Below are 55303 nucleotides of genomic sequence, written 5' to 3' on the forward strand. Positions count from 1 at the left end.
GGGGTCCGCCTTGTCGCCCAGATGGCTGAAGCCGTTGTTGTCCGCCAGGTGTTTGAGCACCTGTTCCTCAAGCTGGTCCACCGCCTCGGCGGCCGGTGGGTTCAGGGTCAGGTCCACCCCGCCATCGTCACGGACCCACTTGACGTAGCCGGTCAGGCGCTGGCCCACTCGCACATCGCGGAAGATCTCGTTGTGGTAGAGCACCCCCCAGTAGCTGTCGTTGACGATTGCCTTGAAACCCAGGTCGGTCTTGTTGGTCAGCAGCAGGTCCACCTTCTGCATCCGCTTGAAGCGGCCGGGGCGTTCGGAGACGAAGCGGTCCAGCTTGGTGGAGGCGGCCAGACGCTCGGTATGGCGGTCCTGATAGATGTACACCACGTAGTGACGGCCCTTCTCCAGGGGGACCTTCTGCTGGTTGTAGGGCACCAGCAGATCCTTGTCCAGTCCCCAGTCGAGGAAGGCACCGGCCTGGTTGACGTCCACCACCTGCAGCAGGGCAAACTCGCCCAGGCAGGCCTTGGCCTCCTGGGTGGTGGCGATCAACTGGTCTTCGGAGTCGAAGTAGAGGAACACCTCCAGCTCGCTGCCGATCTCGGTGCCGGCGGGAACGTACTTGCGGGGAAGGAGGATGTGACCGAACTTGCCGCCGTCGAGAAACACGCCGTAGTCGCTGAGGCGAACGACGGAGAGGCGGTTGTAGTGACCTATTCTAACCATGGTGAAAATCTGCGTCCGAAAGAGGGGAGGCGATACCGGGAGGGTATGGGTGCCAAAACTGCTGGGAGTATAAACCAAATGGGACGGACAGAGAAAAAAAGGGCCGGCCTGTTGGCGGGCCGACCCAAGGGGCATCAGACGGAAGGGATCAGAGTCTGACCCCCTCCACATGCAGGTCCAGCTGCACCTCGGCGGATTGCGGGCCCAGATCCATGGGGATGCCGAACTCCTTCATCTTGAGGGTGGTGCTGCCCTCGAAGCCGACCCGGTAGCCGCCCCAGGGATCCTGGCCCTCCCCGATCTTCTGCACCTCGATGGCGATGGGCTTGGTGACACCACGCAGGGTGAAGTCGCCGTGCAGCACGCCGGACTGGGCATCCTTGGCGGTATAGGCGGTGCTGGTGAACTTGGCTTCCGGGTAGCGATTCACCTCCAGCAAGTCCTCACTGCGGATGTGTTTGTCCCGCTCTGCGTGGTTGGAGTTGACGCTGGCGGTGTCGATGGTGACGCGGAACGCCGCCGGGGCATCGCCGTCGTAGCTGAAGCTGCCCTTGAAGCTGTCGAAGCGTCCGATCACCCAGCTGTAGCCCAGGTGGTTGATCTTGAAATTGATGGAGGCATGGGCGCCCTTGGTGTCGATGGCGTAGTCGTCGGCCATAGCCAGGGCGCTGAAGGCCAGGGCGGAGCCCAGCAGGGCAGCGTTGATCATTTTCATAGTAATACTCTCCAGTTGGTTGGGGCTCAGTTTGATGGTGCGATCATGCGGCCCAGGGTGTTGTCACGGTCGATGAATTGGTGTTTCAGGGCGGCCAGGGCGTGTCCGCAGGCCAGGATCATCAGGCTCCATGCGGCGTACTCATGGATGGTGCCGGCGATCTCCTCCTGCTGAGGCAGGCCGGTGATCAGGGCGGGAACGCTGAACCAGTCAAAGACGTCGATGGCCCGGCCATCGGCGGTGGAGATCAGGTAGCCGGAAGCCAGCAGGGCAATCAGCAGCAGGTAGATGGCCCCATGGCCTGCCTTGGCGGCCAACCGGGTCAGCGGTCCCTGACCGTCGGGGGCCCGGGGGACCGGGTTGCTGAAGCGCCACACCAGTCTGAGCAGGGTGGTGGCCAACAGCAACAGCCCCAGGCTCTTATGGAGATGGGGGGCTTGCCGATACCAGGGGTGGTAGTAACCCAGGTCCACCATGTAGAGGCCGAGGCCAAACAGGCCGAACACCGTCAGGGCAGACAACCAGTGCAGGGCGATGGTGACCCAGCCGTAGCCGTTTGAGTGATTGGTGAGCATCATGGCCTCCTTGGAATGAGTGATGCCCTGCATTTTAAATGCACAAAAAAGAATGAAAATCGCAAAAATACGGCAATATCGTTCTAATAAATAGAATGTATGTCGGCAGGGGGCGAGGAGGGTTGTGGATGTTGCAGGCAGAAAACGAATGGCAATGTTTTCCTAACGTTTACTCCCCCAGTCTGCTGTTCGACACCAGCTACAATCACAACGGAGGCGGAAAACGGGTGTACGGCCGGGGTTACCTGGCGGTGCGCTAGATGATGGGGCAGCAGCGGCAGAGGGTAGAGCAGGTGCTGACCCAGACCCGTCGTGGGGACTGTCCCAGGTCCCAGGCCCTGGCGAGGGAGTGGGGCCAGGAGATGGATGCGGGTTTCAGCGCCTGGCTGGTGAGCTGGCCGAACTGGAGGAGGGGAGAACTAGTCGCAGGAGTGTGATTTGCCCCATGGACCTTTTAGCTAATTCGGCGCATTCTGAAAGCCTGACAACCAGTTCAAGGAGAGGATGATGGAGTCGGCCATTACCGTGGTGCTGTTACTGGCACTGGCCACTGCCGCCGTGGCGTTTCTGTTGGTGCCCCGCAAGAGGAAGCACCGGGAGATCACTCCCGTCTCCAATCGCAGTCGCAAGAAGCGGGCGCGCAAGAGAAGCGCCAAAGCCTCCTAGCCCCACAGAAGAAAGGCCGCGAATGCGGCCTTTTTTGCGGGTCAGTGCTGTTCGCGGGCGATGGCCCGGTAGGCAATATCCCGTCGGCAGAACATCCCCTCCCAGCTGATCTCATCCACCAGGGCGTAGGCGCGCCGCTGTGCGTCGGTGACCGTGTGGCCCAGGGCGGTGGCGCAGAGCACCCGGCCACCGCTGTTGACGATGGCGCCATCCTGCACACTGGTGCCGGCGTGGAATACCTTTTCGCCCTCGGCGTAGTCGGTGCGCAGACCACTGATGGGGAAGCCCTTAGTGTAGCTGGCGGGATAGCCGCCAGAGGCCAGCACCACGCCCACGGCGGCGCGGGGGTCAAACTCGGCGGTCTGCTCATCCAGCTTGCCGGCACAGGCGGCCAGGCACAGATCCACCAGGTCGGATTGCATCCGCAGCATGATGGGCTGGGTTTCCGGATCGCCGAAGCGGCAGTTGTACTCGATCACCTTGGGGGTGCCGTCGGCGTCGATCATCAGGCCGGCATAGAGGAACCCCTTGTAGGGGTGACCCTCGGCCTTCATGCCGTCGACGGTGGGGCGGATCACCTCGGCCATGATGCGGTCGTGGATGGCCGGGGTGACCACCGGAGCCGGGGAGTAGGCGCCCATGCCGCCGGTATTGGGGCCGCTGTCGCCGTCGCCGACCCGCTTATGGTCCTGGCTGGTGGCCATGGGCAGGATGTTATCGCCGTCCACCATGACGATGAAGGAGGCCTCCTCACCCTCGAGGAACTCCTCGATCACCACCCGGTGTCCGGCATCGCCGAAGGCGTTGCCGGCCAGCATATCCTTGACCGCGTCCTCGGCCTCGGCCAGGGTCATGGCGACGATCACCCCCTTGCCCGCTGCCAGGCCATCGGCCTTGACCACGATCGGTGCGCCCTTCTCCTGCAGGTAGGCCAGGGCCGGCGCCACTTCGGTGAAGTTCTGATATTCGGCGGTGGGGATGGCGTGACGGGCCAGGAAGTCCTTGGTGAACGCTTTGGACCCCTCCAGTTGGGCGGCGGCGGCGCTGGGGCCGAAGATGGTCAGTCCCTCCGCTTCGAAGGCGTCTACCACCCCGTCCACCAGCGGCGCTTCCGGGCCGACGATGGTCAGGGTGACCTCATTGTCCCGGGCGAAGGCCACCAGGGCCTGGTTGCCGGAGACGGCCACGTTCTGCAGCTTGGGTTCGGTGGCGGTACCGGCATTGCCCGGTGCGACGAACACGGTCTCCACAGCAGGGTTCTGCGCCGCCTTCCACGCCAGGGCGTGTTCACGGCCACCGTTACCAATAACAAGTACTTTCATCTCTTAATCCTTTGCGATAAAGGGAAGGGGGGGCTCCAAACAGGGGTCAGGTCCACCCCTCAAGCGCAGGCCAAACCGAGGAAGTGCTAGAAGCCCTCTCCACAGCCCCCTGAGTTTGCTGTTGCAAATGAGGGGGGGCGAGGACAGAGGGCGACGCCGCAATTCGCGGTTTGGGCAAGCGTCAACCCAAAGCCATTAGTGTTTAAAGTGGCGCATTCCGGTGAAGACCATGACCATATTATGCTCGTCGGCGGCGTCGATCACCTCCTGGTCCCGCATGGAGCCACCGGGCTGAATCACGCAGCTGATCCCCGCCTCGGCAGCGGCGTCGATGCCGTCACGGAAGGGGAAGAAGGCGTCGGAGGCCATCACCGAACCGGGGACGGTCAGGCCCTCGTCGGCGGCCTTGATGCCGGCGATCTTGGCGGAGTAGACCCGGCTCATCTGGCCGGCGCCCACGCCCACGGTCATCCCCTCCTTGGCGTAGACGATGGCGTTGGACTTGACGTACTTGGCCACCTTCCAGCAGAACATCAGGTCCTTGAGCTCCGCCTCGGTAGGCTGGCGCTTGGAGACCACTTTGATCTCCTCCAGGCCGACCATGCCCTGATCGCGGTCCTGAACCAGCAGGCCGCCGTTGACCCGCTTGGTGTCAAACTCGGTGGTCTTGCCCTGCCACTGGCCGCACGCCAGCAAACGCACGTTCTGCTTGGCTGCCACTACGGCCTTGGCTTCGTCCGAGATGGTGGGGGCGATGATCACCTCAACAAACTGGCGGTCGATGATCGCCTGGGCGGTGGCGGCGTCCAGCTCACGGTTGAAGGCGATGATGCCGCCGAAGGCGGAGGTGGGATCGGTCTTGAAGGCGCGATCGTAGGCGTCGAGGAGGTTGCCCGCCAGGGCCACACCACAGGGATTGGCATGCTTGACGATGACACAGGCTGGAGCGTCAAACTCCTTGACACACTCCAGGGCGGCATCGGTGTCGGCGATGTTGTTGTAGGAGAGCGCCTTACCCTGAAGCTGGATGGCTGAGGCGACCGAGGCCTCCTGCAGGTTCTTCTCGACGTAGAAGGCAGCGCGTTGGTGGCTGTTCTCGCCGTAGCGCATATCCTGCTTCTTGATGAACTGCTGGTTGAAGGTGCGCGGGAACACCGACTCCTCGTCGCCCTCGCGGTTGTCGCCATGGCTGGGCACCATGGTGCCGAAATAGTTGGCGATCATGCCGTCGTAGGCGGCGGTGTGTTCGAAGGCGGCGATGGCCAGATCGAATCGGGTCTGGTAGGTGAGTGAGCCCTCACCGGCGTCCATCTCGGCGATCACCCGGCCGTAGTCGTGGGCGTTGACCACAATGGTGACATCTTTGTGGTTCTTGGCGGCGGAGCGCACCATGGTGGGGCCGCCGATGTCGATGTTCTCGATGGCGTCTTCCAGGGAGCAGTCGGGGCGGGCGACAGTCTGGGCGAAGGGGTAGAGGTTGACCACCACCATGTCGATGGGCCGGATGCCGTGGGTCTCCATCACCGCCTCATCCCGGTCGCGGCGGCCGAGGATGCCACCGTGAACCTTGGGGTGCAGGGTCTTGACCCGGCCGTCCATCATCTCAGGGAAACCGGTGTAGTCGGACACTTCGGTCACAGGCAGGCCGGCCTCGGCCAGCAGGCGCGCGGTACCGCCGGTGGAGAGCAGTTCGACCCCGCGCTGACTCAGCGCCTGGGCAAACTCCACCACTCCGGTCTTGTCGGACACACTCAGCAGGGCGCGTCGAATGGGACGTGCTGATTCCATAGGGTACAGATCCTTTCTTGTAGGGTTAATGGGTCGCCCTTGGGGCGACTCTTATTATGGGAAGATATTTCGCTAACACCTCGCCCTGAGGCGTTGGCGAAATACCCTCGAATGGGGGCTGTACAACCTTTATGGAGTCGCGCGCATTGTACGCGAAAACGGCTTTGAAATCAGGTCCTATCCACCTCTTTCGTTCGTTTATAAGAAAAGTGCGTTTCCATATGAAAAAGGTTTGACCTTAGACTTAACTCCAAGGTTTATACTCCAGCCAAGTCAAGAACCCGGAGTTTGTCATGTACCGAATCGGTGAGCTGGCGACGGCCTGTGAGGTCACCGCCGATACCCTGAGGTTTTATGAGAAGAATGGCCTGCTCAGCCCCTCGTCGCGCTCGGACAAGGGTTACAGGCTGTATACCGACGAGGATGCCCGTCACCTGAAGTTCATCCTCAGGGCCAAGGCGATGGGCTTCAGCCTGACGGAGATCAGCGAGCTGCTCAACATCGAGGCCAGTCGTTCCGACTGGGCCTGTGCCGATGTGAAGGGAATGGTCGAGGCCAAGGCGGCCGAGTTGCAGCGCAAGATTGATGAGATGACCCGCCTGAGAGACTCCCTGCAGGAGCTGGCGGATGCCTGCTGCGGCGGGCCGGAGAGTGCCATTCACTGCTCCATCCTGGATACCCTGGAGACCAAATAGATGCTGTTATTAGAGAATTTCCTAGACCTCTTCCTCGATTCCGCGCCCTGGCTGCTGCTGGGCCTGTTCCTGGCGGGGATGTTGAAGATGTTCGTTCCTATGGAGTGGATGAACAGGCAACTGGGGGGGCATGGCTTCAAGACCACCCTCAAGGCTGCCCTGTTTGGTGCGCCCCTGCCGCTGTGCTCCTGCGGGGTGATCCCCGCGGCGGTGGGCCTGCGTCGCTCCGGTGCCTCCCGAAGTGCCACCACCTCGTTCCTGGTGTCGACACCGGAGACCGGAGTGGATTCGGTGTCGGTCTCCTATGTATTGCTGGGGCCCTTTATGGCGGTGGTTCGTCCCATCGCCGCGGTGACCTCTGCGGTGGTGGCCGGTTTACTGGTGGGCAGAGACGATGAAGAGCCTCAGCAGCAGGCGCCGGTGAAGCTGGCCAAGATGACCCCCTTGGGGCGGGGAGCGCTGATGGGCGCTGCCGCTCAGTCTCAGGTCAAGGCTCAGGAAAAGGCCAGTTGCTGCGCCTCCAAGGCGGAGCTCAAGCCGGAGCCGGTGTCCAACTGCTGCGCCTCCAAGGCGGAGCTCAAGCCGGAGCCGGTGTCCAACTGCTGCGCCTCCAAGGCGGAGCTCAAGCCGGAGCCGGTGTCCAACTGCTGCGCTTCCAAGGCGGAGGTCAAGTCGGATCCGGGGTCCAGCTGCTGTGCTTCCAAGGCGGCGCCCAACGCCAGCGAAGGAGTGCCCCGCCGAATTGTTCGCGGGCTCCGATATGCCGGTAACGATCTGGTCAAGGACACCACGGTATGGCTGCTGATCGGCCTGTTCTTTGCCGCGTTGGTGAACACCTTTGTCCCGCCCCAGTACCTGTCCCAATGGGGGGATGGCATTCTGGCCATGTCGCTGATGGTGCTGGTCTCCGTCCCCATGTACATCTGTGCCACCGCCTCGACCCCGATCGCGGCGGGACTGCTGCTGGCCGGCGTCTCTCCGGGGGCGGTGCTGGTGTTTATGATGGCGGGCCCGGCCACCAACATCGCCACCCTGGGGGTGGTGCGCAACGAGCTGGGTAAGCGGGCCCTGTGGGGCTACCTGGGCGGGGTGATCGGCACCGCCATGGTGTTTGGTTACCTAGTCAACTTCCTGGTGGCTCGCTACGGATTCGAAGTGACCCCCCTGGTGGGTGAAGAGCACCGGATGCTGCCCAACTGGCTGGTCTATGGCAGCGGCATCTTGCTGGCCCTGCTGATGGCGAAGGCCCTGGTGACCTCCCTGAGGGGCAAGATGACTCCGGCGGCCGCCTGACCCCCCCGTCTCCAATATGACGCGCTGCCAATGCAGCGCGTTGTTTTATCGAAGTTTATCCTCCTTGGCTGTGCTAATATTTTCCGCTGAAGCCGGTCCCGATTCCGGAGTCGGCCGTCATCGTTAAGAGGAATTGCCCATGAGTGCACTGCTGTTACTCGTGTCCGCTCTCGCGTCTGAACCCGCACTGGCCGGGGTGGAGCAGGGAGAGGAGTATATCTGCAAGAATGGCGCCCAGGAGCGGCGCATCCAGGTCATTTACCCCCAGGGGGCGCCGCTGCCCTGCGAGGTCCACTACACCAAGGGGGGGAACAGCAAGGTGCTGTGGCGGGCTCAAAATGAGGCCGGATACTGCGAGGCTCAGGCCAGGGCGTTCGCCGCTAAGCAGGAGACGATGTTCTTCCCCTGCGAAAAGAGCCAATAGTGCCCCGAGGGGCGGTGAGTCGCCCCCACTTTCCACACCTGAATCCTATGAGTCCATAACCCTCATTTACCGGAAAAGATCAACGGTTGCATCGCGTTTTTGTCCATGGTGGGAGGGGGCAATCTGTGGCCATGCCGTCATGAACCGGCCTTCCTCTTGCCTCCGGTGTTCGATTATTGTTCTGTCTGATACTTTCATTTAATTCAGTCTGCATTGCAGATTTCGAGTGCCATTCAGGTGATAGTTAGATCCCGCCCGCCATTTTGGTCAAAATAGTCTAATTGAGTTACAAAAATTCAGGCGGCACTTTCGTTGCGAATTGCTTTTGTGATCTGGATCGCCCAGGCATCACGCCATTTTTTATTCGGTGATGCATGCCGCCTCTTCAGGGAATGGGTGTTTAGCCAGGTTTATTAACACTTTCGACGTGCCTCTAATTAATTGTCTGAATATAAAGGTATTACTCCCAGGAGGCTGTGGGTCATTTGGGTTTTGGGGTCTCCTGTTAACGGCGCTGACTCCTGAAAAGTTTTCGGTCATGCCAAATTCACCAAAACCACAAAAAAGGGTGCGTCATCCCGAAGGATGCGTCATTTGTGACGGGTGGATCACGGAATGGGTTGGGGGCGTGATCTGGTACTGGGTGGGCGTGGGGCGGGGGCTGGTTTTGTTCGCTGTTTGGTGTTGGTGTGCGACAGCGGTCACATCAGTCGACTCCGGGTAAGGAAATTCAGATTGCCGCTTTGTTAACTTCGTGGGGCGAAATGTTTGGGCTGCCGTTTGTTGAATGACGCCTATCTGTGGTTGTGTCAGGTAAGTTTTGTTCCATTTCATGCGTCTCCGGCAAGCGGTTTGAGCTCACGACACAACATTTCAAATAATGAGAGTGATGTTGATTCATAACCTATAAAATAGGATGAAACTGAGATGTTCGTTTCTAAAATTAAAAAGATTGCCCTGGTAACCTCCCTGGCTGCCATGGCTACCCCGGCGTTAGCAGCATACGAAATTCAACTGAACGATAATGACAAGCTGGTCTTCGGCGGCTATATCAAGGCCGATGTCCGTTATGTGGACGGCGACGTCGCCTATCAAGACCAGTGGACCGGCGGTGGTAAAGGCCTGGACGAGAGCGCATCTCAGTTCCGCATCTTCGCTAACGAAACCCGTTTTAACACCAAGTACATCCATGGTGATCTGGTTGGCTTCATCGAGATGGACTTCTTTAGCGGCGACGCCGGTAACCAGGTGATCTCCAACTCCCTGCGTCCCCGTTTGCGTCATGCCTTCGTGAAGTACAAGAACATCACTGCCGGTCAGACCTGGTCTACCTTCATGAACACCAGCGCCATCGGTGAGACTGCCGACTTCGGCAGCACCATGATGGGGATCTCCTTCATCCGTCAGGGTCAGATCCGCTACACCAACGGTGGCCTGGAGCTGGCCATGGAGAACCCGGAGAGCTTCGGCGGCGATACCGCCAATGACAAACTGCCCGACCTGATCGCCAAATACACCTTCAAGGGCGACTGGGGCAACGTGTCCGTGGCCGGCCTGGCGCGTCAGCTGAATACCACAGGCGGTGAGAGCGAGAACGCCCTGGGCTTCTCCGTCGCCGGCCGCATCAACACCTTCGGCAAAGACGACCTGCGCTTCCAGGTTCACAAGGGGGAACTGGGTCGCTACGTGGGTACCGCCGCGGTGAAGGATCTGGTGGGTGAAGAGGTGGAGGACACCACCGCCTACAACATCGCCTACCGTCACTTCTGGAACGAGACCGTCCGTTCCACCCTGATCTACGGCCACATCGAAGGGGACGTTTCCGGCAAGGAAACCAGCCAGTGGGGCGTGAACCTGTTTAAGAACTTCACCAAGGAGCTGTCCATGGGTCTGGAAGTGGGTAACTACTCCATCGACCACGAGGACAAGGACTCCATGTACGGTCAGTTCTCCATCCGTTACGCCCTGTAAAACCAGGCAACTGAGAAGGCGGGGACCTACCCCGCGACGGGTCCATCTTGGCAGAGAGTTAGACCCAACCCTTAGCCGGCGGAAACGTCGGCTTTTTTGTGCCCGGCCGGGGCAGTGATGGGCTGGCGCAATTTGAGGGCCGCCATGGCGCAACACTCTGCGTCCTTGACCGGCCTCAATCATCATCGGCTAGCCAGAGTCTTGCGGTGGCTGGGAGGGTGGGGCTGTAGGGCAAAGTGCCGGGACCAGACTGCAACGGTCGGGAAAGGCGGACATAACAAAGGCCACCTTGCGGTGGCCTCTGGCAGGTGACCCAATCAGCCTGAGCTGATTGTGGCGATTGTTTCTCTCTTTGGCTGCGCCAAAGATTAGAAGCGGTAGCGCAGACCCAGGGTCATCACATCGTCATCGATGTCAGCGGCGCCTTTAACAGAAGCTTCGTAGTTGGCGTAGTGGGCGTACAGGTAAGCAGACTTGCTCAGGGTGTAGTCGCCACCAACGGTGAAGTTGGTCACATCTTCAACGGTACCGGCGGTGACACCTTGGGCCTTCTTGCCGAAGGTACCCAGAGCGCCATCTTCGTAACCGTACTGAGCCTTCAGCATGAAGTTGCCCAGGGGGTACTTGGCGGAAACGATGTAGCCGTCGGACTCAACGGAGGAGTCGGAGGTGGCTTCGGAGGACTGGTAGATGGCACCCAGGGCCAGGTCGGCGATCTTCACCTGACCGGTCAGACGCCAGGCAGTCAAGCCGCTGATGCCATCAACATAGCCGCCACCAACGTAGAAGTTGGCTTTCTTCAGGCCCTTGTCACCGTAGCCCAGGAACAGGGCGTAGTTGTCGCCGTCATCGCTGGTCTTGTCAGCGTTGTCGTCTTCCAGGATGTAGGTCAGCTTACCGGTCAGCAAGTCAACCTTGGGCAGAACATAGGTGATACCGTCACCCACACGATCCTGACCGGGCAGGATCATCGCGATGTCGGCGTTCAGGTTACCGAAGGCGTCAACGCCACCTTCGGAGTTCTTGAAGGCGGTGTCGTTTTTACCGAAGACCACTTCACCGAAGCCACCGGCCAGACCGAAGTAGGTGTTACGAGAGCTCAGTGCGTCTTTGCCACCATCCTTCTGATCCCAGCCATTGATGCCCAGCTCAACTTTATAGACAAGTTTCAGTGCACCGTTGATGTCGTGGGTGCCCTTGATACCGACGTTGGAGGAGTTGTTCTCCAGAACAGTGCCGGTGTCACCGTTGGTGATCTGAGTGGTGTAACCGGTGTCGGAATCGGTCACAGAGATGTTCAGGTCACCGTAGAAGGTGGGCATTTGTGCCTGTGCGCCGAAAGAGGCGGCAACCAGTAGGGCAGCAGCAGAGAGGGCGGGTGTCCGTTTTAGCATGATCAGTTTACTCCTGACGATCAATGAACGCCTGATTTAGATTTAACACAAAGGCAACATAAATCGCTGTGTATCAAGATTTAATCAGGCTTTTTAGTCATTTTGCGAACTCGATTCTGGCAGGAACTTTGTGACATGCAACCGTTGGTGATGTGATTTTTTGAGCTCGCGCACAAATTTGATGTGAAAAGTTTTAACTGTTGAGGGAGGTCAATAATTGGACATTTAATTCATTGATTAACAATGGCTAACTGGTTAGTGTGGACAGTTCGCCTTCGCTGTAACCTCGGGCGTCTCCCCGATCCCCCTCTCCCCTGTTATACTGCGGCCGATCTGGTCAGGACAGCGGTTATGAACGACGACTATCTACAGCGCTTTGGCGGCATCGGCCGCCTCTATGGTCCACTTGCCCTGGAGCGGTTCCGCCGTTCCCACATTGCCGTAGTCGGCATCGGCGGGGTGGGTACCTGGGTGGCCGAAGCCCTGGCTCGCAGCGGCATCGGTCAGATTACTCTAATCGACCTGGATGACATCTGTATTACCAACACCAACCGCCAGTGCCATGCCCTGAGGGAGACCGTGGGACGCTCCAAGGTGGCGGTGATGGCCGAGCGCCTCCGTGCCATCAACCCCGACTGTCGGGTCGAGGAGGTGGAGGAGTTTGTTGACAGCGACAACCTGTTTGAGCTGGTTGACGACGGCCTGGATTACCTGGTGGATTGCATCGACAGCGTCAAGGCCAAGGCGGCGCTGATCGCCCATTGCAAGCGGCGTAAGATCCGCATCGTCACCGTCGGCGGCGCCGGCGGTCAGCTGGACCCCACCCGGGTGCAGGTGGCGGACCTGGCCAAGACCTACCAGGACCCTCTGGCCGCCAAGGTGCGCAACCTGCTGCGCCGGGAATACAACTTCAGCAAGAACCCCAAACGCCGTTTCCAGGTAGAGTGCGTCTTCTCCGATGAACAGCTCAAGTACCCGGGCGCGGATGGCCAGATCTGCCTGGCCAAGTCGGCCGCAGAGGGCCCCAAGGCGATGGATTGCGCCAGTGGCTTCGGGGCGGTGACCCCGGTCACCGGCACCTTCGGGTTTGTCGCGGCCAGCCGGGTATTGCTCAAGCTGGCGGCGCAGGCCGAGAAAGAGGCTTAATATTTCCACTGCTTGGGCTTGTCAGGAAGGGGCGGGGCGGTGTTGTCGAGAGCGTGCTGGATAGTCTGGTTGCTGGTGGGCCCCTGTGCCCAGGTTGTGGCACAGCCCCGGGAGGGGGAGCCGGAGCCGCCACCCTGGTATGACAAGGCCCACACCCTGCTGTCCGGCTCTGCCCAGCGCACCGCCCTCTGGTTTGATCACTTCTTCGGTCCCAGCGATGATGCCGATCAGGCATCCAGTCACTTCAGGCTGAGAGCCCAGCGGGAGTTCATCGAGCGGGAAAGCGATCAATGGGGCCTGCGCCTGTCCGCCGCCTATTATCTTCCCCAGACCGAACGTCGGCTCAAGCTGCTGCTGGAATCCGACGAAGAGGATGAGGAGCTGGGTGATCTCTTCACCGGCACGGGAGAGGGCACCACTCGAGCGGCCCTGCGCTGGATCCCGTTGGACCGAAAACGCTGGGATCTGTCGCTGGATCTCGGCGCCAGCGTGGACTCGGGCATTCAGCCCTTTGTTCGGGGACGAGCCCGCTACTACGACAACCTGGATCAGCGAACCTTGCTGAAGGCAAGCCAGGAGTTGAGGTTGCAATCCGATGAGGGCTGGAGTGAAACCACAGGGCTGAATCTGGAGCGGCACAGTGACGGACATGCCCTGCTGTGGCGAAATTGGCTGTTCTATGGCGAGGAGAGCGACGGCCTGGAGTGGAACAGCAAGCTGAGCCGGGTCGAATGGCTCAATGAGCGTACCGCCCTGTCGCTGTTTGTCGCCGCCTCCGGGGCCACCGACGATCCCGGGATCCAGAGTGAGATCCGCCGGTTGGGACTGACATTGCGTCAGAGCTTCCTGCGCAGCTGGCTGTTCTACGAAGTGGAACCCCAGCTCACCTGGCCCAGGCAGTATGGGTTTGACACCAACCTGGAGCTGACCCTGACTCTGGAGGCCCAGTTCGGCCAGCGCCGCTAGCCGGGCTGTGGCGCCGAGGCCCGGGTGCGAATGGCCGCGACCAGGGCCGCCACTCCGTTGGCTCGGGAGGGGCTGAGATGGGCCGACAGACCCAGTTCACTGAACCAGCTGTCCAGATCCAGGTCGCGAATGGTCTGGTCGCTGCTGTGGTTGCAGGTGCTGAGGATCAGCACCAGCAGCCCCTTGATGATGCGGGATTCGCTGTCCGCCAGGAAATGGTGCTGCCCCTGCTCATCGCGATGGTGGTAGAGCCAGGCCTTGCTTTCGCAGCCGGCCACTTCCGCGTCCTCCCTTTGCCACTGTGGGGCCAAAGCAGGCATACGGCTGCCCAGTTTCATGATGATGCGGTAACGCCCCTGCCAGTGGGACTGAGCCGTCAGCTCCTGGTGCAACTGCTCACGGGTCAGTTCTCTGCCCAGAGGGGAGTCCAGAAACTCTTGAATGCCGGGTTTAATCATCGAGAAACTCCGTGATCTCCTTGAGGGCGCTGAGGAAGGCGTCCACCTCTTCGAGGCTGTTATAGGCGGCGAACGAGACCCGGCAACTGCCCTTGAGTCCCAGCGCCTGCATCAGCGGCTGGCAGCAGTGGTGGCCACAGCGCACCGCTACGCCCGCCTGGTCCAGCAGGATGCCGATATCCTGATGGTGTTCCCCCTCTACTCTGAAGGAGAGCGCCCCAAGATTGTGGCCTCTACCCGCGATCGCTTCCACGCCAGGTAGGGCAGCCATACCCGCCTTCACTCTCTCCATCAGCGCGGTTTCGTGGGCCTGCAACGCTTTCCTGTCCAACTCGTCGATAAAGGCCAGTGCCTCTCCCAGGCCGATGGCTTCGGCGATGGCGGGGGTGCCGGCCTCAAACTTGTAGGGGAGACGGTTGAACTGACTGCCCTCAAAGCTGACCTGCTGGATCATCTCGCCGCCATATTGATAGGGGGGCATCTGCTCCAACAGTTCCCGGCGTCCCCAAAGCACCCCGATGCCCGTGGGACCGTAGCATTTGTGGCCAGAGAAGGCGTAAAAGTCACACCCCAGTGTCTGCACGTCGATCTCCAGGTGGGCCACAGCCTGGGCACCATCCACTATGGTGATGGCGCCCGCGGCCCTGGCCTCGGGCAGCATCACCTCCAGTGGGGCCACCTTGCCCAGGGCATTGGAGACCTGGGTGAGGCTGACCACCCGGGTTTTGGGGCCCAGCAGAGCCTGGTAGGCATCCAGGTCCAGGTCGCCGTCGCCAGTCAGTGGGATCGGGATCAGCTTGGCGCCGGTGCGCATCGCCATCTGCTGCCAGGGTACGATGCAGGCGTGGTGAGCCCAGGTGTCGATCAGGATCTCATCCCCGGGCTGCAGCAGATGACTGCCCAGACTCTGGGCCAGCAGGTTCATCGATTCTGTGGTGCCCCGGGTGAAAATCACCTCCTCTCGCGCCGGAGCATTGATGAAGCTCTGAACCTTGTCCCTAGCGCCCTCGAACGTGCGGGTGGCCAGGTCGGAAAGACGATGGGCCCCGCGATGGACATTGGCATTCTGCTCCCGGTAGAAACGGTTCATCGCCGAGAGCACCCGCTCAGGCTTCTGCGTGGTGGCGGCGTTGTCCAGGTAGACCAGATCCGGCTGGTTCAGGGCAGGGAACTGGTTTCGCAAGTGGTACAGTGGTGCGCTCATCGAGGTTCCATCAAGGTAATCCGGCGGCAGAGAATGACCAATCCCTGTCTCGGTTGCAAGTGATCACAGGAAGGATACCAGTTTTGTCTGAATCCGGGAGCCAGGCTCCTGGCATGGCTGGTTAACTTACTGTTAACGGCGTTAAAACTCTGTGGATCTATCTGGTCGGAGCTGCTTAAATGGGGGCTGGCTCACTGGGGAGGTGAGCACACCAACAAGGAAGATGATAATGATAAGATCACCTCTGTGGGTCGCCGTAGCCATGGCGACCGGCCTGACGCTGTCAGGCTGCAGCAACGATGATAACCGTGATTCCACCACTCTGCCCCCTGAACCCGCCCCCGAAGTGCAGGTGTTTGCCGAGAATGGTCTGCTGGATGTGCGCATCCGCCGCACCACCTTTGGCGTGCCCCACATCGAGGCAGACAGCATTGAGAGCCTGGCGTTTGGTTCCGGCTATGCCCAGGCTCAGGACCACCTCTGCCTGCTGGCGGACGGCATCATCAAGGCCAACAGTGAGCGCGCCAAGTATTTCGGCCCCCACAAGAGCATCGATTTCGCCACCGGTCTGGCCAAGGAAGAGGACAACCAGAATCTGATCAGTGATTTCGGCTACAAGGCACTGGGAGTGCGTCAGTCCGCCGCCGAGTTGATCGGGACCCTGCCGGACCGATCCCGGGCGATGCTCTCCGGCTTCGCCGCCGGCTATAACCTCTACCTGGCGGACCTGGCTTCCGGGGCGGTGACCACTCCCAACCTGCCCTGTGCCGGTCAGCCCTGGGTCAAGCCGATGGCCGACGTGGATATGCTGACCTACCTGTTCTCCATCGCGCTGCTGCCCGGTGCCGCCAACTTTATGGATCTGATCTTCTTCGCTAATCCCGGCGATGGTGACGAGTACCTGCCCCGCCCGGCGGCGACCGCCTCGGTGCCCAGGCAGGGACAGATGATGCTGGCGGAGATCCGCGCCAAGGCACAGGCCCGGGCTGCCACCCTGGCTACCCCCGAGGTCAACCCCAGGGAGATGGGCTCCAACGGCTGGGGCCTGGGTAGCGAGGTGACTGACAATGGCAGGGGGATCGTCCTGGGCAACCCCCACTTCCCCCATACCGGCCAGCTGCGCTTCTGGCAGTCGCACCTGACCATTCCTGGCCACCTCAATGTGATGGGCGGCTCCCTGGTGGGGATGCCCGGGGCGGTCAACATCGGCTTCAACCAGAACCTGGCCTGGACCCACACCTTCTCCACCGCCGAGCACTTCATCATGTACAACCTCAGCCTGAAGGAGGGGGATCGCCTCACCTACCTGTTTGAGGGGGAGGAGAGGGCCATCACTCCCAAGACCCTCACCGTCGAGGTCAACATCGGTGGCGGGGTGACCATCCCCCTGGAGAAGGAGGTGTACCTGACCGCCAAGGGGCCCATGGTGGAGGCTCCGCCAGCGCTGGCGCCCTTCCCCTGGGATGACACCCAGGCGTTCTTTATTCAGGACGCCAACATGAACAACGTGGATGTGCTGGAGCACTGGTCTGCCATGAACTTCGCCAGCAATCTGGAGGAGTTCCAGCAGGCGTTCAAGAGCTTCGACGGGGTGATCTTCAACAACACCATGTACGCCGATGATCAGGGTAACGCCTTCTACATCGATGACTCCACCGTGCCCAACATCGGCAGCGAGGCGGAAAATGCCCTGAGGCTGAGTCCGGAGCTGCGCGCCGCCCGCGATCAGGCTGGTTTCACCATCCTGCCCGGGGACGAGGCGCGCTTCGCCTTTGACGGCGCGGTCCCCTATGAGCGTGCCCCCAAGCTGGTGCGCCGGGACTTTGTGCAGAACTCCAACAACTCCTACTGGATCACCAACCCCGCCGAGCCCATCGAGCATGTCTCGCCACTCTATGGCAAGCGCCGGGTCCAGCAGTCACTGCGCACCCGGATGGGGCTGACCCTGATGAGTGACGCCCGCGGCGACGACGACAAGTTCAGCCCCGCCGAGGTGGAGTCGGCTCTGCTCTCCAACCGCGCCTACCTGGCGGAGCTGGTGCTGCCCCAACTGCTGCTGCAGTGCCAGGCTCAGGGGACGACGCCTGTGGTGGTCAGCGACAGCCTGAGTGTCAACATCACCCCCGCCTGCGCCGCCCTGGCTAAGTGGAACGGGGCCCAGAACCAGGACAGCGTCGCCGGTGCCCTGTTGCGTGAGTTCGGTTACCGCTTCGACAGCGATGTCCACCTGGACGTGCCTTTCGTCTACACCGACCCCATCAATACTCCGAATACCCTGGCGTCGGACGGTGCGGCCCTGGTGGCCCTGGCGGCGGCCAGCGTCACCCTGACCCAGAATGGCTTCGACCTGGAGGCGCCCCTGGGCCAGATGCAGTTCGTGGAGAAGTCTTTGCCCAACGGTCAGCCTTCAGGGGTGCGTTTCCCCTGGTCCGGGGCCAACAACTTCGAGGGGGGCTTCAACGTCTTCGCCTACACCAACCGTCCCGGTGATGACACCCTGCTGCCTCAGCACGCCTATGAGCCCGCCATCGATGCGGTCACCGGTCAGCCGACCCGCTCCGAGCTGACCACCGAGGGCTACCACATCGATTACGGCTCCAGCTGGATGATGGTGGTGGGCTTTGGTGATCAGGGGCCCGAGGGACGCGGGTTGTTGACCTACTCCGAGGCCTACAATGCCCACTCCCCCCACTGGGCGGATCAGACCAGCTACTACTCGGACAACACCGCCTTGAGGCCATTACTGTTTACCGAAGAGGCGATCGCCGCCGAGACTCTGTCGGACATCCGGTTGCAGTATCAGAAGTAACCCCTTCCCAGGGGGTGACGCCAACAAGAGGGGCGCCGGATGCGCCCCTCTTTATTGGGTTTGCCGGAACTGATCCGGATCAACTCCCCGACATCTTATCTCCTCTGAACCCTGTTTCCACTTGAATTGGAACGAATCCTGGCACAGTATGGGAAAATATATGGATATCCATATTTTCTGAATTTTAGAAGAGGCAAAGATGAAGATTGAGATTCTCGGAAGCGGCTGCAAGAAGTGCCACACCCTGGCGGAGATGGTGGATACCCGGGCCAAGGAGCTGGGATTGGAGTTCCAGCTGGAACACGTGACCGACATGGGCCGAATCCTGGACTACGGGGTGATGCGTACGCCCGCCATCGTCATCGACGGTGAGGTGAAGCACAGTGGCTCCCTGCCGGAGCGGGCGGAGCTGGATGCGTTGTTGAACCGGGGCTGATTCCATGTTCGAGTGGTTCGGTGAGCTGGCCAGTCTGCTGGTGTACCAGTGGCTGGGCATGGCACCACAGAGCAGGCTGGGGCAGGCACTGCACTTCTTCGTGGAGGACACCAGCAAGATTTTGGTGTTGCTGGTGGTGATGATCTACCTCATCGCGCTGGTCCGTGCCTCCCTGGATGTGGAGCGGGTGCGTCACTACTTGAGTGGCAAGAGCCGGGGTGCCGGCTATCTGCTGGGATCGGGTTTCGGCGCCATCACCCCCTTCTGCTCCTGCTCCAGCATTCCGGTGTTCCTGGGCTTCACCTCGGCGGGGATCCCCGTGGGGATCACCATGGCGTTTCTGATCACCTCGCCATTGATCAACGAGGTGGCGCTGTTGCTGCTGCTCAGTCTGTTGGGGTGGCAACTGACCCTGATCTACGTGGTGGTGGGGATGGCCATTGGCATGGCGGGCGGGGTCCTGCTGGATGCCATGGGGGCCGAGCGCTGGTTGCAGCCCCTGGCAGCCCGGGCGCACGCTATGGGCCAGCAGGCGGAGCCCCTGGACGACGATGAGGAGACTGCGACTCTGACCCTGAGGCAGCGCCACCAGTTTGCCCGGGAGGAGACTCAGGAGATTTTTGGTCGGGTGTGGAAGTGGGTGATCATCGGTGTCGGCCTGGGGGCGGCGCTGCATGGTTTCGTCCCGGCCGGCTGGCTGCAATCCCATCTGGGAGAGGGCCAGTGGTGGTCGGTGCCGGCGGCGGTGGGCTTGGGCATTCCCCTGTATGCCAACGCCACCGGGGTGATCCCGGTGATGGAGAGCCTGCTGCTGCAGGGGGTGCCCCTGGGCACCACCCTGGCTTTCTGCATGAGCACCGTTGCCGCCAGCTTCCCCGAGTTTGTGATGCTCAAGCAGGTGATGCAGTGGCGGCTGCTGGCGTTGCTGTTTGCCCTGCTGCTGGCGGGGTTCACCCTGATGGGCTGGGTACTCAACCTGGTTTAAGGGGACTGCCGCGAATTGGCGTACAGCTCCGGGTGGAGGAAGGGGGCCAGCAGCAGGCACAGGGTGTCGGAGTAGATGCTGGTCCTGTCCACCAAGTTGTTGGTGAGGATCCCCATGGCCCCCCCCTTCTGGCGAATGTTGTGGTCGTTGAACAGTTCATCCATCAGCGGCCCCAACTCCTCGCCCTGCTCCAGCCGGCGGCTGACCAGCTCCGGCAGGGGCAGCAGGCCGCTGCGACCGATCTGGGTCTGGTTGCCATCGCTGGCGGCGATGTAGGCGAAGGTGAACCCCTGACCGTGGATGCGATCATAGCCTCCCTCGAAAGCCACATAGAAGTCGGCGGACTCCTGGAGGATCGCCTCCATCCGGTTGATGGTGCCCACCCGGGTTTCGGTGTCTCCCATGGGCTGCTCATCCACCCCCGAGGGGACACTGAGGCCCTTGACCTGCCACTGGCAGTGGGGAAAGGCGCGCTCCAGGGCACGGCGGGCGGCGTTGATCTTGACCGGGTTGCATGAGGCGACCAGCAAAGTTTTTTCCGTTGTTTTTATCATCATCCGGTGTGGTTGCTTAGGGGAATATGCCACAATGGTCGTCAATCTAATCAGCAACTTCAACTAATTATGATCTACCTGTTGTATCTGCTCCTCGGCGCCTTCGCGGGCGTACTTTCCGGTCTGTTCGGCATCGGCGGTGGTTTGGTGATCGTGCCGGTGTTGCTGACCACCTTTAAAGTCCTCAACTTCGATGCCGCCATCGCCATCCATATGGCTCTGGGCACCTCGCTGGCCACCATCATTGTCACCTCCATCAACTCGATGATGGCTCATCACCGCCGCGGCGGAGTGGACTGGAGGGTGGTGTTTACCATGGCGCCGGGCATTGTGCTGGCGGCCTACCTCGGTGGTTACGTGGCCCACCTGCTGGATGCCACCATCCTGGCCTATCTGTTCACCGCCTTTATCCTGGCGGTGGCGCTGAAGATGTGGTTTGGCCTCAAGCCCAAAGGGCACCAGCCGTTTCCCGGTCCGGTGGGGTTGAGCCTCTCAGGCGCCGGCATCGGTTTCTTCTCCGCCATCTTCGGCATCGGCGGCGGCACCATCAGCGTACCCCTGCTGTCCCGGTTTGGCCTGGAGATGCGCAAAGCCGTAGGGATCTCCTCTGCCCTGGGGTTCCCCATTGCCGTGACCGGAGCCCTGAGCTACGCCATCAGCGGCTGGCATGCGCCTGGTCTGCCGGAGATGAGCCTGGGCTATGTCTATCTACCCGCCTTCGTTGGGATCATCCTGACCAGTTCGATCTTCTCCCGAGTCGGTGCCCACCTGGCTCATAAGCTGGACCCGAGAATTATGCAGAAAAGCTTCGCCGTGCTGCTGTTTATCATCGCGATAAAGACGTTGCTGACCAGTTAATCTGGGGTTCGCCGTTGTAATAAAACTACAGACAAAACTTTGAGAACGGGTCAAGATGGCCCGTTTTTTTTCGCCATATTCACCTGTTTCTGTTGTGGTCTTTACGCAAACCACCAGGATTAACCGTTTTTGAACGTTATTTTACAGGGCTTTTACCTTCGCATTAGGGCTGTTCATGCCAGGATGCAAGAGATCGATGTTGTGATCGGCTTCACGCAGGGAAATTCGGTTTGGGATCTTGATCCCATCAAAACTGAAATAAATCTTTATATTTGCCCTCGCTAACTCGAACTCTTTAAGGTGAATAATTATGCAGGCTTCAACCGCTGCAACCGCCACTGGCCGTGCCAGCAAGGCGGTGACCTATACCAAGCAGGACCTGACCTGGTCCCTCTCCATGTTTGGCACCGCCGTAGGCGCCGGTGTCCTGTTCCTGCCGATTCGCGCCGGCCTGGAAGGTTTCTGGCCACTGATCCTCATCGCCCTGCTGGTGGGGCCGATGACCTATCTGTCACACCGTGCCCTGGCCCGGTTTGTCCTCTCCTCCAAGCGCAACGACGCCGACATCACCGATGTGGTCGAGGAGCACTTCGGTAAAGGGGCCGGCCTGCTGATCACCATCCTGTACTTCTTCGCCATCTATCCCATTGTGCTGATCTATGGCAACGCCATTACTACCACCGTCGACAGCTTCATCGTCAACCAATTGGGGATGATCTCTCCACCGCGCTGGATCCTCTCCGGTGTGCTGGTGGCGATGATGATGGGCGTGATGATTCTGGGGCGCCGCCTGATGCTGCGTGCCACCGAACTGCTGGTCTACCCGCTGGTGTTCATCCTGCTGGCGATGTCCGTCTACCTGATCCCCGATTGGTCGATGGCGGCGCTGAGCACCGACAACATTCCGGCGATGGGCGACCTGCTGGCCGTGGTCTACCTGACCATCCCCATGCTGATCTTCTCCTTCAACCACAGCCCGGCGATCTCCTCCATGGCCCTGGCCCAGCGCCAGGCCCACGGTGACGATGCGGTGGCCAAGTCAGACATCATCCTCAAGCGCGCCTCGATGATGTTGCTGGGCTTCGTGATGTTCTTCGTTTTCAGTTGCGTATTGGCCTTGTCTCCTGCTCAGTTGGCGGAAGCCAAGGCGCAGAACCTGCCGGTACTGAGCTACCTGGCCAACCAGTATGACTCTCCGGTGATCTCCGTGGTGGGACCCCTGGTGGCCTTCCTGGCGATCTTCTCCTCCTTCTTCGGTCACTACCTGGGTGCCAAAGAGGGGTTGGCGGGGATCGCGAAGAAGAGCGCTCCCAAGGTGGTGACTGCCATGGGGGATAAAGGCTTTGACCGTGTCCTGGTGGCCTTCTTCTTCTTCAGTGTTTGGGGTGTGGCGATCATCAACCCCTCCGTGCTGGGGATGATCGAGTCTCTGGGCGCGCCGTTTATCGCGGCCATCCTGTTCCTGATGCCGATGTACGCCATCAACAAGGTGCCGGCGATGCAGCGCTACAGAGGCGCTCTGTCCAACATCTTCGTGACCGTAATGGGCATCGTGGCCATCAGCGCCATCGTGAAAGATCTGTTCTAAACGGTCATCTATGACTCTGAAGCCGGAGTCATCGGACTCCGGCTTTTTTTCAACATCGAGGTTTCTCCCATGTTCAGTGTGTTCGATATCTTTAAGATCGGCGTCGGTCCCTCCAGCTCCCATACCGTGGGACCCATGAAGGCGGCCAGGCAGTTTGTCGATGACCTGGCCTGCGCCCAGCGGCTGGAGCGGGTGACCCGGGTAGCCGTGGATATCTACGGCTCTCTCTCCCTCACCGGCAAGGGGCACCACACGGATATCGCCATCATCATGGGACTGGCGGGCAACAGCCCAGAAACCGTGGAGATCGATGCCATCCCCGGCTTTATCGCCGAGGTGGAGCGCAGCGAGATCCTCCCCCTGGGGGAGGCGCAACTGAAGGTGGCTTTTCCAAGGGATGCGGTAACCTTTCACTCCCACGCCCTGGATCTGCACGAGAACGGCATGAAGCTGCACGCCTTTGCCGGAGACCAGCTGCTGCTGTCCAAGACCTACTACTCCACCGGCGGTGGCTTCATCGTCGACGAGGAGAACTTCGGCCGGCCCAATGCCAACCTCAAACCGGTGCCCTTCTCCTTCGCCGACGCGGATGAGCTGTTGGCCCAGTGCCGCAGCAGCGGCATGAGCATCTCTGCCTTAATGATGGAGAACGAGAAGGCCTACCACGATGAGGCGGCCATCCGTGACGGGTTTGGCCGGGTGTGGAGTGTGATGCGCGATGCGATCGAACGGGGTTGCCACACCGAGGGGCTGCTGGCGGGACCGCTGAAGGTGCCTCGGCGTGCAGCGGCGCTGCACCGGCAGTTGATCGCCAATGAGCGTAACACCACCGATCCCATGAGCATCATCGACTGGGTCAACATGTTTGCGCTGGCGGCCTCGGAGGAGAACGCCGCCGGTGGCCGGGTGGTCACCGCCCCCACCAATGGTGCGGCGGGGATCATCCCGGCGGTGCTGGCCTACTATGATCGTTTCGTCGAGAAGGTGGAGGCGCCGCAGTACACCAAGTTCTACCTGGCGGCGGGCGCCATCGGCACCCTCTACCAGATGAACGCGTCCATCTCCGGTGCCGAGGTGGGGTGTCAGGGCGAGGTAGGTGTGGCCTGCTCGATGGCCGCCGCCGGCCTGGCGGAACTGATGGGGGCCAGCCCCTCCCAGGTGTGCGTGGCGGCGGAGATCGCCATGGAACACAACCTGGGGCTGACCTGTGACCCGGTCGCCGGTCAGGTACAAGTGCCCTGCATCGAGCGCAACGCCATCGCGGCGGTGAAGGCGGTGAACGCCACCCGCATGGCCCTGCGACGCAACTCCGATCCCTGCGTCTCCCTGGACAAGGTGATCGCCACCATGTACGAGACCGGCAAGGATATGCACCCCAAGTATCGTGAGACCTCCCAGGGGGGACTGGCGATCAAGGTGCTGAACGTCTGCTAGGTTGGGAAAACCCCGTTGTCCAAAGCCGGCCCCGAGCCGGCTTTTTTTAGTGTCCGGGGTTGAGGGTCAGCACTAGCAGCGGGTGGTCAGTGCCGCCCTTGAACTCGGCGCTGACACCGCTGCTCAGTTGCGGCAGCAGTTGCAGGCGCCAGGGGTCGACGGCATCATTGCCGAGCCGCAACTCCACCATACAGCGATGCCGGCGGCAGATGGGGGGGTGGGCGAAGGCCTGGGCCAGGGAGGCGGTGACGGACCGCTTGAACCAGGAGGGCCGATCCCACTCTCCCCATTCGGAGGCGTGATAGAAGTGGCGCCACTGGGCCAGATGCTGCGGGTCGTCCCGGCCGACGGGAAACTCGGGGTGGAGCCGGCGGAACTGCAGCCGCTCAGCGGCGCGGTCGTTCGCCAGGTAGACCCAGCCATCCAGGGTGAACATGGGCCCCATCTCCTGGTACTGCTCCATCAGCCGAGTCGGATCGGCTGGTGGCAGAGCGTTGGGGGGACAGAGGGGGCCCTTGGGCAGGGCGGGCGCCGCTCGCTCCTCGCCACTGGATAACTGGCGCTGCTGCTTTCCCGGGGCGGGCTTCCAAAACAGGATCAGCACGGCCAGGGGGAGAAGCCAAACTAACGACAGCAGACTCTGCGAACGCATCTCTCACTCCTTGAGAAAAACCATCTCATTGTAAATCGCTGCTGTCAGTGCTTGGTGTTCTTTCCGGCGATGTAGTTGGGCACATCCACTGCCGGTATCGGGTGACCCAGCTGAAAACCCTGGCCGAAGTGACACCCCATCTCGCGCAGCACCTCGATCTGGCGGATATCGTCGATTCCTTCGGCATTTACTTTCATATTCAAAGCGTTGGCCAAGTGTACTATGGCCAGCACCACATCCCTGGCCCTCTGCTCGGTGTGCACCTGAGAGGTGAAGCTGCGGTCGATCTTGACGATATCCAGGGGTAGCCGATGCAGGTAGTTGAGGGAGGAGTAGCCGGTGCCGAAGTCATCCATGGCCAGGCGTACGCCGAGGCGGCGGATCTGTTTCAGTACCACGGATGCCTGCTCGTGCTGCCCCAGCAGCGAGCGCTCGGTGATCTCCAGCCTTAGTGCCTCGGGAGTGAGGCCGGATTCCCGCAAGATGGAGTTGATCACGTCCAGGCTGTTCTGCCGGGAGAACCATTCGGAGCTCAGGTTGACGCTGACGCTCAGCCGAGCCATGCGGGGGTACTTCTCGTGCCACTTGGCAAACTGGTGGCAGGCCTTCTGCAGCACCAGTCGATCCAGTTCCAGAATCTGGCGGGTCTCCTCCATCACCTCGATAAATTTTCCGGGCAGTTGCAGCCCCTTCCTCGGATGTTGCCAGCGAACCAGGGCCTCGAAGCCCACCAGGTGTTCATTGTCCAGGCGCCACACCGGCTGGTAGTGGATCTCGAACTGATCCTGCTCGATGGCCCGGGCCAGTTCGGTTTCCAGCCTTAGGCGCTTCTGCGCTGCCTCACGCATGGTGGAGGAGAACACCACCGGCTGGCGACCGCCCTTGGCCTTGGACTGGTACATGGCCACATCGGCATCCCGCAAGATTTCTTGGGGATTGTCGTAGGCATTATCGCAGTAGGCGATGCCGATACTGCCGCCGCTGTAGATCTCCTCGTTGTTGATGAGGAAGGGCTGGGACAGCATCTTATGGATCCGCTTGGCGGTGTTCATCGCATCCTGGGGTTCATGGAGGCTGTCCAGCAACACGGCAAACTCGTCGCCACCGAGGCGGGCAACGGTGTCACTGCCTCGCAGGCAGCGCTTGAGGCGGGCGGAGACCTGCATCAGCAGGCTGTCTCCGGTCAGGTGTCCCAGGCTGTCGTTGACCATCTTGAACCTGTCCAGATCCAGATAGATCAGCGCGTAGTTGAAGCCGGGATTGCGCCTGCGCTGGGCGAACAGCTGATCCAGCCGTTCCAGCAGCAGGGCGCGGTTGGGCAGGCCGGTGAGGTGATCATGCAGGTTGTCGTGGCGCAGTTGACTCTCGATGCGGCGCCGCTCGGCGATCTCGTGCTGCAGGGCGCGGGTGCGTTCGTCCACCGCGCCCTCCAAGGCCTGCTGGGTCTCCGACAGGCTGCGATGGGCCTGCTGAATGATGATGATGTTGGCGATGTGGGCCGCCAGGTAGGAGAGCATCTGCATCTCCTCATCACCATAGAGGTTCTGTTGCTGATAATCCTGGACCACCACCGCACCGATTACCTCATCGTCGATCACCAGCGGGGCGCCCATCCAGGAGCGGGCAACCTGCCCCAGCTCTTCGGCGGCTCCGGTCTCTGCCAGGTAGCGGCGCTGGGCGGCGTTGAGTACCAGCGGGGCGCCCTTTTCGATCAGGTATTCGGTCAATCCCCTGGCCAGGGGCCGGGTCTTCGCCTGGCTGCGCTGGAACTGGTCGACCATGTAGGGGAACTCGAGCTGGCCGGCTTCCTGTTGCAGCAGGGCGACGTAGAAGTTGCGGCAGGGCAGCAGCTGCCCCATCAACTGGTGGAACTGGCTGCACAACTCGTTCAGCGGCAACAGCTGCCGACTCAACTGGGTGACCCGGTGTTGCACCGACAGCAGCTTCTCCTGTTGAGCGAGCTGATGCTCGACCCGCTTCTGCTGCTGCTTCAGCGCCAGCAGCTGGCTCTGGGCCTGACGACTCTGGAGCGCCTGACGCACCAGGTCGGCGACCTGTTGCAGCAGCCGGCTGGCGTCGTCGTCGTACCTGTGCTTGTCGGTGGAGAAGACGATGAGGGCGCCTCGGTGGCCATCGGGGTCGCGCCACGGACAGCCGATCCAGGCATGGGGTTTGGGGGGAAGCAGCTGCACCTGCTTGCTGAGCTGGCGGGCCACCAGGTCTGCCTGGTTTAGTACCAGGGTGGTGTCCCCCTTGAACAGGTGCGCGATCAGCCCCTGGTCCGACATCAGCTGGGCAGCACTGAGGGGGCTGCCCCGGTAACTGAGCGACGGACCGTCCAGCACCAGAAAATGGGGGGCGTGCAGCTGCTCGTCCAGCCAGCGATGGAGGCTGGCGAAGACGGCCTCCATCTCCGTGTCCGGCGCACTCAATTGGGCCAACACCGAGATCAAGGGTGCCGACGACAACGTGACTGGAATTTCACAGGAGGATGGCTGCATCGGCTGCGGTAAGCCTGTTGAAAACAAGTCGGTCAATGATGCCACTTTCACCAATTCATTGCCAAGGGAATAAGCGGCTAAACTTTATACCCTGGTGAAGATCCTGGGGGGGCGGACGTTGTATAAGAGCTTCTGTGGCTGGTGTTACACTCACACCCGGCACGAGAGGAGTTACGTAGATCACGGCCTGCACCTGACTCTGACCCTGATCACCGCCGGGGCGTGGAGCTTTGTCTGGGCCTACCTGGACTGTACCTCTGGCAGCTGTTGTCAATGCGGCCTGGGGGAGGGGCTCTCCGTGATGGGGTATTCCACCGCTTACCACCAGAGCCTGAGGGAGCGCAGTACCCGCACCAGCCGCATCTGGTGGCCCTAACCCCTGTTGCATCGGCGGGGCGGATGTTGGTTTTTTGCGGTCCAGTTGTGACCAGGTTTCCTCGGGCGCTGCGGGTCGGTAATGGAGCTGTTTCCCCCAGGTTCCGGCGAGGCTGATCCGGATCAGTGGCCGCTTTCTTAGCGCGGCTGGGATCACTTTTGAGGGAGATTCTCCGCAGCAGAGCCGGTGTTCAGGGTACAATTTCCCGTCGTTAGACCTCTCTGTTACCCAACTACAACTCCATAGGTTTCCTATGTCCAACTCAACCAATCCCCTGGCTCTGTGCTGGGGCAAATGGCGTGCCCTGCCGCTGTGGGCACAGATCCTGGCCGGCATGCTGGCGGGGATCGTCACCGGCATCTCTCTTGGGGAGAGCGCCATTCACCTGAAGTTCGTCGGCTCCCTGTTCGTCAATACCATCAAGATGCTGATTGTGCCGCTGGTGTTCTGTTCGCTGATCGTCGGTGTCACCTCGATGCAGGATACCCAGAAGATGGGGCGGGTCGGCCTGAAGTCCTTCCTGTTCTATCTGGGTACCACCGCCATCGCCATCTCCATCGGCCTGCTGCTGGGTAACCTGTTTCAGCCAGGCGCCGGGGTGGAGATGACCCAGGAAGTGGTCAGCAGCGCCCAGGTCAGCGAAACACCGAGCCTGGCCCAGACCCTGGTGAACATGGTGCCCACCAACCCCATCGAGGCCCTGGCCAAGGGGAAGATCCTGCAGGTAATCGTCTTTGCCGTGGCCCTGGGGATCGCCCTGGTACTGATCGGCGATCGGGGCAAGCCGGCGGTGCAACTGTTCGAATCGCTGGCGGAAGCGATGTACAAGCTGACCGACTTGGTGATGGCCCTGGCACCCTACGGTGTGTTTTCGTTGATGGCCTGGGTATCGGGCAAGTATGGCATCGATGTCTTGCTGCCTCTGCTCAAGGTGATCCTGGCGGTGTACCTGGGCTGTTTGCTGCACATCTTCGGCTTTTACAGCCTGCTGCTGGCGACCGTGGCCAGGATGAATCCACTGCGCTTCTTCCGGGCCATCTCCGAAGCGATGGCAGTGGCGTACACCATGTCCAGCTCCGCCGGTACCCTGCCGGCCTCGATGAAGTGTGCCCGCAGGCTCGGCATCAACAAGAGCATTTCCAGCTTCGTACTGCCTCTGGGTACCACCATCAACATGGACGGTACCGCCTTGTACCAGGGGGTGTGCGCGCTGTTTGTTGCCCAGCTGTTCGGGGTGGATCTGACCCTGATGCAGTACCTCACCATCATCGCCACCGCCACCCTGGCCTCCATCGGTACCGCCGGGGTACCCGGGGCCGGCCTGGTGATGCTGACTCTGGTGCTGACCTCCGTCGGCCTGCCCCTGGAGGGGGTAGCGCTGGTGGCCGGCATTGACCGGATCCTGGACATGGCCCGCACCGTGGTCAATGTCTCCGGCGATCTGGTGGCTACCACGGTGATCGCCCACTCTGAGGGTGAGGTGGCGGAGGCGGAAGCTGCCGTGGCCGCGTCGGCCTGACCCTTCACCGGCAGGCCACCATGAGGTGGCCTGCCTGCTCCCTACGACTAAAGTGTCATTTATTCCGGGTGGGATCGTCCTTGTAGATCCGCTTGCATTAAACCGGGATAAATTATGCTTTTCTAACTAAAGTAATGCTTTAACCAGTTGATTAACATCCATAAGGCTTCAGTGGTCTGAGGCCGCCTTCCCCTGCACGGCTCCCCCTGGTGTGCCGATTGCCGCGCCCATTTTCAGGGACGCGGTTCCCTGTCAAACCCCCTGATTGAGAAGTGGATCTCGTTCATGGTAACTAGCTACTTGATGCCGGTCACAGTGGCGGGTGCCGGGCCGGCGTCGGGGATTGTGTGTATTCGAGTCAGGAGAGGTGGAATGAATCGATTTGGACTGAGGGGCAAGATGCTGTTTCTTGCCTTTGTGCCCCTGGTGTTGACCCTGGTGGTGGTGTTTTCAGGGGCCCTCTATTTTAAGAGCCAGACCCTGGAGCAGCAGGTGGGCACCTTTACCCGGGACCTGCGGGCACAGAAGATGAAGCAGGTGCGGGATGCGGTCACCATCGCCTTGGCGTCGGTACGAAACCAGGTGCAGGCTCAGCCCGGCAAGCCCCCCATTCAGGTGGTGGAGGAGACCTTGGGCGGGGTGAGCTTTGGGGACGGCGGCTACTTCTTTGTCTACAACATGGAGGGTACGGTTCAGTTTCACGGCCTCAAGCCCCAGACCAAGGGGGAGAACCAGCTGCACCTGAAGGATCCCAATGGCACCGCCTTTATCGCCGAGCTGGTGAAGGCGGCCAATTCTGGCGGCGGTACCGCGTCCTACTTCTATCAGAAGCCCGGTTCAGCGGGGTTGGTGGAGAAGATCAGCTATGTCCTGCCTCTGTCCGAGTATGGCTGGTTCCTGGGAACTGGCGTCTATGTGGATGAGATCGACGCGGCGGTGACCGACTTCAAGGGGAACGCCCGGATCATGGCGGACAGGGAGAGCCTGACCACCGGCCTGTTGGCCTTGACGATCCTGGTGCTGGCCCTGGTGGCCATCCTCTACGTGTCGAGACGCACCGTGGCACCGGTCAATGCCATGCTTCTCAACCTGCGGGAGATCGCCCAGGGCGAGGGGGATCTGACCAAGCGGCTGGAGGTCAAGGGGCAGGATGAGATCGCCCTGCTGGCCGAAGCGTTCAACCAGTTCACCTCCAGGTTGCAGCAGACCATCCGCGAAGTGGCCGAGGCCACCGAACAGGTGGGGATGGCGGTGGACAACATCAACGATCAGACCGCCACCATCAGCCGTCAGCTGGCGACCCACAACGACGAAACCGAACAGGTGGTGACCGCGGTGACCGAGATGAGCACCGCCGCCGCCCAGATTGCCGGCAACGCCAACCAGGTAGCGGACGCCACCCAGTCCGCCGCCGATGACGCCGGCACCGCCCAGACCAAGCTGGGGCACTCGGTGACCTCCATCAACGCCCTGGTGGGCGAGGTGGACCTGGCGGCCCGGCACATCGACCGCCTCAACGAGCAATCCACCAAGATCCACAGCGTCCTCGGGGTGATCGGCGACATCGCCGATCAGACCAACCTGCTGGCGCTCAACGCCGCCATCGAGGCGGCCCGGGCCGGCGATCAGGGCCGGGGCTTCGCCGTGGTGGCGGACGAGGTGCGGGGTCTGGCCAGCCGCACCCAGACCAGTACCCTGGAGATCAAGGAGATGCTCGATGAGCTGCATCAGTCGGTCTCCAGGGCGGTGGAGACCATGGGCAACAGCCAGCAGAATTGTGAGACCACGGTGAGTGCCTCTTCCGAGATCACCACCAGCCTCAATGCGGTCTCCGGTGCGGTGAACGAGATCAACGACATGACCAGCCAGATCGCCACCGCCGCCACCGAGCAGAGCTCGGTGACCGAGGAGATCAACCGCAACATGGTGGCCATTCGCGACATCGTCGGCGAACTGGTGCACGCCAGCGAGCAATCGTCCCGGGTGTCGGAGCAATTGGGGCTGTCCGGCCACCGGCTGCGCCAGTTAGTGGGCCAGTTCAAGATCTGACCCCGGCGGCCAGGCATAGAAAAGAGGACCCTGAGGTCCTCTTTCTTCCTGGCCGAGCGTCTTCCTTAGGAGGAAGCGTCCAGCTTCTTCTCCAGGTAGTGGATGTTGGTGCCACCGTTCTGGAAGTTTTCGTCAGCCATGATCTTCTGCTGCAGCGGCACGTTGGTCTTGATGCCACCCACCACCAGTTCGCGCAGGGCGTTCTTCATCCGGGCAATGGCGATGTCCCGGTTCTCACCGAAGGTGATCAGCTTGCCGATCATGGAGTCGTAGTGAGGCGGTACCTTGTAACCGGCGTAGATGTGGGAGTCCCAGCGGATCCCCATGCCACCGGGCGGGTGGAACCGGTCGATGTTGCCGGGGGAGGGGATAAAGCTCTCCGGATCCTCGGCGTTGATGCGGCACTCGATGGCGTGACCGCGAACCTGCACCTGGTCCTGGGTAATGGACAGGGGCTGGCCGGCGGCGATGCGCAGCTGCTCCTTGATCAGGTCCACGCCGGTGACCATCTCGGTCACAGGGTGTTCCACCTGGATACGGGTGTTCATCTCAATAAAGTAGAACTCGCCGTTCTCATACAGGAACTCGAAGGTACCGGCACCACGGTAGTTGATGTCGACACAGGCACGGGCACAGCGTTCGCCGATGTACTTGCGCATCTCCTCGGTGATGCCCGGAGCTGGCGCTTCCTCAACCACCTTCTGATGACGACGCTGCATGGAGCAGTCACGTTCCGCCAGGTGGATGGCGTTGCCCTGGCCATCGGCCAGTACCTGCACCTCGATATGGCGGGGATTTTCCAGGAACTTCTCCATGTATACCATGGGGTTGCCAAAGGCAGCACCGGCTTCCGCCTGGGTCAGTTCGATGGATTTCAGCAACTCGGCCTCGGAGCGTACCACTCGCATGCCGCGCCCACCGCCGCCCCCGGACGCCTTGATGATCACCGGATAGCCGATGCGCTTGGCGATCTGGATGTTGGTTTTGGGATCGTCACCCAGGGGACCGTCGGAACCGGGCACACAGGGAACGCCGGCCTTCTTCATGGCGGTGATGGCGGACACCTTGTCCCCCATCAGGCGGATCACCTCGGGGGAGGGGCCGATGAAGATGTAGCCGCTCTTCTCCACCTGTTCGGCGAAGTCGGCGTTTTCCGCCAGGAAGCCGTAGCCGGGGTGGATGGCAACGGCGTCGGTCACCTCGGCGGCGGAGATGATGGCGGGAATATTCAGGTAGCTCTCTGTGGCCGGGGCCTTGCCGATGCAGATGGTCTCATCGGCCAGCAGCACATGCTTAAGATCCCGGTCTGCGGTGGAGTGAACGGCCACCGTCTTGATACCCAGTTCGCGACAGGCGCGCAGGATTCGCAGGGCGATCTCTCCGCGGTTCGCAATGACCACTTTGTCCAGCATAGTGACTTCCTTACTCGATGATGAACAGCGGCTCGTCAAACTCAATGGAGTCGCCATTTTCCACCAGGATCTGCTTAACCACACCAGCCTTGTCGGCTTCGATCTGGTTCATCATCTTCATCGCTTCGATGATGCACAGGGTGTCGCCCACGGCGACGGTGTCACCCACCTCGACAAACGGCTTGGCGGCAGGGCTGGGGGAGCGGTAGAAGGTGCCGACCATGGGGGATTTCACCTGATGACCGGACAGGGCCGGGGCGGCTTCGGCGGCGGGTGCCGCGGCGGGGGCGGCAGCCGCGGCTACCGGAGCCGGTGCCATCATATGGGGCTCGGCCACGGTGTAGGAGGCGGCCATGGGCGCATTGCCGGTGCGGCTGATGCGTACGGACTCTTCCCCTTCGGCAATCTCCAGCTCGGCGATGCCAGATTCCTGTACCAGTTCGATCAGTTTCTTGATTTTGCGAATATCCATAGTGGTTCTCTTATTCAGCTGCGCTCGTACTCGTCCGCACGATTCAAGTAATTAACCGCACTTTGCAGTGCAAATTGGTATCCGTCCGCGCCCAGACCACAGATCACTCCTACGGCCACATCGGAAAAGTAGGAGTGGTGCCTGAAAGGCTCCCGGGCGTGGACATTCGACAGATGTACTTCGATAAAGGGGGTGGAAACCGACAGGATGGCGTCCCGCAGGGCCACACTGGTGTGGGTAAAAGCGGCCGGGTTGATGATGATGAAATCCACCTCGGCGGCGTGGATGGCATCGATCAGTTCGGCTTCCGCATTACTCTGGATATGACTCAGGCTAACTTGATGATCTTCGGCAACTTTGGTCAGACCAGTGACGATCTCATCCAGGGTTGTGCTGCCGTAGTGGCCCGGTTCACGCCGTCCCAGCATGTTCAGGTTCGGGCCATTGACTAGCAAGATCCGCTTTTGCTTCGACATTTTGCGCCTATCCTCTGCGAAATTGGGCATAAAATCGGTGTAAATCGTTAGGCACCGAAAAATGCGTCAGTTTCACACCCTTGAGTTTCAGTGACTGCCATTATAACTACATCAACGAAAATGGCAGCATTTTACTGGTCTAATCACGTGAGTTGCCCACAGTGTTAATAGCGGCGGTGAGCCCGTACGAATGAAGCGGTATCTCCCGCCAAGGGGACAAAAAGGTTGAACGGCGGTTGGGTTTAATCCTTTGGAGGGGAGCGCCTCAGTTGTTTGCGCTGACTTTGACGACTTTTGCCGTCCAGGCGTCGTCGGACGCTGGCCTTAGTGGGCTTGGTGGCGTGGCGGGCCTTGGGGCGAAAGGCGGCTTTTTTCAGCAAGGTTTCCAGGCGATCCAGGGCATCCTGGCGGTTCATCTCCTGGCTGCGAAACTGCTGCGCCTTGATGAGGATCTTCCCCCCTGGGGTGATATTGGGGTGGGAGAGCCGATCCAGTCCCTCCTTGTAGTGCTGGGGCAAGGTCGGGGAGTTGCGGTAGTCGAAGACCAGCTGGATGGCGGTGGAGACCTTGTTGACGTTCTGTCCACCGGGTCCCGAAGCACGGATCGCCTGAAACTCCAGTTCGGAGGCGGGGATGGTCAGTCGGTTGGATAGGGTCAGCATGGGTCATCACCGGAGAAAACCGTCATTATACCAACCCTGGGCGGTGATGTAAGGCGGCCCGGGGGCCGCCATGGGGAATCATTCGCTGAGCAGCTTGGCGACGGCGCCCTGGCCCAGATAGGCTTGATGGGCAACGGTCTGTCCGTTGCGCTGAATGTCAAATTTTGGATTGTGGGCAAACGCCTTGGCCCGGTTCAGAGCCATCGGCAGATCGGCATTCAGTCGATAGCTGGAGCTGCCGTCGACTTCAAACACCACATAAATGGGAGCGGACACCACCATCTCGTGATGCTCGGGGTGAACACGGTAGGGGTTGGCATATCTCAGGGTCACCACCTGCTTACCCTGTTCCAGGTTCAGGGTGGCGTCAAAGGCGGATACCGGGTTGCCGTTGACATTGGTGGCGTAGAAGCCCTTAGGCAGGTGCAGGCTGCTGGCGGAGGCGGCGGCGGTCAGCAGCAGGGTGGTAGCCAGGGTGGCCAGAGAGCGTAAGCGCATACAGATACTCCTTCCTTCATTACTGCGCGGGTGGCACCCCTTGACAGCCGGGGCACTCCGGATCGCATTACCGGTGGCTCTCCTGCCGGACCGGAAGCGGACCTTGTGATTTTAGTGTGGGCCCGAAATGCGACATGGATCACGTTTTACCATTTTGTTATCGAAAAGTGAACTCTTGCGCGACTTCGGTGGGATCGTTGGCTAGAGCGCCAGAGTATCGTCCTGACAAAGGTGGCAGGGGTGGGGTGATCTGTGGTGATGTGGGCCCTGAGCGGTTAGGCAGGGGCCCCGTCATTGGTGAAAAAGCGACATCACTCCGAATATTAACAACTGACGAGGGATGGTGAGCACTCAGCAGGCCGGGCACAGGGCTTGGTGCCGAGGGGGCGAGCCAGCCTAGAACACCAGCCCGGGCACCCGCAGTTCACACAGTTTGTCGTTCTCGGGATCCTCCGAGCCGAAGAACTTGGCGGAATAACGGCCATTGGCGTCGCTCACGGTCAGGGCCTCCCGAGTACCGCGATCCAGTTTGATCATCTGGCAGTGGATACCACCATCCCGTTGACTGACACAGGCTTTGACCACCAGCCGCAGCGGACAGTGGTTGAAGTAGGTCACCTGCAGCGCCCGATCGCCGGGTTCAGACCAAACGGCGAGCTCCTTCAGGCAGTCGCGCTCCAGATCGTAATAACAGCCAAAGCTGTCGGTGGAGACTCGGGTCGCATCGGTGAGAGGTTCGATATAGAAGGAGCCGGTATTGCTGCAGCCGCCGATCAACAACGGCAGGGCCAGCAGGGTGTGGCGGGCAAAGTTCAGGGCTGAGTGGGTCATTGGCTTGGATCTCGTTGCCGGTTTCGCTGAAGATAAATAACCACTTTCTCCCCATCTCGGGGTTGATGGGGGTCAAACTCCGGGCAGATTGTCTCGCGACGATCCGGCGCCGCGCCCCCGGCGGTTCAGGGGGCGAGCGTTCTCAACGGCAGGCAATTCTGTTATTTTCTTCGCCCACCGGTGAGAGGACAGGGGCTTTCAGTGACACCACTTCGTATTCTCGCCGGGCCCGAAGCCCGGCGACAACTGGCAGAGCATGGCTGGCAGCCAGTGCTGTTCGATCGCTTTATCGCCGCGTCCGGCGGCCCCAAGTGGCTGCCCATGGCGGCCCTGGATCGGACCCTGATGACCCGCTGGATCCCTGCGGGCCAAAGGATGCGGCTGCTGGGTACCTCCTCCGGCGGATGGCGCTGCGCCGCCCTGTGTCACCCTGAGGCGGCCGAGGCACACCGGCGCCTGCAACATGCCTATATCGACCAGCGTTACGAGCGGCGTCCCGGTGAACAGGAGGTGCGTCACAACTGTGTCGGCATCATGCGGGCCCTGGTCGGCGAGTCGGGCTTCGGGGCGCTGCTCAGCCGGCCCGATCGGGTGCTCAACCTGATCGCCTGCCGCTGGAAGGGGCAAAGGGTCCGGCGCCCGGTCGCCCAGGCGCTGAGCCTCGCCCTGACCGCGACTCTCAACCTGGCCAGTCGCCGCCTGATTCAGGCCCAGTGGGAGCGCTGGCTCTTCTCCGCCGACCATGGCGGCTTTTCCGAGGCCGGGGAGTTGTCCACCCACCATGCCGAGCTCGGCCCGGACAACCTGGAGGCCGTGTTGCTGGCCACCGGCAGCATCCCCCTGCTCTCCCCCGGGGAGCTGGACATCCCTGGAGCCCGGTCGGGGCGCTACATGGATGGCGGCATCACCGATTACCACCTGGACCTGCCGGTGCTGCGCCAGGGGGGGCTGGTTCTCTATCCCCATTTCCACCCCTATGCCCTGCCGGGCTGGTTTGACAAACCCCTCAAGGGGCGGCGAGCCGGGGCCAACTTCGACCGGGTGGTGATGCTGGTCCCCTCCGACGACTTCGTGGCTTCTCTGCCGGGGGCGAAGATCCCCGATCGGGATGATTTCAAGGTGCTGGCGAACGATGAGCGCATCGAACGTTGGCAGGCGGTGGTCGAGGCCGGGGAGCAACTGGCCCACGCCTTTACCGCCATGGTGAGCGGTGAGGTGCCGTTGCCGATAGAGCCTATCGATTAGGGTGTTCGCGTTAATTGGCTTTAATTGTAAATGACATCCATTATCATTTGCCGGGGTCGATACGGAGACACCCCCATGTTGAAGACACTCAGTTTTGCCGTAATGCATTTTTCCATCGCGTTGCTGCTGGTGTACCTGCTGACCGGCAGTTGGGCCATTGGCGGCGCGGTGGCGGTGATTGAGCCTCTGGTCAACACCGTGGCCTTCTACTTCCATGACAAGGTGTGGCAGCGGCTGGAGCAGCGCCGGCAACGGGGCGCCCCCCTGGCGGCCTGACCATAAATGAAACCCTGATCACGGAATCTGGGTCTAAACTAGTGGAAAGCCCAAAGATTCAGAGTTAACTACAACATCGATAAACCGTCGCTGAGTCGGGCAACATCTTCGGCTGGGAGGGTGTATGCACAGAATGACTGTCGCCCTGCTGCCCATCGACAGCCCGGTGCTGCCGCAGGGGCGCAAAGAGCTTCGCATGGTTACCCCGGGGCAACACCGGGTGGTGGCCGAGCATTATCACAAAGGGTTGCCCCTGGTGGTCTGTGTCCAACGGGAAGGCGATCTGCTGCCCTGTTACCCCATCGCCTCTGTCGTCGAGATCATCGATTTCCATCAGTTGGAGGATGGCTGTCTGAGTCTGGTGGTCGAGGGGCGCCGCAAGTTCAAGGTGTTCGATGCCTGGGCCGAGCCCGATGGGGTGTGGATGGGGCAGGGGCTGGCGATGAACAACTGGCCCTCTCTGCCGATGCCCGCCAGGTTTGAGTTGCTGGGGGAAGCCTTGGAGCGCCTGTTTGAAGTCCGTCCCGAGCTGGGGCAGCTGTACGGAGAGTGCAATCTTCAGGATGCCTGCTGGGTCGGTCAGCGATGGTTGGAGATTCTGCCCTTGGTGGAGCAGGACACCCAGGAGTTGCTGCGCTCCCCTGACTGCACCCGGACCCTGAGATTCATCCTCTCCCTGATTGTTGAGCCGGAAAGCCTGGCTTAGGAGATCTGGGCAGGACGCCCTCTCCCCTCCCAACCTTTACAAACTCTTACGACACTTTGCCGCCACTGTTCTGTCAGAGTGTACAGGGTGTGCCCTGGGTGGTCGCCCTGGTGAATCAATCGGCGACATTCCATAAACCGGTATAGAGAGGGGGCGCGTTGAAGCTGAGGTGGAGTTATATTTGGATGGGGCTGGCGCTGCTCACCAGCGCCGGGCTGTTGGCCCAGGCGCTGGTGTGGTTGGGTTAGCCTAGAGCACCCCGTCGAGGTGAGAGGCGAAGCGGGGGGCGTTCATGAAGCCGGTCACCCGCTGTCGGTTCAACTCATTGCCCTGGCGGTCAAAGAACAGGATGGTGGGCAGGCCCAGCACCTGATAGTGCTCCTGAATTTCGACATCCAGATCATCGTTGGCGGTCATGTCCGCCTGCAGCAGCACCATCTGTCCGGTGCGCTGCATCACCTCAGGCTCGGGGAAGGTCAGTTTCTCGAACTCCTTGCAGGCCACACACCAGTCGGCGTAGAGATCCAGCATCACCGGTTTGCCGGCGGCACTGGCCTTGGCCACCTCCCGCGCCACATCGGCCAGACTCTTCACCCGGATAAATTCCGGACCGTGGTGGGTGGCGATGTTGCCGGCTTCGGCGATCTTATCGCTGTAGAGGGCGTAGCCCACACTGAAGCCCCCATAACCCAGGGTACCCATCAGCAGGGCGCCCAGGACCAGGTAGCGGGCGGTTTGTGCCATGCCCTGGCGGGTGGCGCGATTCTCCTTCAGCAGGTAGAGCACCAGGGCCAGGCCCCACAGGCTCCACAGCAGGTCGGCCACCAGCCCGGTCCAGATGCGAGTCAGCATCACGATGGACACGGCGATCAGCAGGAAACCGAAGACGTGCTTGATCACCTCCATCCAGGCGCCGGCTCTGGGCAGCAGTTTGCCGCCTGAGGTCCCCAGCAGCAACAGCGGCGCGCCCATGCCCATGGAGAGGGCATACAGGGCCAGGCCGCCCAGCATCAGGTCGCCGCTCTGGGCCACGTAGATCAGTGCGCCGGAGAGGGGGGCGGTGGTGCAGGGGGAGGCCACCAGGCCGGAGATCAGCCCCATCACCAGCACCCCGGTGAAGGAGCCCCCCTTCTGGGAGTTGGAGGCCTGGTTCAGCCTGTTCTGCCAGGAGCTGGGCAGCTGCAGGTTGTAGACCCCGAACATCGACAGCGACAGCACCAAGAACAGGATCGCCAGCCCGATAAGGATGGCAGGGTGTTGCAGTGCCGCCTGGTATTTCAGGCCGGCGGATGCCACCACCAGGCCCAGAGCGGAATAGGTGATCGCCATCCCCTGGACGTAGGTCATGGAGAGGGCGAAGGCCCGTCCTGTGGACAGTTTGTCCCCCTGACCGGCGATGATGCCGGTGAGGATGGGATACATGGGGAACACGCAGGGGGTAAAGGCCAGCAGGATGCCCAGGCCGAAGAAGGTGAGCATCACCAGACCCAGTTGGCCGTCGGAGAGCAGGGCCGCCAGGCTGTCCTGCTCGGTGGCCGGGGTGGCATCGCCGGCAGCGGCAGGGGCCGCAGGGGCGTCAATGACACCGTCGTTGGCCGCTACCGCCGACAGCAGCACCTTCTGGCGGGTGGGCGGGTAGCAGAGCACTTTGTCCAGGCAGCCCTGATAGGTGATGGTTAGCTCGGTGTTCTCCGCCGCTTCCAGGATGGGCAGCGCCAGGGTCACCCGGTCGAAGTAGACCGGCTGTTCACCGAAGAAGTCGTCGAAGTGTGAGGTGGCTGCCGGGTAGACAAACTCTCCCACCCTGGCATCGCCCGCCACCTTGACCGTGAACCGCTCCTGATAGAGGTAGTAGCCGGGTTCGGGCATCTCCCAGGTCAGCTCCAGCTTGTTGTCCTGCTGATAGAAGTTAAACAGGTAGGCCTGATCCACAGGCAGGACTTCGGGTTCCTGTTTCAGGAAGGAGAACTGGGCGAAGGCGGCGCTGCTCAGGGTGAGCATCAGGGCCAGGGTAAAGAGTCTTTTCATCATGGTTTGTATGGTGTTCCAATCTTATCCATAGGGGGCGAAGCCTAGGTATCCGGGCCCAGGCGGGCAATACCCGCCTTTATCGATTGAGACCGCTACTTTACTGGATCCATCCCGGTGCTGCATCGATAAATGTAACAGCTCATGAAGGCCGCCTTGAAAATAGACCGTGTCATCCCCATCTGAGTTTCTTAAGCTGACAAATTTTGTGAGGCCGGTGTGGTTTTCTATCTCTTTCTATTGTTCGCGGTGATGCCGATCATCGAGATCGCCGTCTTGGTGCAGGTGGGCACCACCCTGGGCGCCTGGCCGACCATCGCCCTGGTGCTGCTGACCGCTGCCCTGGGGGCTTCGCTGGTGCGCAGCCAAGGGTTGAGTACCATGATGGAGGTGCGCAACCGCATGGCCCGGGGAGAGATGCCAGGCACCCAGATCATGGAGGCGATGCTGTTGGCGGTGGCCGGTGTGTTGCTGGTGACCCCGGGTTTTGTCACCGACCTGTTTGGCCTGCTGATCCTCACCCCCTTTACCCGCCGCAAGCTGGCGACCTGGCTGATGAGCCGGGCCCAGATACATATCGCCACCCAGCAGCAGGGCTTTGGTTTCCATGGCCAGTTCCATCAGCATGATGACCGGCAGGCGCACTTTGGTCAGCCGCGCCCCTTCGATCGCCAGGACAACCAGGGTCGGGGTGGGAACAGCACCATCGAAGGCGAGTACGAACGAAAGGATGATTGACCTTGAGCCCGGTGGCGGGCTGTGGTCAACTGTGTGGGTTCACCAGGGTTCGAGTTAGCGTTTGAACCTGATGTGACAAGGCCGCCCTCAGGGGCGGCCTTTCTCTATCCGGGAGCTACTCCAGCGGCGAGCTGTGGGCTTCGGCGAGGGAGTCGGGTTCACACACCCGGGTCGCAAGGTGGTAACAGGCGGCCCCCATCATCAGGTTGGCCATGGCGATACCGATAAAGGCGCCCTTGACGCCGAACGCCCAGGCCCCCACCAGGGTCATCGGGATCAGCATCAGGAACAGCCGCACCGCGTTGAGGCTCAGGGCGGTCATCGGCCTGTGATAGGCGTTCAGTGCCAGCACAAACAGGATCACCACTCCCAGCGGGCCATAGGCCAGGGGCAACACCTGCAGATACCAGATCAGGTAACCCTGCACCGTGAGATCGTCGCTGAACAGGGCGGCCACCTCGCCCAGCCAGGGCCACAGCAGCAGGTAGAGACCCAGTTGCAGCACGATGACGAAGCGGATGCTCCTCATCAGGGCCTCCTTGGCCCGCAGATATTGGCCCGCCCCCAGATTTTGGGCGATAAAGGGCATCAGGGCGCCGCACAGGGCGGTCACCCCCACCAGCATCAGCGCTTCGATGCGGGTGCCGGCACCGAAGGCGGCCACCGCCTGGGTATCGATCCGGGCCAGTATTGCCAGGATCAGGCCGTTGGCCAGCGGGTTGAGCAGGTTGGAGATCGCCGCGGGACGGGCGATATGCAGCAGCCGCCTCCAGTGCGCCAGCCAGCGTTGGCAGGGAGCCGCGATCAGGCGATAGCGCCAGCCCAGCATCCAGGCGGCGACGGCGAAGGTGATCAGCCAGGAGAGGACGGTGGCGATAGCGGCCCCCTGCATCTCCAGCCTGGGGAAGGGGCCGATACCGAAGATCAGCAGCGGATCGAGCACTGCATTGATCAGGGCGGCCACCGCGGTGACCACCGCCGGGGTGCGGGTATTGCCGGTGGCGCGCAACGCCTGGTTGCCCACCATGGGCAGCACCAGCAGGCCGATCCCCAGGTACCACACCAGCATGTAGTCGCAGATCATCTCCAGCATTCCCGGCGCCGCCCCCATCAGGGCGAACAACGGGTGGATGGTCAGGGCGCCCACCAGGGCGATCACCAGGACGATCAGTACCGCCAGCAGCAGGCCGTGGGTGAGGAAGCTGCGGGCCTGGGGCAGGTCGCCCTGGCCCAGCAACCTGCCCATATTGGCGCTCATGCCTGAGCCCATCCCGAGGGCGATGGAGGAGACCACCAGGGTCACCGGGAAGGTCATGCTGATGGCCGCCAGCGGCTCGGTGCCCAGGCGGCTGATAAAGAAGGTGTCGGTCAGATGGTAGAACAGCAGGCTCAGCACACCCAGCAGGTTGGGTAGGCTCATACGCAGCAGAACTCTGCCTATGGGAGCGGTTAACAGGCCGTGCTTATCATACATCCGGTAAGTCACATCTAGGTTGGGGACGGAGTCGTCGGGAGGGCATGGTACCAGCGGCGTGGGGGGCAGCGCAAAGCCGTCACCGCAAAATCCGGACCTCTGTGGCATCTTTGCCGGAGGGCATCTGGGCAAAAAAATTTCCGCTCTGCCCTTGTGTTTTCATTCCCCGCACCCCATATAGAGTTTCGCGATGCAGCTAAGCTGCGACAACTTATGAGTTTTGTTATTTAGACGGAACCTTTTAGGAGAGATCACAGATGAAGATTCGTCCATTGCATGACCGGGTAATCGTTAAGCGTACCGAGGTTGAGTCCAAGTCTGCTGGTGGCATCGTCCTTACCGGCAGTGCAGCAGAGAAGTCCACCCGTGGCGAAGTTCTGGCTGTTGGTAATGGTCGTATTCTGGACAACGGTGAAGTGAAGCCCCTGGACGTAAAGGTGGGCGACGTTGTTATCTTTAATGAAGGCTATGGCGTAAAGACTGAAAAAGTGGACGGTGAAGAGGTCCTGATCATGTCCGAGGCCGACATCCTGGCCATCGTCGAGTAAATCACTCTGTAGCAATCTAATTTAAAGGGAAATCTAAAATGGCAGCTAAAGACGTAAAATTTGGTAACGACGCCCGGGTAAAAATGCTGGCCGGTGTAAATGTGCTGGCGGACGCCGTTAAGGTGACTCTGGGTCCCAAGGGCCGCAACGTGGTGCTGGACAAGTCCTTCGGTGCCCCCACCATCACCAAAGATGGTGTGTCCGTGGCCAAGGAGATCGAACTGGAAGACAAGTTCGAGAACATGGGCGCCCAGATGGTCAAGGAAGTGGCTTCCAAGGCCAACGACGCCGCCGGTGACGGCACCACCACCGCCACCGTTCTGGCTCAGTCCATCGTCAACGAGGGTCTGAAGGCGGTTGCCGCCGGCATGAACCCCATGGATCTGAAGCGTGGCATCGACAAGGCGGTTGTTGCCGCCGTTGAAGAGCTGAAAGAGCTGGCGGTTGAGTGTAAGGACTCCAAGTCCATTGCCCAGGTGGGCACCATCTCCGCCAACTCCGACACCGCCATCGGTGAGATCATCGCCACCGCCATGGAGAAAGTGGGCCAGGAGGGGGTGATCACCGTGGAAGAGGGCCAGGCCCTGGAGAACGAGCTGGACGTGGTGGAAGGCATGCAGTTCGATCGCGGCTACCTGTCTCCCTACTTCATCAACAACGCCGAAGCGGGTACCGTTGAACTGGACTCCCCATTCATCCTGCTGGTGGACAAGAAGATCTCCAACATCCGCGAGCTGCTGCCGATCCTGGAAGGCCTGACCAAGGCCGGCAAGCCTCTGCTGATCATCGCCGAAGACGTCGAGGGCGAAGCCCTGGCGACCCTGGTGGTGAACAACATGCGCGGTATCGTCAAAGTGGCGGCCGTCAAGGCGCCTGGCTTCGGCGACCGTCGCAAGGCGATGCTGCAGGATATCGCCATCCTGACCGGTGGTACCGTGATCTCCGAAGAGATCGGCCTGGAGCTGGAGAAGGCCACCCTGGAAGACCTGGGTAGCGCCAAGCGCGTGGTGATCTCCAAGGACAACACCACCATCATCGACGGCGTGGGAGCACAGGATCAGATTCAGGGCCGCGTTGCCCAGATCAAGCAACAGATCGAAGAGTCCACCTCCGACTACGACAAAGAGAAGCTGCAGGAGCGCATGGCTAAGCTGGCCGGCGGTGTTGCGGTCATCAAGGTGGGCGCCGCCACCGAAGTCGAGATGAAGGAGAAGAAGGCCCGCGTGGAAGATGCCCTGCATGCGACCCGCGCCGCCGTGGAAGAGGGCGTGGTCGCCGGCGGTGGTACCGCCCTGGTTCGTGTGGCCGCCAAGCTCACCGAACTGACTGGCGACAATGAAGAGCAGAATGTGGGCATCCGCCTGGCCCTGCGCGCCATGGAAGCGCCGCTGCGTCAGATCGCCTACAACGCCGGTGAAGAGTCCTCAGTTGTGGCCAACAACGTCAAGAAGGGCGAAGGTAACTACGGTTACAACGCCGGCAACGACACCTATGGCGACATGCTGGAGATGGGCATCCTGGATCCCACCAAGGTAACCCGCTCCGCCCTGCAGTTTGCCGCATCCGTGGCCGGCCTGATGATCACCACCGAAGCGATGGTGACCGACCTGCCTAAGGATGAGGCCGCTGCCCCGGACATGGGCGGCATGGGCGGCATGGGCGGCATGGGCGGCATGATGTAACAAATGCCCATGGCTTAATTGTCATATAAATCAATAACTTAAGGCCACCGCGTTGACCTCGATGTTGACCCCTTCGGTGGCCTTTTTGTTGCCTCTAGGAAACCATCATGGACGATAAGTGGACATATGACGAATTGAAAGCGGCTGTTCTGGCATACGTTGAGATGCGAGAACTGGAGGCTAGCGGCCAGCCGTTTACGAAGAAGCAGTACTATCGAGATCTAGCTGGGAAGTTTGGCCGAACAGAGAAATCGTTCGAGTATCGGATGCAGAACATATCCTATGTCTATTCGTTGATGGGAAGGGCATGGAACTCTGGCTTAAAGCCTGCCAAGAACGTAGGTGCAAACACCGCTAAAGAGATTGAACGGATTATTTGTGAGGTTGAAGGAAGGGAAAACCAGCAGGTAGCCACATTCGAGGCTCAGGTTTCCAAGCACCGTTCTCAGAAGTCTCTAGGTAAGCCATTAGGGACTAAGCAGCCTAAACAGTACCAGTCATCAGTCTCTAGTTATCAGCGAGACCCTGTCGTAAAGGCTTGGGTGTTACGAAACGCCAATGGTCAATGTGAGTCCTGTGGAAATGCGGCCCCTTTTATCAATTGGGCTGGAGAACCATTCCTCGAAGTTCATCACCTGCGGCAACTGGCTGACGGAGGATCGGATAGGGTGACGAATACTGTGGCGTTATGCCCTAACTGTCACCGTGCTCTACATTACGCTCAGGACAAGCCTGTCCTGTTAGACGCTCTGTACGCCAAGACACCAAGGTTAATACGAGAGTGACAGTCTAGATCAAACAGGGGGGAGTGGTGGAGGTCGTTCACTGTAATAACGATTGCGGTGTCTCACGATTCCCACCTAAAACGTGGGTTATAAATGCTTGTTTTTTTGGTGTATTATCTCTTTCTCAGGTGCAGCACAACCTAAAGGAAGAGTAATCGTGAAGGAACTGGTTTCAGCATTATCATCCGCCGCCGCCAATAGACTGAAATCCCCAATATTAGGAGCATTTATCCTATCTTGGATAGCCGTTAACCATACAGATATTCTTACTTTCCTTTTTTCTCCTGTTGAAATTAAAATTACAATGCTACATCAGGGAAGTGATTACTTTGTTGGGTCATGGTCACACCCCCTGTTAATGAACTTTATCTACCCAATGTGTGTATCGTGGGTTTACATTTTCTGGCTTCCGAATGTCCAGCAGTGGGTCGATAAGAGAAGCATGAAACCATTGACCGCGGTCGCATTACAGCTCAGCACCATAGGTTGGTTGAACGTTATACTAGCCAAGGAAAGGTTAATGAAGCCCAGGCGAAATCCAGCCTTGAATACTGGCAGGCAAAGTTAAACCGTGAGTTGGATGACTGGGAAACGCAAAAAGAAACATTAGAACGGCAATTGAATGAGGCAAACTCAAGCAGCCTTTCCCTGGGAGGTCAACTCGAAAGAGCTGAAGCCGAAAGTAAGAGCTTGCATGAACGACTTAGAAAGGCTGAGGAAAGTGCGGAATCATCGGAACGCATATGGCATAAGATTTCAGGTGAATACGAGAAATTGGAAAAAGACTGGAAACAGTTAGTAGAGCAATCGAAAACTGCGGCCGGCTTAGAGACGTTGATCAGTAAACTTGAAACTGACGAAACAGAAAAATTCGAGAAAATATATACTCGTACCAAGGTAGGTTCTCAAAGTGGGCTGATGCCGTTTCATGGATTAGGATTGGGGCAACTCGCGGCAGCCTCGGAAGGTTCTCAAAGCAGGTCAATGCCATATAGAAGGTTGGGTGGATTGATACAGCACGAGGGAGCCGAGGAGAATGATGAGTGAATCAGCTGTAGTAGCCCAGACTTCACCTGACAGTTTCCAGATCTGATCCAGTGAGTACCAATCAGTGAGCGGCACCATGGGCAAATCGAAACGTAAAATCACCAACTGAAAGCAGTACAACCAAGCCTTAGTCAACCGAGGCTCTTTGACTTTCTGGTTTGACGACGAGGCCGTGTCACAGTGGCATTGCGAAGAACACCATGGTGGTCATGGCCGGGGCTTTGAGTACAGCTATGCCAGAATCGTCACTGCGCTTATGCTCAAAGGGATTTTCGGTCTCTCTTTTCGAGCAACCGAAGGGTTTATTAACTCCCTGTTTGAGCTAATGGACCTAACTTTGAAGTCTCCAGACTACAGTTGCATCAGTAAACGAGCAAAGAGCGTCCCGGTGAAGTATCGCAACCCAAGTCGCGGTACTATTGCGCACCTGGCTGTTGATGCCACAGGCCTCAAAGTCTACGGCGAAGGTGAATGGAAAACTCGCAAGTACGGTAAGGAAAAGCGGCGAACCTGGCGCAAACTCCACCTGGCTGTGGATGCCGATACGCACGAAGTGATTGCCGCTGAAGTCAGCCTGGTCAATGTAGGTGACAACGAAGTACTGCCCACCATGCTCAACCCCCTGAGGAGGCAGATTAAACAAGTCTGCGTTGACGGGGCTTATGACACAAAGGCCTGTCATAGCCTGCTCCAGCGCAAAGGGGCCAAACCTGCGATCCCTCCGCGCGCTAATGCAGGGTTCTGGGAGGAAGGTCACCCGCGTAACGAGGCCGTGACCGCATTGAAAAACGGCGAACTGAGCTAATGGAAGCAAGAGAGCGATTACCATAAACGCTCGCTGTCAGAGACGGCGATGTACCGTTACAAACAGTTGATCAGTCTTAAAGTCAGCATACGTGATTACGATGCCCAAGTCGGCGAGGCTTTGGCTGGTGTAAAGGTGATGAACAAGGTCATAGGACTCGGTATGCCTGTTCGACAGGCTGCTGCCTAAACCCCGGCAATCCCTTAGTGTAGCTGCGTCTTGGGCTTGGATTTGATCAATAGCGTCTATTGCGGCAGTTGAATTTTTAGGCTAAATTAGGACGCAGCTCGCGTTTAAACGTTACTTAGCTATAGCTAGATGAGCGGGCAAAAAGAAATGTAGGTTGTTTAGCATATTACTTTTTTTGAAATGGATTTTCGAAGTGAAGAAATTGATAAATTGTTTTGCTGTATCACTAGTCTTGTTTAGTTCAGTTATATGGGCTAAGTCAGATCAGTTGTGCATTAACCAGACACAAACTCTTCAGCCAGAAGAAATTAATGTGGTTGAGGTTTCCAGAACGCTTCCTGAAGGTCTGGTTCTAGATCCAACCTTACCTGTTACCATCACAGTAGAAAAGAGTATATGTTCCGAGGGGGATGCCTTTCAAGAGTTTAGCTCTCTTGGTCTACCAAATATCCCAGATCTTCCCTCCGATGGAGATAATCGAACGATCACTCAACAGCGTGGCTGTATAGTACATACTTATACTCAGTCATACAAAGGTGGGCGTTGGGTAACGACAACTTACAAGGCTGTCTATTTAGACAATTGTGGTGTCAGTGACGTTTAATTAGGTTCTTCGCATATTTAGAGGGACTAGATACGAAAACGGCTGGAAAGGTTGTTGTAAGCAGGGTAATGCCGAGCCGATCTACCAGAAGTACACCCTCAAGGCCCTGGGCATCAAGCGGCTTCGCAGCGAATAGGGGATCTCAGTCTCAGCCAAACTATTAAGGTGAGCTTGTCTGTGTTGATTAGCCTGGCTTTGTGATTCGGTTCTCAATTATTTCGATGTTCCAATTGAATTTTTTTTGGTCGGCTGGCTCTAACCTTGTAAATGACCGGTTCCAATTTCGAACGAGGGAAGCACTATGAGAGCTATTGCCTGGCTAATGTTGTTGGTTATCAGCCCTTGGGCGAGCGCACAGTCCGACGCGCAGCAGTGGCCTACACAGGATGGCCCGGTGACCGTGGTTTGGGAGAACCCCGATGACTATCGAGACGTCAAAGCCGCCTCGGGACGTCAGGACCGCTACGAGAACCACGTGTTTGCCACCCTCGGAAAACAGTTTCAAAAGTCGCTCGGCCCCTTGCTTAATGATGACGAGAAGCTGGTCATCACCGTCAGCAACCTGGATCTGGCGGGCGACGTGCGTCCCTCTTTCGGGGCCACCACCAACGACATCCGCATCGTCAAGAGCGTCTATCCGCCGAGGATCTCCTTCCGCTGGAGCCTGTTGGATGGCAGTGGTAACGAGGTGGAAGGTGACAGGGTGGAGTTGAAGGATCTCGGCTTTGAACGGGGGCCCGCCACAGCCCGCTTCAACAACGAGCCCCTGAAGTATGAGCTGGCGATGATTGAGCGCTGGGTCAGAGACGAAGTGCCTCCGGTACTGGCGGCCCGTCGATAACCGCTTTGCCGTTCACCTGGCCGGAGCCCGCAAGGACTCCGGCCTTTTTGTTTCATCGGCCGCGACCGGGAAAACTTGGCCCGAGAGGGGGCTGGGCGGAGTGGACGCTTACTCCCTGGGGGTTTTCATGGATTCGCGGAAGCGGGCCAGGGTCGACAGCAGAAGCTCCAGCTTCTGCACCAGCGAGGGCAGCTTGTCGGCGCTGGGTGCGGCCTCAAAGCGGTCAAACTCACCGACCACCTCCTCCAGGTAAGGCATGAACTTGTTGGCCTTGGTGGTGAACCCCTGCCCCTCAGGGAAGACGGCATCGAACTTGCCGTGGCCATCGTGGCGAAGCTGTTCCAACTGGGCATCGGCATCCACCACCTGCCGATAGGCCTGCTGGAAGGTGGCTTTAAACTGGGATATCACCTGGTTGTAGGACATAGGCTCCAAATCCTCGCTCTGAAAAGTTACTATCGTCTAAAGCGCTATTATCCGGGTTGGACCGGCGAAGAAAAGCCGTTTTAGCCCCTGGTTACGGAGAGATCATGCGACTGCTGCTATCCCTGCTGCTGTTTACGGCCCTGGCTCACGCCGCCCCCGACGACCGCCCCCCCTTTTTCCATGTGCAGGGCGCCCAGGGGCAGGCCTGGCTGCTGGGGTCGGTGCACGTTGGCCAGGCGGATTTCTACCCCTTTGCCGAACGGATCGAGCGTGCCTTCGAGGCCTCCTCGGTGCTGGCCCTGGAAGCGGATACCCAGGATCCGGCGATCGCTCAACAGATCCGGCCGTTTCTCTTCGCCAAATCCCCGCTTCCAGACAGCTTGAGTAGCAAGCTGGCGGCCTATTGTGGCGATCGCGGTATGCGGTGCGACCCCAGCCTGGCCCCCTGGGTCCTCAGTTCACAGCTGTTGATGGCGGAGATGGCCCGCGCCGGTTACCAGTCTGATCACGGAGTGGAGTCCTACTTCAGCGATCGCCGGGGGGAGCGGCCGTTGTGGGAACTGGAGGGGATGCTGTTGCAGATGCGGGTGTTCGATGGCCTATCCGATGCGACTCAGCAGGCGATGCTCGAGGGCGCGATGGAACCGATGGACGTCGGGCCACTGATTCAGGCGTGGCGTCGTGGCGATCACTTCGCCCTGGCGAAACTGACCTTTGAAGATATTGCCGAAGAGCCTGAGGCGTGGGAGGCGTTGATGATCAATCGCAACCTGGGCATGAGAGATACCCTGATCGACTGGCTCGGTGACACCCGAGGGCCGATCTTTGTGGTGGTCGGCGCCGGTCACCTGGTGGGAGAGCAGAGCGTGGTGTCCCTGCTGAGGAAGCAGGGGCTGGAGGTGACCGACTGCTGGCGGGGTCGCTGTCCCACCCCTTAGAGGCGTTGGCTGATCCACTCCCAGGCGCTGTGAGCCTGTTGGGCGTCGTAGGCGGGCGCCCTGGGGTTGATAAATCCGTGGGGAGCGTCGGTCAGCTTCAGGCTGGCCGGCCACTGGGCTTGGGCCAGCGCATCACTGCCCTCATCGCCGCGGCACAGTAGCAGATGGGTTTCGACAGTCAGTGGCACCTTCAGCTTGGGCAGTTCGCTGCCGTACACCAGAATCACCTTCTCCACCTGGGGAAAGCGACGGCGGCTCAGCAGGGTGGCGATGGCGTTGGCGCCGGCGGAGAAGCCCAGCAGGGTAACCGGTTGATCATGGGCCTCCAGCCAGGCTTCCAGTTTATCCACGTAGCCGGCCTTGCTGCAGCGGCACAGGAAGTAGTCGTAGGCCTGCTGCTGATCGTTAAAGGCAAAGGGCTGACCCGCGTAGGGGTCGAGCAGGGTACAGGACCCAACCCGTTCGTTCAGATCCTCAATTTTACCCTTCAGGCTGGCATGCTGGCCCCAGATATCGGTTACCCAAAGCAGTGACATAGCGGTTTCTCCTTCCAAATTTGGCGGGATTGTACCCCTCAGGCCAGCTGCAGATCCACCGGGGTCTTGCTGTGGCGTCCCCCCACCTCTCTCACCAGCCGGGGCACCAAGAATCCTGGCAGCGCCTCCAGCAGCTGGGCCATCAAGGCCCGGGCGTGGGATTCCGGCAGATCGAAGTGGGCCGCCCCCTCGACCTTGTCCAGCAGGTGCAGGTAGTAGGGCAGGACGCCGGCGTCGAACAGGGTCTCACTGAGACGGGTCTGCACCGACACCGAGTCGTTGACTCCTTTGAGCAGCACCGCCTGGTTGAGCAGGGTCACCCCGGCCTGGTTCAAGGTGGACAGACCCTGGCGCAGCTGGGGGGTGATCTCGTTGGGGTGGTTGATGTGCAGCACCAGCACCACCTTCAACCGGCTCTGGTTGAGCACCCGCGTCAACTCTGGCGTCAGGCGCGAGGGCAGGACCACGGGGAGCCGGGTGTGGATCCTCAGCCGGGTGAGATGAGGCAGGGCATCCAGCTGGGCCACCAATCGCTGCAGGTGGGTGTCTTTGGCCATCAGCGGGTCACCGCCGGAGAGGATCACTTCGTTCAGGCGGGTATCCTCGGCCAGGTAGACCAGGGCCTGGTTCATGGCTCCGCCGCGGAGCTGATTCTCTCCATAGGGGAAGTGGCGGCGAAAACAGTAGCGGCAGTTGACGGCGCAGCCCCCCTTGAGCATCAGCAGGGCCCGACTGCGGTATTTGTGCAGTATGCCGGGTACCGCCGCCTGCTGCTCCTTCAGTGGGTCGGGGCCATAGCCGGCTACCTTGGCGAACTCCCTGGCACTGGGGAGTACCTGCAACAGCAGTGGGTCTCTGGGGTTGCCCCGCTCCATTGCCGCCACGAAGGGGCGGGGCACCCGCATCGGAAACAGGGCTCGGGCCGGCATGTCCTCGGCGAACTCCGCCGGGTCCAGATCCAACGCCTGAAGCAGAAGTTTGGGATCGGTGTAGGCTTGTGCCAACTCCTGTTGCCAGCAGTCGTGCAAATTCAGGGAATTTCGGGTTATCATTTACCGTTAGACGTCAAAACGACCTGTTGGAAGAGAAAATAATGGCTTCTTACTCAACGAACGAATTTCGCTCCGGCCTAAAGATAATGCTGGACGGCGAGCCGTGCAACATCATTGAGAACGAGTTTGTTAAGCCTGGCAAGGGCCAGGCCTTTAACCGTGTAAAAATCCGCAAATTGCTGACCGGCAAGGTGCTGGAAAAAACCTTCAAGTCTGGCGAGTCCGTGGAAGCGGCAGACGTAATGGACCATGACCTGGCTTACCTGTACAACGACGGTGAGTTCTGGCACTTCATGAACAACGACACCTTCGAGCAGATTGCCGCCGACGCCAAGGCGGTAGGTGACGCCGAGAAGTGGCTGGTTGAGCAGGATGTCTGTACCATCACCGTATGGAACGACAACCCCATCGTGGTGACTCCGCCCAACTTCGTTACCCTGGAGGTGACCGAAACCGATCCCGGCCTGAAGGGCGATACCCAGGGCACCGGTGGCAAGCCCGCTACCCTGTCCACCGGCGCCGTGGTTCGCGTTCCGCTGTTCATCCAGATCGGTGAGATGGTGAAGGTAGATACCCGTACCGGCGAATACGTTGAGCGTGTCCGCGACAAGTAATCACATTGGGTGATAGAGACAAACAGTGGGCCTCGGTCCACTGTTTTTGTTTGGGGAGTGGCAAGTTGAGAACGATGATCCTGAGCATGGTGCTGCTGGCGGGATGCCAGGCACCAATAAGTGACGAGGATGCCCAGAGCATCCAGATGCGGATGGCTGCCCAGAGTGCCGCCGAGCAGGAGGCCGCCGGCCGCGGCGGTGATCTGGGGGTGTGGCAGAGCCGGGGGAGCCGCTGTGTCATTGGCGGAGGGCGCAGCTGTACCATGCTCGGCGAGCTGAGCGTGGGCAGTCCCTGCCGGTGTGACGAGCAGGAGGGGGTGGTGAAATGAGTTGGCAACCCACCGCGCCCCTGGACAACCTCAGGCGTCGGGCCGCTCTTATCGGCCAGATCCGCGACTTCTTCGCCCGGCGGGGGGTGCTGGAGGTGGAGACTCCGGCGCTCTCCAGGTCTGCCACCACCGACCTGCACCTGCACAGTTTCGACACTCGCTTCGTCGGGCCGGGGGCTGCCCAGGGGGTGCCGCTTTACCTGATGACCTCCCCGGAGTTTCATATGAAGCGGTTGCTGTGTGCGGGCAGCGGTGCCATCTACCAGCTGTGTAAAAGCTTTCGCAATGAGGAGGCGGGGCGACACCACAACCCGGAGTTCACCATGCTGGAATGGTACCGGCCCGGCTTCGACCACCATCAACTGATGGATGAGATGGCTGAGCTGCTTGAAGGGGTGCTGGAGTGCGGCACACCGGAGCGGGCCACCTATCAGCAGGTGTTCCTGAAGCACACCGGCGTCGATCCCCTGGCGCGGGACCTGCCGGGGCTCAAGGCCTGTTGTCATCGCTACGGGCTTGGGGATATCGCCGACATCGAGGAGGAGGTGGATACCCTGCTGCAGCTGCTGTTCTCCATGGTGGTGGAGCCGGTCATTGGCCAGGACGTGCCCTGCTTCGTGTTCGATTTTCCCGCCAGCCAGGCGGCCCTGGCCCGCATCAGCGATCAGGACCCCAGGGTGGCGGAGCGGTTCGAGGTGTACTTCAAAGGGATCGAGCTGGCCAACGGTTTCCATGAACTCAGCGACGCCGATGAGCAGTTACGCCGGTTTGAGCAGGATAACCTGAAACGCCAGGCTGCGGGGTTGCCGCCACGTCCCATCGATCATCTGTTGATCCGGGCACTGGCGGCGGGGCTGCCCGATTGTGCCGGCGTGGCCCTGGGCGTCGATCGGCTGATCATGCTGGCCCTGGAGGAGGAGCAGATCGATGCGGTGCTGGCCTTCCCGGTTTCCAGGGCGTGAGGTGGTGCAAGAACAACTTTTCTTACGTTTTAGCAGGCGCCCGTCCCCCTGTTACTGACTTGTGACTGTCATGGTTAGGGGCTACCATGGCCCCCACTGACGTTGAATTCACGGTTGCATGAGTCTGAGATCCCTTCTGACAAAGTTGATGGTGCTCTGGGTACTGGCCTTGTCCCTGGCCGGTCCGGCTCATGCTGTCTATCATTTCGAGGCCCACCAGGACTTGGTGAACTGTGCCTGGTGCTTCCACGGGGACCATCAGGGCAAGGCGCTGACCCCCTCTGTGCCACTGGCGCTTCAGCCGTCGGTTCAGCCGCAATCCCTTCCTGTAGATACGTGCAAGCCCAAGGCCGGCCCGCAGCGGCGCAGCGTCATTCGCGCCCCTCCTATTTCCTAAGTCACTATACCAAAAAGCTATTTTGATTTTTTCTGTCATGTCCTCGTGATGGACATGCCTGTATGCGATTTTTAGGAACTCAAAACAATGAAACTGAATGCTGTTACCGCAGGCCTGCTGCTGGCCTGTGCTTCCTCCTCCCCACTGGCAGCCAACAACCCCGCCATCAGCGTGGTGCTGGACGGTTACTACCAGGACGGCGACCGCGCCCTGGGCGGCCGAGAGGATGGCCTGGGTCTGGGGGAGACTGAGCTGGCCCTCAGCGGCGCCATCGACGACCAGTTTTACGGCAAGCTGACCACGGTGCTGGCGACCCACGACGGTGACACCGAAGTGGAGCTGGAGGAGGCCTTCATCCAGACTCTGGGGCTGCCCGCGGGCTTCTCCATCCGTGGTGGACGTTTCCTGTCTGACCTGGGTTACCTCAACAACCAGCACCCCCACAGCGACGCCTTCGTGGAGCGCCCCGCCATCTACCGCGCCTTCCTCGGCGGCCACTACTTCGATGATGGCCTGCGACTCAACTGGGTCGCCCCGACCGAGCTGTACTGGGTGTTGGGCGCAGAAGGCTTCGCCGGCGACAGTCTGCGGGCGGAGGGTGTGGAAGAGCCCGAAAGCGTCGGCGTCTACCACCTCTACTCCAAGCTCGGTGGCGACTGGGGCACCGATCACAGCTGGCAACTGGGTCTCTCCTGGCTGAGGAACGACAACGGCCAGGGTCATATTGAGGCGCACGCCGAGGAGGAGCATGGGGAGGAGAGCCACGAGGAGCATGCCCACAGTGCCGCTTTGACCGGCCGGGATCTCTACAGCCTGGATGCGGTCTATAAGTGGGCCCCCAACGGCAACTATAAGAACAACTTCCTGACCCTGTCGGCAGAGTACATGTTGCTGGATAAGCCGTTCGAGGCGTCTGGTGGCGAAGAGAGCCTGCCCGGTGACTACCACGGCTGGTACCTCTCCGGTGTCTACCAGTTCACTCCCAACTGGTCCGCCGGTGTGCGGTACGGCCAGCTGACCGCCGCCGTGGGGCACGAGGAGGAGCTTGACGGCGAACACCGACTGCATTTTGAGGAGGGCAAGCTGAAGGAAACCGAGCTGATGCTGGCCTGGCACAACAGCCACTTCTCCACCGTCCGCCTGCAGTACACCCATCAGGAGGATGGTCTGTTCGGGGCTGCCGATGATCAGATTCTGACCCTGCAATTCGTTATGGCATTAGGAGCTCACGGTGCGCATCAATTCTAAATGGATGATGCCTGTCCTGGCGGCGCTGCTGGCGGCGCCCCAGGCCTGGGCGATGACGATCTTCACCTGCGAGCCGGAGTACGCGGCCCTGGCCAGGGAGCTGGCGCCAGAGGCCAACGTCTCAAGCGCCACTACCGCCCTGCAGGATCCCCACCACGTGCAGGCTCGTCCCAGCCTGATCGCCAAGCTGCGTCGTGCCGACCTGGCGATCTGTGCCGGCGCCGATCTGGAGGTGGGCTGGCTGCCGATGCTGCAGATGAAGGCCAACAATCGCAAGGTGCGCGACGGTCAGCCAGGGATGCTCTACGCGGCCCAGCACCTGGAGGCCCTGGGCAGGCTGGAGAGGGTAGACCGCTCCATGGGGGATGTTCATGCCGGCGGCAATCC

At 60.3% G+C, this 55303-nt stretch carries 57 protein-coding genes and 1 pseudogene (2 of these 58 only partly in view); 36 read left to right on the top strand and 22 right to left on the bottom strand.

Annotated features, from left to right (window positions below; translation table 11 throughout):
- From FCL40_RS01790 to FCL40_RS01800, 3 genes are all read right to left on the bottom strand, one after another.
- Nucleotides 1–717: the 5' portion of a CvfB family protein gene (locus tag FCL40_RS01790; RefSeq protein WP_136850752.1), read on the bottom strand. Its footprint begins 123 nt before the window's first position; only the first 717 of its 840 coding nucleotides appear in the window; it begins with the start codon at nt 715–717; its stop codon lies beyond the left edge, outside the window.
- A gap of 148 nt (nt 718–865) precedes the next feature.
- Nucleotides 866–1432, bottom strand: a complete 567-nt coding sequence (locus FCL40_RS01795) for a YceI family protein (RefSeq protein ID WP_136850754.1) — start codon at nt 1430–1432, stop codon at nt 866–868.
- A 26-nt stretch (nt 1433–1458) separates the two neighbouring features.
- Nucleotides 1459–2007 (bottom strand): cytochrome b, encoded by a 549-nt coding sequence (locus FCL40_RS01800; RefSeq protein WP_229360248.1) that lies wholly within the window; start codon nt 2005–2007, stop codon nt 1459–1461.
- A 128-nt stretch (nt 2008–2135) separates the two neighbouring features.
- Here FCL40_RS01800 and FCL40_RS18805 point away from each other — a divergent pair, with 128 nt between their 5' ends.
- From FCL40_RS18805 to FCL40_RS18530, 3 genes are all read left to right on the top strand, one after another.
- The gene (locus FCL40_RS18805) at nt 2136–2267 is read left to right on the top strand and encodes a hypothetical protein (RefSeq protein ID WP_267873491.1); all 132 of its coding nucleotides are present in this window, start codon (nt 2136–2138) and stop codon (nt 2265–2267) included.
- A complete protein-coding gene (locus tag FCL40_RS18525; RefSeq protein WP_169306966.1) occupies nt 2268–2444 on the top strand; it encodes a hypothetical protein in 177 nt (58 codons plus the stop codon).
- Nucleotides 2445–2514: 70 nt separating this feature from the next.
- Complete coding sequence (locus FCL40_RS18530; protein WP_169306967.1) at nt 2515–2673, top strand: hypothetical protein; 159 nt, start codon at nt 2515–2517, stop codon at nt 2671–2673.
- A 41-nt stretch (nt 2674–2714) separates the two neighbouring features.
- On the opposite strand, the gene purD is transcribed toward FCL40_RS18530, so the two are convergent.
- Both purD and purH read right to left on the bottom strand, forming a co-directional pair.
- Nucleotides 2715–3995, bottom strand: coding sequence for a phosphoribosylamine--glycine ligase (gene purD / locus FCL40_RS01805; RefSeq protein WP_136850758.1), 1281 nt, complete (start codon nt 3993–3995; stop codon nt 2715–2717).
- A gap of 195 nt (nt 3996–4190) precedes the next feature.
- Nucleotides 4191–5783 carry a bifunctional phosphoribosylaminoimidazolecarboxamide formyltransferase/IMP cyclohydrolase gene (gene purH / locus FCL40_RS01810; protein ID WP_136850760.1) on the bottom strand — a complete coding sequence of 531 codons (1593 nt, stop codon included), beginning with the start codon at nt 5781–5783 and terminating at the stop codon, nt 4191–4193.
- Between the two features lie 293 nt (nt 5784–6076).
- Here purH and zntR point away from each other — a divergent pair, with 293 nt between their 5' ends.
- The 4 genes from zntR to FCL40_RS01830 all read left to right on the top strand — a co-directional run bounded on the left by zntR (nt 6077) and on the right by FCL40_RS01830 (nt 10166).
- Nucleotides 6077–6478 (top strand): Zn(2+)-responsive transcriptional regulator, encoded by a 402-nt coding sequence (zntR, locus tag FCL40_RS01815; RefSeq protein ID WP_136850762.1) that lies wholly within the window; start codon nt 6077–6079, stop codon nt 6476–6478.
- A 3-nt stretch (nt 6479–6481) separates the two neighbouring features.
- The gene (locus tag FCL40_RS01820; protein WP_136851363.1) at nt 6482–7771 is read left to right on the top strand and encodes an SO_0444 family Cu/Zn efflux transporter; all 1290 of its coding nucleotides are present in this window, start codon (nt 6482–6484) and stop codon (nt 7769–7771) included.
- A gap of 139 nt (nt 7772–7910) precedes the next feature.
- A complete protein-coding gene (locus FCL40_RS01825) occupies nt 7911–8195 on the top strand; it encodes a hypothetical protein (RefSeq protein ID WP_136850764.1) in 285 nt (94 codons plus the stop codon).
- A 927-nt stretch (nt 8196–9122) separates the two neighbouring features.
- On the top strand, nt 9123–10166 hold the full coding sequence (locus tag FCL40_RS01830) for a DcaP family trimeric outer membrane transporter (protein ID WP_136850765.1): 1044 nt from the start codon (nt 9123–9125) through the stop codon (nt 10164–10166).
- 368 nt (nt 10167–10534) lie between these two features.
- Here the strand turns inward: FCL40_RS01830 and FCL40_RS01835 are convergent, their stop codons facing one another.
- Nucleotides 10535–11560: a porin gene (locus FCL40_RS01835; protein ID WP_136850768.1), complete on the bottom strand. Its 1026-nt coding sequence runs from the start codon at nt 11558–11560 to the stop codon at nt 10535–10537.
- A 351-nt stretch (nt 11561–11911) separates the two neighbouring features.
- On the opposite strand from FCL40_RS01835, the gene tcdA reads away from it, so the two are divergent.
- Entirely contained in the window at nt 11912–12706 is a 795-nt protein-coding gene (gene tcdA, locus FCL40_RS01840) for a tRNA cyclic N6-threonylcarbamoyladenosine(37) synthase TcdA (protein WP_136850771.1), read from the top strand.
- Between the two features lie 39 nt (nt 12707–12745).
- Nucleotides 12746–13672, top strand: a complete 927-nt coding sequence (locus FCL40_RS01845) for a hypothetical protein (protein ID WP_136850773.1) — start codon at nt 12746–12748, stop codon at nt 13670–13672.
- Here FCL40_RS01845 and FCL40_RS01850 read toward each other — a convergent pair.
- Both FCL40_RS01850 and FCL40_RS01855 read right to left on the bottom strand, forming a co-directional pair.
- Nucleotides 13669–14130: a SufE family protein gene (locus FCL40_RS01850; protein ID WP_136850775.1), complete on the bottom strand. Its 462-nt coding sequence runs from the start codon at nt 14128–14130 to the stop codon at nt 13669–13671. The genes FCL40_RS01845 and FCL40_RS01850 overlap by 4 nt on opposite strands.
- Nucleotides 14123–15334: an aminotransferase class V-fold PLP-dependent enzyme gene (locus FCL40_RS01855; RefSeq protein ID WP_136850777.1), complete on the bottom strand. Its 1212-nt coding sequence runs from the start codon at nt 15332–15334 to the stop codon at nt 14123–14125. The genes FCL40_RS01850 and FCL40_RS01855 overlap by 8 nt, the downstream gene beginning before the upstream one ends.
- Nucleotides 15335–15563: 229 nt before the next feature.
- On the opposite strand from FCL40_RS01855, the gene FCL40_RS01860 reads away from it, so the two are divergent.
- The 3 genes from FCL40_RS01860 to FCL40_RS01870 all read left to right on the top strand — a co-directional run bounded on the left by FCL40_RS01860 (nt 15564) and on the right by FCL40_RS01870 (nt 19564).
- Nucleotides 15564–18143, top strand: a complete 2580-nt coding sequence (locus tag FCL40_RS01860) for an acylase (protein ID WP_136850779.1) — start codon at nt 15564–15566, stop codon at nt 18141–18143.
- Between the two features lie 199 nt (nt 18144–18342).
- Nucleotides 18343–18579 (top strand): thioredoxin family protein, encoded by a 237-nt coding sequence (locus FCL40_RS01865; protein WP_136850781.1) that lies wholly within the window; start codon nt 18343–18345, stop codon nt 18577–18579.
- A 4-nt stretch (nt 18580–18583) separates the two neighbouring features.
- On the top strand, nt 18584–19564 hold the full coding sequence (locus FCL40_RS01870) for a permease (protein WP_136850783.1): 981 nt from the start codon (nt 18584–18586) through the stop codon (nt 19562–19564).
- Here FCL40_RS01870 and yjjX read toward each other — a convergent pair.
- Nucleotides 19561–20094 carry an inosine/xanthosine triphosphatase gene (gene yjjX, locus FCL40_RS01875; RefSeq protein WP_229360249.1) on the bottom strand — a complete coding sequence of 178 codons (534 nt, stop codon included), beginning with the start codon at nt 20092–20094 and terminating at the stop codon, nt 19561–19563. The two genes, FCL40_RS01870 and yjjX, sit on opposite strands and share 4 nt — an antisense overlap.
- A gap of 93 nt (nt 20095–20187) precedes the next feature.
- Here yjjX and FCL40_RS01880 point away from each other — a divergent pair, with 93 nt between their 5' ends.
- From FCL40_RS01880 to FCL40_RS01890, 3 genes are all read left to right on the top strand, one after another.
- The gene (locus tag FCL40_RS01880) at nt 20188–20976 is read left to right on the top strand and encodes a sulfite exporter TauE/SafE family protein (RefSeq protein WP_136850785.1); all 789 of its coding nucleotides are present in this window, start codon (nt 20188–20190) and stop codon (nt 20974–20976) included.
- A gap of 310 nt (nt 20977–21286) precedes the next feature.
- Nucleotides 21287–22564, top strand: coding sequence for an aromatic amino acid transport family protein (locus FCL40_RS01885; RefSeq protein ID WP_136850787.1), 1278 nt, complete (start codon nt 21287–21289; stop codon nt 22562–22564).
- A 69-nt stretch (nt 22565–22633) separates the two neighbouring features.
- Nucleotides 22634–23998: an L-serine ammonia-lyase gene (locus FCL40_RS01890; RefSeq protein ID WP_136850789.1), complete on the top strand. Its 1365-nt coding sequence runs from the start codon at nt 22634–22636 to the stop codon at nt 23996–23998.
- 46 nt (nt 23999–24044) lie between these two features.
- On the opposite strand, the gene FCL40_RS01895 is transcribed toward FCL40_RS01890, so the two are convergent.
- Together FCL40_RS01895 and FCL40_RS01900 are read right to left on the bottom strand one after the other, a co-directional pair.
- A complete protein-coding gene (locus FCL40_RS01895; RefSeq protein ID WP_136850791.1) occupies nt 24045–24650 on the bottom strand; it encodes a hypothetical protein in 606 nt (201 codons plus the stop codon).
- Between the two features lie 44 nt (nt 24651–24694).
- Entirely contained in the window at nt 24695–27061 is a 2367-nt protein-coding gene (locus FCL40_RS01900; RefSeq protein ID WP_169306968.1) for an EAL domain-containing protein, read from the bottom strand.
- Nucleotides 27062–27269: 208 nt separating this feature from the next.
- Here FCL40_RS01900 and FCL40_RS01905 point away from each other — a divergent pair, with 208 nt between their 5' ends.
- From FCL40_RS01905 to FCL40_RS01915, 3 genes are all read left to right on the top strand, one after another.
- Nucleotides 27270–27527, top strand: coding sequence for a hypothetical protein (locus FCL40_RS01905; protein ID WP_136850795.1), 258 nt, complete (start codon nt 27270–27272; stop codon nt 27525–27527).
- A 253-nt stretch (nt 27528–27780) separates the two neighbouring features.
- Entirely contained in the window at nt 27781–29046 is a 1266-nt protein-coding gene (locus FCL40_RS01910) for a dicarboxylate/amino acid:cation symporter (protein ID WP_136850797.1), read from the top strand.
- A gap of 372 nt (nt 29047–29418) precedes the next feature.
- Entirely contained in the window at nt 29419–31095 is a 1677-nt protein-coding gene (locus FCL40_RS01915; protein ID WP_136850799.1) for a methyl-accepting chemotaxis protein, read from the top strand.
- A gap of 65 nt (nt 31096–31160) precedes the next feature.
- On the opposite strand, the gene accC is transcribed toward FCL40_RS01915, so the two are convergent.
- The 6 genes from accC to FCL40_RS01945 form a co-directional block, all read right to left on the bottom strand.
- Nucleotides 31161–32507 (bottom strand): acetyl-CoA carboxylase biotin carboxylase subunit, encoded by a 1347-nt coding sequence (gene accC, locus FCL40_RS01920; protein WP_136850801.1) that lies wholly within the window; start codon nt 32505–32507, stop codon nt 31161–31163.
- Nucleotides 32508–32517: 10 nt separating this feature from the next.
- Nucleotides 32518–32979 (bottom strand): acetyl-CoA carboxylase biotin carboxyl carrier protein, encoded by a 462-nt coding sequence (gene accB, locus FCL40_RS01925; protein ID WP_136850803.1) that lies wholly within the window; start codon nt 32977–32979, stop codon nt 32518–32520.
- Between the two features lie 14 nt (nt 32980–32993).
- Nucleotides 32994–33455 (bottom strand): type II 3-dehydroquinate dehydratase, encoded by a 462-nt coding sequence (gene aroQ / locus FCL40_RS01930; protein ID WP_136850805.1) that lies wholly within the window; start codon nt 33453–33455, stop codon nt 32994–32996.
- 242 nt (nt 33456–33697) lie between these two features.
- Nucleotides 33698–34117 (bottom strand): alternative ribosome rescue aminoacyl-tRNA hydrolase ArfB, encoded by a 420-nt coding sequence (arfB, locus tag FCL40_RS01935; protein WP_136850807.1) that lies wholly within the window; start codon nt 34115–34117, stop codon nt 33698–33700.
- 78 nt (nt 34118–34195) lie between these two features.
- Entirely contained in the window at nt 34196–34615 is a 420-nt protein-coding gene (locus tag FCL40_RS01940) for a DUF2057 family protein (RefSeq protein WP_136850809.1), read from the bottom strand.
- 396 nt (nt 34616–35011) lie between these two features.
- Entirely contained in the window at nt 35012–35446 is a 435-nt protein-coding gene (locus FCL40_RS01945; protein ID WP_136850811.1) for a hypothetical protein, read from the bottom strand.
- A gap of 201 nt (nt 35447–35647) precedes the next feature.
- Between FCL40_RS01945 and FCL40_RS01950 the strand changes: the two genes are divergently transcribed.
- From FCL40_RS01950 to FCL40_RS01960, 3 genes are all read left to right on the top strand, one after another.
- A complete protein-coding gene (locus tag FCL40_RS01950; protein WP_136850813.1) occupies nt 35648–36691 on the top strand; it encodes an alpha/beta hydrolase in 1044 nt (347 codons plus the stop codon).
- Nucleotides 36692–36766: 75 nt separating this feature from the next.
- Complete coding sequence (locus FCL40_RS01955) at nt 36767–36967, top strand: DUF2061 domain-containing protein (protein WP_136850815.1); 201 nt, start codon at nt 36767–36769, stop codon at nt 36965–36967.
- A gap of 124 nt (nt 36968–37091) precedes the next feature.
- Nucleotides 37092–37673, top strand: a complete 582-nt coding sequence (locus FCL40_RS01960; protein ID WP_136850817.1) for an LON peptidase substrate-binding domain-containing protein — start codon at nt 37092–37094, stop codon at nt 37671–37673.
- 249 nt (nt 37674–37922) lie between these two features.
- On the opposite strand, the gene FCL40_RS01965 is transcribed toward FCL40_RS01960, so the two are convergent.
- Nucleotides 37923–39713 (bottom strand): protein-disulfide reductase DsbD, encoded by a 1791-nt coding sequence (locus FCL40_RS01965; protein ID WP_136850819.1) that lies wholly within the window; start codon nt 39711–39713, stop codon nt 37923–37925.
- A gap of 207 nt (nt 39714–39920) precedes the next feature.
- Here FCL40_RS01965 and FCL40_RS01970 point away from each other — a divergent pair, with 207 nt between their 5' ends.
- Nucleotides 39921–40439 carry an FxsA family protein gene (locus tag FCL40_RS01970; RefSeq protein WP_136850821.1) on the top strand — a complete coding sequence of 173 codons (519 nt, stop codon included), beginning with the start codon at nt 39921–39923 and terminating at the stop codon, nt 40437–40439.
- Between the two features lie 115 nt (nt 40440–40554).
- On the opposite strand, the gene FCL40_RS01975 is transcribed toward FCL40_RS01970, so the two are convergent.
- The gene (locus FCL40_RS01975) at nt 40555–41913 is read right to left on the bottom strand and encodes an MATE family efflux transporter (RefSeq protein WP_136850823.1); all 1359 of its coding nucleotides are present in this window, start codon (nt 41911–41913) and stop codon (nt 40555–40557) included.
- A 257-nt stretch (nt 41914–42170) separates the two neighbouring features.
- On the opposite strand from FCL40_RS01975, the gene FCL40_RS01980 reads away from it, so the two are divergent.
- The 7 genes and pseudogenes from FCL40_RS01980 to FCL40_RS02010 all read left to right on the top strand — a co-directional run bounded on the left by FCL40_RS01980 (nt 42171) and on the right by FCL40_RS02010 (nt 48414).
- Nucleotides 42171–42461 carry a co-chaperone GroES gene (locus FCL40_RS01980; RefSeq protein WP_136850825.1) on the top strand — a complete coding sequence of 97 codons (291 nt, stop codon included), beginning with the start codon at nt 42171–42173 and terminating at the stop codon, nt 42459–42461.
- Nucleotides 42462–42499: 38 nt separating this feature from the next.
- Nucleotides 42500–44143, top strand: coding sequence for a chaperonin GroEL (gene groL, locus FCL40_RS01985; RefSeq protein ID WP_136850827.1), 1644 nt, complete (start codon nt 42500–42502; stop codon nt 44141–44143).
- A 107-nt stretch (nt 44144–44250) separates the two neighbouring features.
- The gene (locus FCL40_RS01990) at nt 44251–44928 is read left to right on the top strand and encodes an HNH endonuclease (RefSeq protein ID WP_136850829.1); all 678 of its coding nucleotides are present in this window, start codon (nt 44251–44253) and stop codon (nt 44926–44928) included.
- Between the two features lie 486 nt (nt 44929–45414).
- Nucleotides 45415–45975, top strand: coding sequence for a hypothetical protein (locus FCL40_RS01995; protein WP_136850831.1), 561 nt, complete (start codon nt 45415–45417; stop codon nt 45973–45975).
- Between the two features lie 76 nt (nt 45976–46051).
- Nucleotides 46052–46969: pseudogene (locus FCL40_RS02000) on the top strand (IS5 family transposase).
- Nucleotides 46970–47162: 193 nt separating this feature from the next.
- Nucleotides 47163–47573 (top strand): hypothetical protein, encoded by a 411-nt coding sequence (locus FCL40_RS02005; protein ID WP_136850833.1) that lies wholly within the window; start codon nt 47163–47165, stop codon nt 47571–47573.
- 394 nt (nt 47574–47967) lie between these two features.
- Nucleotides 47968–48414, top strand: coding sequence for a DUF3016 domain-containing protein (locus FCL40_RS02010; protein ID WP_169306969.1), 447 nt, complete (start codon nt 47968–47970; stop codon nt 48412–48414).
- A 108-nt stretch (nt 48415–48522) separates the two neighbouring features.
- On the opposite strand, the gene FCL40_RS02015 is transcribed toward FCL40_RS02010, so the two are convergent.
- Nucleotides 48523–48840 (bottom strand): prephenate dehydrogenase, encoded by a 318-nt coding sequence (locus FCL40_RS02015; protein ID WP_136850837.1) that lies wholly within the window; start codon nt 48838–48840, stop codon nt 48523–48525.
- A gap of 104 nt (nt 48841–48944) precedes the next feature.
- On the opposite strand from FCL40_RS02015, the gene FCL40_RS02020 reads away from it, so the two are divergent.
- Nucleotides 48945–49778 (top strand): TraB/GumN family protein, encoded by an 834-nt coding sequence (locus FCL40_RS02020; RefSeq protein WP_136850839.1) that lies wholly within the window; start codon nt 48945–48947, stop codon nt 49776–49778.
- Here the strand turns inward: FCL40_RS02020 and FCL40_RS02025 are convergent.
- Both FCL40_RS02025 and epmB read right to left on the bottom strand, forming a co-directional pair.
- Nucleotides 49775–50314 (bottom strand): dienelactone hydrolase family protein, encoded by a 540-nt coding sequence (locus FCL40_RS02025; protein ID WP_136850841.1) that lies wholly within the window; start codon nt 50312–50314, stop codon nt 49775–49777. The two genes, FCL40_RS02020 and FCL40_RS02025, sit on opposite strands and share 4 nt — an antisense overlap.
- A gap of 38 nt (nt 50315–50352) precedes the next feature.
- On the bottom strand, nt 50353–51366 hold the full coding sequence (gene epmB, locus FCL40_RS02030; protein WP_136850843.1) for an EF-P beta-lysylation protein EpmB: 1014 nt from the start codon (nt 51364–51366) through the stop codon (nt 50353–50355).
- Nucleotides 51367–51407: 41 nt separating this feature from the next.
- Between epmB and efp the strand changes: the two genes are divergently transcribed.
- From efp to FCL40_RS02060, 6 genes are all read left to right on the top strand, one after another.
- Nucleotides 51408–51980 carry an elongation factor P gene (efp, locus tag FCL40_RS02035; RefSeq protein ID WP_136850845.1) on the top strand — a complete coding sequence of 191 codons (573 nt, stop codon included), beginning with the start codon at nt 51408–51410 and terminating at the stop codon, nt 51978–51980.
- 65 nt (nt 51981–52045) lie between these two features.
- Complete coding sequence (locus FCL40_RS02040; RefSeq protein ID WP_136850847.1) at nt 52046–52309, top strand: hypothetical protein; 264 nt, start codon at nt 52046–52048, stop codon at nt 52307–52309.
- Nucleotides 52306–53271 carry an elongation factor P--(R)-beta-lysine ligase gene (gene epmA / locus FCL40_RS02045; RefSeq protein WP_136850849.1) on the top strand — a complete coding sequence of 322 codons (966 nt, stop codon included), beginning with the start codon at nt 52306–52308 and terminating at the stop codon, nt 53269–53271. The genes FCL40_RS02040 and epmA overlap by 4 nt, the downstream gene beginning before the upstream one ends.
- A 148-nt stretch (nt 53272–53419) precedes the next feature.
- Entirely contained in the window at nt 53420–53668 is a 249-nt protein-coding gene (locus FCL40_RS02050) for a hypothetical protein (protein ID WP_136850851.1), read from the top strand.
- Between the two features lie 87 nt (nt 53669–53755).
- Nucleotides 53756–54916 (top strand): hypothetical protein, encoded by a 1161-nt coding sequence (locus FCL40_RS02055; RefSeq protein WP_136850853.1) that lies wholly within the window; start codon nt 53756–53758, stop codon nt 54914–54916.
- Nucleotides 54900–55303 carry the 5' portion of a metal ABC transporter solute-binding protein, Zn/Mn family gene (locus FCL40_RS02060; protein ID WP_407644130.1) on the top strand. Its footprint extends 508 nt past the window's final position, so only the first 404 of its 912 coding nucleotides appear in the window; the start codon lies at nt 54900–54902; its stop codon lies off the right edge, out of view. Before FCL40_RS02055 ends, FCL40_RS02060 begins: the two co-directional genes overlap by 17 nt.

Source organism: Ferrimonas sediminicola (assembly GCF_005116715.1).
GTDB classification, from domain to species: domain Bacteria; phylum Pseudomonadota; class Gammaproteobacteria; order Enterobacterales; family Shewanellaceae; genus Ferrimonas; species Ferrimonas sediminicola.

Bases quoted from the DNA above. Each gene is read 5' to 3' on its own strand.
- FCL40_RS01795 (WP_136850754.1), bottom strand. From the start codon at position 1,432: ATGAAAATGATCAACGCTGCCCTGCTGGGCTCCGCCCTGGCCTTCAGC.
- FCL40_RS01800 (WP_229360248.1), bottom strand. From the start codon at position 2,007: ATGCTCACCAATCACTCAAACGGCTACGGCTGGGTCACCATCGCCCTG.
- FCL40_RS18805 (WP_267873491.1), top strand. From the start codon at position 2,136: ATGTTGCAGGCAGAAAACGAATGGCAATGTTTTCCTAACGTTTACTCC.
- FCL40_RS18525 (WP_169306966.1), top strand. From the start codon at position 2,268: ATGATGGGGCAGCAGCGGCAGAGGGTAGAGCAGGTGCTGACCCAGACC.
- FCL40_RS18530 (WP_169306967.1), top strand. From the start codon at position 2,515: ATGGAGTCGGCCATTACCGTGGTGCTGTTACTGGCACTGGCCACTGCC.
- purD (WP_136850758.1), bottom strand. From the start codon at position 3,995: ATGAAAGTACTTGTTATTGGTAACGGTGGCCGTGAACACGCCCTGGCG.
- purH (WP_136850760.1), bottom strand. From the start codon at position 5,783: ATGGAATCAGCACGTCCCATTCGACGCGCCCTGCTGAGTGTGTCCGAC.
- zntR (WP_136850762.1), top strand. From the start codon at position 6,077: ATGTACCGAATCGGTGAGCTGGCGACGGCCTGTGAGGTCACCGCCGAT.
- FCL40_RS01825 (WP_136850764.1), top strand. From the start codon at position 7,911: ATGAGTGCACTGCTGTTACTCGTGTCCGCTCTCGCGTCTGAACCCGCA.
- FCL40_RS01830 (WP_136850765.1), top strand. From the start codon at position 9,123: ATGTTCGTTTCTAAAATTAAAAAGATTGCCCTGGTAACCTCCCTGGCT.
- FCL40_RS01835 (WP_136850768.1), bottom strand. From the start codon at position 11,560: ATGCTAAAACGGACACCCGCCCTCTCTGCTGCTGCCCTACTGGTTGCC.
- tcdA (WP_136850771.1), top strand. From the start codon at position 11,912: ATGAACGACGACTATCTACAGCGCTTTGGCGGCATCGGCCGCCTCTAT.
- FCL40_RS01850 (WP_136850775.1), bottom strand. From the start codon at position 14,130: ATGATTAAACCCGGCATTCAAGAGTTTCTGGACTCCCCTCTGGGCAGA.
- FCL40_RS01855 (WP_136850777.1), bottom strand. From the start codon at position 15,334: ATGAGCGCACCACTGTACCACTTGCGAAACCAGTTCCCTGCCCTGAAC.
- FCL40_RS01860 (WP_136850779.1), top strand. From the start codon at position 15,564: ATGATAAGATCACCTCTGTGGGTCGCCGTAGCCATGGCGACCGGCCTG.
- FCL40_RS01865 (WP_136850781.1), top strand. From the start codon at position 18,343: ATGAAGATTGAGATTCTCGGAAGCGGCTGCAAGAAGTGCCACACCCTG.
- FCL40_RS01870 (WP_136850783.1), top strand. From the start codon at position 18,584: ATGTTCGAGTGGTTCGGTGAGCTGGCCAGTCTGCTGGTGTACCAGTGG.
- FCL40_RS01880 (WP_136850785.1), top strand. From the start codon at position 20,188: ATGATCTACCTGTTGTATCTGCTCCTCGGCGCCTTCGCGGGCGTACTT.
- FCL40_RS01885 (WP_136850787.1), top strand. From the start codon at position 21,287: ATGCAGGCTTCAACCGCTGCAACCGCCACTGGCCGTGCCAGCAAGGCG.
- FCL40_RS01890 (WP_136850789.1), top strand. From the start codon at position 22,634: ATGTTCAGTGTGTTCGATATCTTTAAGATCGGCGTCGGTCCCTCCAGC.
- FCL40_RS01895 (WP_136850791.1), bottom strand. From the start codon at position 24,650: ATGCGTTCGCAGAGTCTGCTGTCGTTAGTTTGGCTTCTCCCCCTGGCC.
- FCL40_RS01900 (WP_169306968.1), bottom strand. From the start codon at position 27,061: ATGGAGGCCGTCTTCGCCAGCCTCCATCGCTGGCTGGACGAGCAGCTG.
- FCL40_RS01910 (WP_136850797.1), top strand. From the start codon at position 27,781: ATGTCCAACTCAACCAATCCCCTGGCTCTGTGCTGGGGCAAATGGCGT.
- FCL40_RS01915 (WP_136850799.1), top strand. From the start codon at position 29,419: ATGAATCGATTTGGACTGAGGGGCAAGATGCTGTTTCTTGCCTTTGTG.
- accC (WP_136850801.1), bottom strand. From the start codon at position 32,507: ATGCTGGACAAAGTGGTCATTGCGAACCGCGGAGAGATCGCCCTGCGA.
- accB (WP_136850803.1), bottom strand. From the start codon at position 32,979: ATGGATATTCGCAAAATCAAGAAACTGATCGAACTGGTACAGGAATCT.
- aroQ (WP_136850805.1), bottom strand. From the start codon at position 33,455: ATGTCGAAGCAAAAGCGGATCTTGCTAGTCAATGGCCCGAACCTGAAC.
- arfB (WP_136850807.1), bottom strand. From the start codon at position 34,117: ATGCTGACCCTATCCAACCGACTGACCATCCCCGCCTCCGAACTGGAG.
- FCL40_RS01940 (WP_136850809.1), bottom strand. From the start codon at position 34,615: ATGCGCTTACGCTCTCTGGCCACCCTGGCTACCACCCTGCTGCTGACC.
- FCL40_RS01945 (WP_136850811.1), bottom strand. From the start codon at position 35,446: ATGACCCACTCAGCCCTGAACTTTGCCCGCCACACCCTGCTGGCCCTG.
- FCL40_RS01955 (WP_136850815.1), top strand. From the start codon at position 36,767: ATGTTGAAGACACTCAGTTTTGCCGTAATGCATTTTTCCATCGCGTTG.
- FCL40_RS01960 (WP_136850817.1), top strand. From the start codon at position 37,092: ATGCACAGAATGACTGTCGCCCTGCTGCCCATCGACAGCCCGGTGCTG.
- FCL40_RS01975 (WP_136850823.1), bottom strand. From the start codon at position 41,913: ATGTATGATAAGCACGGCCTGTTAACCGCTCCCATAGGCAGAGTTCTG.
- FCL40_RS01980 (WP_136850825.1), top strand. From the start codon at position 42,171: ATGAAGATTCGTCCATTGCATGACCGGGTAATCGTTAAGCGTACCGAG.
- groL (WP_136850827.1), top strand. From the start codon at position 42,500: ATGGCAGCTAAAGACGTAAAATTTGGTAACGACGCCCGGGTAAAAATG.
- FCL40_RS01990 (WP_136850829.1), top strand. From the start codon at position 44,251: ATGGACGATAAGTGGACATATGACGAATTGAAAGCGGCTGTTCTGGCA.
- FCL40_RS02015 (WP_136850837.1), bottom strand. From the start codon at position 48,840: ATGTCCTACAACCAGGTGATATCCCAGTTTAAAGCCACCTTCCAGCAG.
- FCL40_RS02020 (WP_136850839.1), top strand. From the start codon at position 48,945: ATGCGACTGCTGCTATCCCTGCTGCTGTTTACGGCCCTGGCTCACGCC.
- FCL40_RS02025 (WP_136850841.1), bottom strand. From the start codon at position 50,314: ATGTCACTGCTTTGGGTAACCGATATCTGGGGCCAGCATGCCAGCCTG.
- epmB (WP_136850843.1), bottom strand. From the start codon at position 51,366: ATGATAACCCGAAATTCCCTGAATTTGCACGACTGCTGGCAACAGGAG.
- efp (WP_136850845.1), top strand. From the start codon at position 51,408: ATGGCTTCTTACTCAACGAACGAATTTCGCTCCGGCCTAAAGATAATG.
- epmA (WP_136850849.1), top strand. From the start codon at position 52,306: ATGAGTTGGCAACCCACCGCGCCCCTGGACAACCTCAGGCGTCGGGCC.
- FCL40_RS02050 (WP_136850851.1), top strand. From the start codon at position 53,420: ATGGTGCTCTGGGTACTGGCCTTGTCCCTGGCCGGTCCGGCTCATGCT.
- FCL40_RS02055 (WP_136850853.1), top strand. From the start codon at position 53,756: ATGAAACTGAATGCTGTTACCGCAGGCCTGCTGCTGGCCTGTGCTTCC.